The 57,014-nt window shown below is 74.2% G+C and carries 47 protein-coding genes and 1 pseudogene; 20 read left to right on the top strand and 28 right to left on the bottom strand.

What is annotated here, in order from left to right:
* Nucleotides 1-256 precede the first annotated feature (256 nt).
* Entirely contained in the window at nt 257-2,371 is a 2,115-nt protein-coding gene (gene glgX / locus ACH4OA_RS13035; RefSeq protein ID WP_397968961.1) for a glycogen debranching protein GlgX, read from the bottom strand.
* 440 nt (nt 2,372-2,811) lie between these two features.
* Between glgX and ACH4OA_RS13030 the strand changes: the two genes are divergently transcribed.
* Nucleotides 2,812-4,050 carry an SAV2148 family HEPN domain-containing protein gene (locus ACH4OA_RS13030; RefSeq protein WP_365871831.1) on the top strand — a complete coding sequence of 413 codons (1,239 nt, stop codon included), beginning with the start codon at nt 2,812-2,814 and terminating at the stop codon, nt 4,048-4,050.
* A 103-nt stretch (nt 4,051-4,153) separates the two neighbouring features.
* A complete protein-coding gene (locus ACH4OA_RS13025) occupies nt 4,154-4,876 on the top strand; it encodes a 3'-5' exonuclease (protein WP_397968959.1) in 723 nt (240 codons plus the stop codon).
* 45 nt (nt 4,877-4,921) lie between these two features.
* Here the strand turns inward: ACH4OA_RS13025 and ACH4OA_RS13020 are convergent, their stop codons facing one another.
* Entirely contained in the window at nt 4,922-5,785 is an 864-nt protein-coding gene (locus tag ACH4OA_RS13020) for a phosphotransferase enzyme family protein (protein WP_397943087.1), read from the bottom strand.
* Between the two features lie 224 nt (nt 5,786-6,009).
* Here ACH4OA_RS13020 and mgt point away from each other — a divergent pair.
* Nucleotides 6,010-7,267: pseudogene (gene mgt, locus ACH4OA_RS13015) on the top strand (macrolide-inactivating glycosyltransferase); the annotation flags it as partial.
* Nucleotides 7,268-8,148: 881 nt separating this feature from the next.
* On the opposite strand, the gene ACH4OA_RS13010 reads toward mgt, so the two are convergent.
* The 15 genes from ACH4OA_RS13010 to ACH4OA_RS12940 form a co-directional block, all read right to left on the bottom strand.
* A complete protein-coding gene (locus ACH4OA_RS13010; protein WP_397943086.1) occupies nt 8,149-8,889 on the bottom strand; it encodes a sirohydrochlorin chelatase in 741 nt (246 codons plus the stop codon).
* A gap of 6 nt (nt 8,890-8,895) precedes the next feature.
* The gene (locus ACH4OA_RS13005) at nt 8,896-9,774 is read right to left on the bottom strand and encodes an ABC transporter permease (RefSeq protein WP_397943084.1); all 879 of its coding nucleotides are present in this window, start codon (nt 9,772-9,774) and stop codon (nt 8,896-8,898) included.
* A complete protein-coding gene (locus ACH4OA_RS13000; RefSeq protein WP_365871841.1) occupies nt 9,761-10,540 on the bottom strand; it encodes an ABC transporter ATP-binding protein in 780 nt (259 codons plus the stop codon). The genes ACH4OA_RS13005 and ACH4OA_RS13000 overlap by 14 nt, the downstream gene beginning before the upstream one ends.
* A gap of 35 nt (nt 10,541-10,575) precedes the next feature.
* A complete protein-coding gene (locus ACH4OA_RS12995; protein WP_365871843.1) occupies nt 10,576-11,685 on the bottom strand; it encodes an aliphatic sulfonate ABC transporter substrate-binding protein in 1,110 nt (369 codons plus the stop codon).
* Between the two features lie 233 nt (nt 11,686-11,918).
* Nucleotides 11,919-13,253 (bottom strand): GTP-binding protein, encoded by a 1,335-nt coding sequence (locus ACH4OA_RS12990; RefSeq protein WP_365871845.1) that lies wholly within the window; start codon nt 13,251-13,253, stop codon nt 11,919-11,921.
* 2 nt (nt 13,254-13,255) lie between these two features.
* A complete protein-coding gene (gene cysD, locus ACH4OA_RS12985; RefSeq protein WP_397943080.1) occupies nt 13,256-14,191 on the bottom strand; it encodes a sulfate adenylyltransferase subunit CysD in 936 nt (311 codons plus the stop codon).
* Complete coding sequence (gene cysC, locus ACH4OA_RS12980) at nt 14,188-14,724, bottom strand: adenylyl-sulfate kinase (RefSeq protein WP_365871849.1); 537 nt, start codon at nt 14,722-14,724, stop codon at nt 14,188-14,190. Before cysC ends, cysD begins: the two co-directional genes overlap by 4 nt.
* A 26-nt stretch (nt 14,725-14,750) precedes the next feature.
* Nucleotides 14,751-15,461, bottom strand: coding sequence for a phosphoadenylyl-sulfate reductase (locus ACH4OA_RS12975; protein WP_397968958.1), 711 nt, complete (start codon nt 15,459-15,461; stop codon nt 14,751-14,753).
* Complete coding sequence (locus ACH4OA_RS12970) at nt 15,458-15,640, bottom strand: hypothetical protein (protein WP_365871853.1); 183 nt, start codon at nt 15,638-15,640, stop codon at nt 15,458-15,460. The genes ACH4OA_RS12975 and ACH4OA_RS12970 overlap by 4 nt, the downstream gene beginning before the upstream one ends.
* A complete protein-coding gene (locus tag ACH4OA_RS12965; RefSeq protein WP_397943073.1) occupies nt 15,637-17,334 on the bottom strand; it encodes a nitrite/sulfite reductase in 1,698 nt (565 codons plus the stop codon). The genes ACH4OA_RS12970 and ACH4OA_RS12965 overlap by 4 nt, the downstream gene beginning before the upstream one ends.
* Nucleotides 17,335-17,452: 118 nt before the next feature.
* Nucleotides 17,453-17,536 (bottom strand): putative leader peptide, encoded by an 84-nt coding sequence (locus ACH4OA_RS12960; RefSeq protein WP_318298835.1) that lies wholly within the window; start codon nt 17,534-17,536, stop codon nt 17,453-17,455.
* 127 nt (nt 17,537-17,663) lie between these two features.
* A complete protein-coding gene (locus ACH4OA_RS12955; RefSeq protein ID WP_397968956.1) occupies nt 17,664-18,236 on the bottom strand; it encodes a GNAT family N-acetyltransferase in 573 nt (190 codons plus the stop codon).
* Between the two features lie 158 nt (nt 18,237-18,394).
* Entirely contained in the window at nt 18,395-19,717 is a 1,323-nt protein-coding gene (locus ACH4OA_RS12950; RefSeq protein ID WP_397968955.1) for a hypothetical protein, read from the bottom strand.
* Nucleotides 19,718-19,887: 170 nt separating this feature from the next.
* Nucleotides 19,888-21,204, bottom strand: a complete 1,317-nt coding sequence (locus ACH4OA_RS12945) for a GAF domain-containing protein (RefSeq protein ID WP_397968953.1) — start codon at nt 21,202-21,204, stop codon at nt 19,888-19,890.
* A gap of 398 nt (nt 21,205-21,602) precedes the next feature.
* Nucleotides 21,603-23,246, bottom strand: a complete 1,644-nt coding sequence (locus tag ACH4OA_RS12940) for an acyl-CoA dehydrogenase family protein (protein ID WP_397968952.1) — start codon at nt 23,244-23,246, stop codon at nt 21,603-21,605.
* Nucleotides 23,247-23,400: 154 nt separating this feature from the next.
* Between ACH4OA_RS12940 and ACH4OA_RS12935 the strand changes: the two genes are divergently transcribed.
* A complete protein-coding gene (locus tag ACH4OA_RS12935) occupies nt 23,401-24,585 on the top strand; it encodes a YihY/virulence factor BrkB family protein (RefSeq protein ID WP_365871865.1) in 1,185 nt (394 codons plus the stop codon).
* 231 nt (nt 24,586-24,816) lie between these two features.
* On the top strand, nt 24,817-25,188 hold the full coding sequence (locus tag ACH4OA_RS12930) for a hypothetical protein (protein WP_397947990.1): 372 nt from the start codon (nt 24,817-24,819) through the stop codon (nt 25,186-25,188).
* Between the two features lie 94 nt (nt 25,189-25,282).
* On the opposite strand, the gene ACH4OA_RS12925 is transcribed toward ACH4OA_RS12930, so the two are convergent.
* On the bottom strand, nt 25,283-26,437 hold the full coding sequence (locus tag ACH4OA_RS12925; protein ID WP_397968950.1) for a PucR family transcriptional regulator: 1,155 nt from the start codon (nt 26,435-26,437) through the stop codon (nt 25,283-25,285).
* Between the two features lie 251 nt (nt 26,438-26,688).
* Nucleotides 26,689-27,321 carry a VOC family protein gene (locus ACH4OA_RS12920; RefSeq protein ID WP_397968948.1) on the bottom strand — a complete coding sequence of 211 codons (633 nt, stop codon included), beginning with the start codon at nt 27,319-27,321 and terminating at the stop codon, nt 26,689-26,691.
* A 60-nt stretch (nt 27,322-27,381) separates the two neighbouring features.
* On the opposite strand from ACH4OA_RS12920, the gene ACH4OA_RS12915 reads away from it, so the two are divergent.
* From ACH4OA_RS12915 to ACH4OA_RS12900, 4 genes are all read left to right on the top strand, one after another.
* Nucleotides 27,382-27,999 carry a membrane lipoprotein gene (locus ACH4OA_RS12915; RefSeq protein ID WP_397968946.1) on the top strand — a complete coding sequence of 206 codons (618 nt, stop codon included), beginning with the start codon at nt 27,382-27,384 and terminating at the stop codon, nt 27,997-27,999.
* A gap of 110 nt (nt 28,000-28,109) precedes the next feature.
* On the top strand, nt 28,110-28,754 hold the full coding sequence (locus ACH4OA_RS12910; protein WP_397969040.1) for a ThuA domain-containing protein: 645 nt from the start codon (nt 28,110-28,112) through the stop codon (nt 28,752-28,754).
* Nucleotides 28,755-28,910: 156 nt separating this feature from the next.
* Nucleotides 28,911-29,774 (top strand): isocitrate lyase/PEP mutase family protein, encoded by an 864-nt coding sequence (locus tag ACH4OA_RS12905; RefSeq protein WP_365871875.1) that lies wholly within the window; start codon nt 28,911-28,913, stop codon nt 29,772-29,774.
* Nucleotides 29,771-30,028 carry a hypothetical protein gene (locus tag ACH4OA_RS12900; RefSeq protein ID WP_365871877.1) on the top strand — a complete coding sequence of 86 codons (258 nt, stop codon included), beginning with the start codon at nt 29,771-29,773 and terminating at the stop codon, nt 30,026-30,028. Before ACH4OA_RS12905 ends, ACH4OA_RS12900 begins: the two co-directional genes overlap by 4 nt.
* A gap of 54 nt (nt 30,029-30,082) precedes the next feature.
* Here the strand turns inward: ACH4OA_RS12900 and ACH4OA_RS12895 are convergent, their stop codons facing one another.
* Nucleotides 30,083-30,307: a hypothetical protein gene (locus tag ACH4OA_RS12895; protein WP_397968945.1), complete on the bottom strand. Its 225-nt coding sequence runs from the start codon at nt 30,305-30,307 to the stop codon at nt 30,083-30,085.
* A 206-nt stretch (nt 30,308-30,513) separates the two neighbouring features.
* Here ACH4OA_RS12895 and ACH4OA_RS12890 point away from each other — a divergent pair, with 206 nt between their 5' ends.
* Nucleotides 30,514-32,082, top strand: a complete 1,569-nt coding sequence (locus ACH4OA_RS12890) for a carboxylesterase/lipase family protein (RefSeq protein ID WP_397968943.1) — start codon at nt 30,514-30,516, stop codon at nt 32,080-32,082.
* Between the two features lie 602 nt (nt 32,083-32,684).
* Here the strand turns inward: ACH4OA_RS12890 and mmuM are convergent.
* The gene (gene mmuM / locus ACH4OA_RS12885) at nt 32,685-33,614 is read right to left on the bottom strand and encodes a homocysteine S-methyltransferase (protein WP_397943725.1); all 930 of its coding nucleotides are present in this window, start codon (nt 33,612-33,614) and stop codon (nt 32,685-32,687) included.
* Nucleotides 33,615-33,858: 244 nt separating this feature from the next.
* Here mmuM and ACH4OA_RS12880 point away from each other — a divergent pair, with 244 nt between their 5' ends.
* Nucleotides 33,859-35,580: a DUF2264 domain-containing protein gene (locus ACH4OA_RS12880; protein WP_397969039.1), complete on the top strand. Its 1,722-nt coding sequence runs from the start codon at nt 33,859-33,861 to the stop codon at nt 35,578-35,580.
* A 157-nt stretch (nt 35,581-35,737) separates the two neighbouring features.
* Here ACH4OA_RS12880 and ACH4OA_RS12875 read toward each other — a convergent pair whose 3' ends face one another.
* From ACH4OA_RS12875 to ACH4OA_RS12860, 4 genes are all read right to left on the bottom strand, one after another.
* The gene (locus ACH4OA_RS12875) at nt 35,738-36,454 is read right to left on the bottom strand and encodes an alpha/beta fold hydrolase (RefSeq protein WP_397968941.1); all 717 of its coding nucleotides are present in this window, start codon (nt 36,452-36,454) and stop codon (nt 35,738-35,740) included.
* Nucleotides 36,447-37,058, bottom strand: a complete 612-nt coding sequence (locus tag ACH4OA_RS12870) for a TetR/AcrR family transcriptional regulator (RefSeq protein WP_397968940.1) — start codon at nt 37,056-37,058, stop codon at nt 36,447-36,449. Before ACH4OA_RS12870 ends, ACH4OA_RS12875 begins: the two co-directional genes overlap by 8 nt.
* Nucleotides 37,059-37,099: 41 nt before the next feature.
* Complete coding sequence (locus ACH4OA_RS12865) at nt 37,100-39,979, bottom strand: glycoside hydrolase family 2 TIM barrel-domain containing protein (protein WP_397968938.1); 2,880 nt, start codon at nt 39,977-39,979, stop codon at nt 37,100-37,102.
* Nucleotides 39,980-40,100: 121 nt separating this feature from the next.
* Nucleotides 40,101-41,345 carry an FAD-binding protein gene (locus ACH4OA_RS12860; protein WP_397969037.1) on the bottom strand — a complete coding sequence of 415 codons (1,245 nt, stop codon included), beginning with the start codon at nt 41,343-41,345 and terminating at the stop codon, nt 40,101-40,103.
* A gap of 111 nt (nt 41,346-41,456) precedes the next feature.
* Between ACH4OA_RS12860 and ACH4OA_RS12855 the strand changes: the two genes are divergently transcribed.
* From ACH4OA_RS12855 to ACH4OA_RS12830, 6 genes are all read left to right on the top strand, one after another.
* Nucleotides 41,457-42,464 carry a hydroxyacid dehydrogenase gene (locus tag ACH4OA_RS12855; protein ID WP_397968937.1) on the top strand — a complete coding sequence of 336 codons (1,008 nt, stop codon included), beginning with the start codon at nt 41,457-41,459 and terminating at the stop codon, nt 42,462-42,464.
* A 196-nt stretch (nt 42,465-42,660) separates the two neighbouring features.
* Nucleotides 42,661-44,001: a radical SAM protein gene (locus ACH4OA_RS12850; RefSeq protein ID WP_397968935.1), complete on the top strand. Its 1,341-nt coding sequence runs from the start codon at nt 42,661-42,663 to the stop codon at nt 43,999-44,001.
* 393 nt (nt 44,002-44,394) lie between these two features.
* Nucleotides 44,395-45,489 carry a ribosome small subunit-dependent GTPase A gene (gene rsgA / locus ACH4OA_RS12845; protein ID WP_397943735.1) on the top strand — a complete coding sequence of 365 codons (1,095 nt, stop codon included), beginning with the start codon at nt 44,395-44,397 and terminating at the stop codon, nt 45,487-45,489.
* A 76-nt stretch (nt 45,490-45,565) separates the two neighbouring features.
* Nucleotides 45,566-47,014: an AlkA N-terminal domain-containing protein gene (locus ACH4OA_RS12840; RefSeq protein WP_397947976.1), complete on the top strand. Its 1,449-nt coding sequence runs from the start codon at nt 45,566-45,568 to the stop codon at nt 47,012-47,014.
* Between the two features lie 104 nt (nt 47,015-47,118).
* The gene (locus ACH4OA_RS12835; RefSeq protein ID WP_365882205.1) at nt 47,119-47,607 is read left to right on the top strand and encodes a methylated-DNA--[protein]-cysteine S-methyltransferase; all 489 of its coding nucleotides are present in this window, start codon (nt 47,119-47,121) and stop codon (nt 47,605-47,607) included.
* A gap of 158 nt (nt 47,608-47,765) precedes the next feature.
* Entirely contained in the window at nt 47,766-48,959 is a 1,194-nt protein-coding gene (locus tag ACH4OA_RS12830; protein WP_397968934.1) for a GDSL-type esterase/lipase family protein, read from the top strand.
* Nucleotides 48,960-48,987: 28 nt separating this feature from the next.
* Here ACH4OA_RS12830 and ACH4OA_RS12825 read toward each other — a convergent pair whose 3' ends face one another.
* Nucleotides 48,988-49,977, bottom strand: coding sequence for a helix-turn-helix domain-containing protein (locus tag ACH4OA_RS12825; RefSeq protein ID WP_397947973.1), 990 nt, complete (start codon nt 49,975-49,977; stop codon nt 48,988-48,990).
* 1,271 nt (nt 49,978-51,248) lie between these two features.
* Here ACH4OA_RS12825 and ACH4OA_RS12820 point away from each other — a divergent pair.
* The gene (locus tag ACH4OA_RS12820) at nt 51,249-52,991 is read left to right on the top strand and encodes a pyruvate dehydrogenase (RefSeq protein WP_397943745.1); all 1,743 of its coding nucleotides are present in this window, start codon (nt 51,249-51,251) and stop codon (nt 52,989-52,991) included.
* A gap of 297 nt (nt 52,992-53,288) precedes the next feature.
* Entirely contained in the window at nt 53,289-53,762 is a 474-nt protein-coding gene (locus tag ACH4OA_RS12815) for an ATP-binding protein (RefSeq protein WP_365882196.1), read from the top strand.
* An 80-nt stretch (nt 53,763-53,842) separates the two neighbouring features.
* Here ACH4OA_RS12815 and ACH4OA_RS12810 read toward each other — a convergent pair whose 3' ends face one another.
* Both ACH4OA_RS12810 and ACH4OA_RS12805 read right to left on the bottom strand, forming a co-directional pair.
* On the bottom strand, nt 53,843-54,883 hold the full coding sequence (locus ACH4OA_RS12810; protein WP_365882194.1) for a DUF2637 domain-containing protein: 1,041 nt from the start codon (nt 54,881-54,883) through the stop codon (nt 53,843-53,845).
* A 318-nt stretch (nt 54,884-55,201) separates the two neighbouring features.
* Entirely contained in the window at nt 55,202-56,044 is an 843-nt protein-coding gene (locus ACH4OA_RS12805) for a (2Fe-2S)-binding protein (protein WP_397969035.1), read from the bottom strand.
* 178 nt (nt 56,045-56,222) lie between these two features.
* On the opposite strand from ACH4OA_RS12805, the gene ACH4OA_RS12800 reads away from it, so the two are divergent.
* Complete coding sequence (locus ACH4OA_RS12800; protein WP_365883522.1) at nt 56,223-56,945, top strand: GntR family transcriptional regulator; 723 nt, start codon at nt 56,223-56,225, stop codon at nt 56,943-56,945.
* Nucleotides 56,946-57,014: the final 69 nt, after the last annotated feature.

The raw sequence follows: 57,014 nt of genomic DNA, 5'->3' as shown, positions 1-57,014 counted from the left end.
ACCTACGTACCCCGCTCGCCGCGTTTCGTGTCACCGACGGGCCCCCGGATCCCGCGGGCGTGTCGGGGATGGCCGGACGGCTTCCGCCATCCGGGTGATCAGCGCGGCGGGCCACTGCGGCCCCGCCGCGCCCGTACGCCCGACCGCGTACGCGGAAGGACGCCGTACGCGGAAGGGACGGCGTACGCCGAAGGAGCGCGGCACGCCCCCGGCGCGCGTGCCCGGCGTACAGCGCGCCGCCGGTGTGCCGCGCTCCTCACTCCGACGGCCGGCGCAGCACCGTCAGGCTGTGGTCCTCCAGGGTGAGGCGGTCGCCGGCCGCGACCTTCTCGCCCGTCCCGGGCGGTGCCCCGTCCGGGCGGGCGGTGTCCACCACCACCTCCCACTGCCGGCCGTGGCCGGCCGGCACCAGGAACTCCAGTGGCTCAGGCGAGGCGTTGAACATCAGCAGGAAGGAGTCGTCGGTGACGCGCTCCCCGCGCGGGCCGGGCTCGGAGATGGCGTCGCCGTTCAGGAACACCGTCAGCGCGGACGCCTGCGCCGCGTTCCAGTCCGGCTGGGTCATCTCGGCGCCCTGCGGGGTGAACCAGGTGAGGTCGGACAGCTCGTCCTGGGTGCCCTCCACCGTCCGGCCGTGGAAGAAGCGGCGCCGGCGCAGGACGGGATGGTCCCGGCGCAGCCACACCATCGCGCGGGTGAACCGCAGCAGATCGCTCTCCAGGGACTCCGGCCAGTCCACCCAGGAGATCTCGCTGTCCTGGCAGTAGGCGTTGTTGTTGCCGCGCTGGGTGCGGGCGAACTCGTCGCCGTGGCTGATCATCGGCACGCCCTGGGACAGCATCAGCGTGGCGACGAGGTTGCGCATCTGCCGGGCGCGCAGCCGCAGCACCTCCGGATCGTCGGTGTCGCCTTCGGCCCCGCAGTTCCAGGACCGGTTGTGGCTCTCGCCGTCGCGGTTGTCCTCGCCGTTGGCCTCGTTGTGCTTGTCGTTGTACGACACGAGGTCGCGCAGCGTGAAACCGTCGTGGCAGGTGACGAAGTTGATGGAGGCCAGCGGGCGCCGGCCGTCGTCCTGGTAGAGGTCGGAGGAGCCGGTCAGCCGGGAGGCGAACTCGGCGAGCGTGCGCGGCTCGCCCCGCCACAGGTCCCGGACCGTGTCCCGGTACTTGCCGTTCCACTCGGTCCACAGCGGCGGGAAGTTGCCCACCTGGTAGCCGCCCTCGCCCACGTCCCACGGCTCGGCGATCAGCTTCACCTGGGAGACCACCGGGTCCTGCTGCACCAGGTCGAAGAACGACGACAGCCGGTCCACCTCGTGGAACTGCCGGGCCAGGGTGGCCGCGAGGTCGAAGCGGAAGCCGTCGACGTGCATCTCGGTCACCCAGTACCGCAGCGAGTCCATGATGAGCTGGAGGACGTGCGGGGACCGCATCAGCAGCGAGTTGCCGGTGCCCGTGGTGTCCGTGTAGTAGCGCGGGTCCTCGGCGAGCCGGTAGTACGACGGGTTGTCGATGCCCTTGAAGGAGAGCGTCGGGCCCAGGTGGTTGCCCTCCGCGGTGTGGTTGTAGACCACGTCGAGGATGACCTCGATCCCGGCCTCGTGCAGCGCCCGGACCGCCGACTTGAACTCCAGCACCTGCTGGCCGCGGTCGCCCCAGGAGGCGTACGCGTTGTGCGGGGCGAAGAAGCCGATGGTGTTGTAGCCCCAGTAGTTGTTCAGGCCCAGGTCGGCCAGCCGGTGGTCGTGCACGAACTGGTGCACCGGCATCAGTTCCAGCGCCGTCACGCCCAGCCTGGTCAGATGGTCGATGATCGCCGGGTGGGCGAGCGCCGCGTAGGTGCCGCGCAGCTCCTCGGGGAGTCCGGGGTGACGCATGGTCAGCCCCTTGACGTGCGCCTCGTAGATCACCGTGTGGTGGTACTCGGTGCGCGGCGGGCGGTCGTCGCCCCAGTCGAAGTACGGGTTGATCACCACCGACGTCATGGTGTGCGGCGCCGAGTCCAGGTCGTTGCGCCGCTCCGGAGCGTCGAAGTGGTAGCCGTAGACCTCCTCGCCCCAGCGGATCGACCCGCTGATCGCCTTCGCGTACGGGTCGAGCAGCAGCTTCGCCGAGTTGCAGCGCAGCCCGCGCCCGGGGTCGTACGGGCCGTGCACCCGGAACCCGTAGCGCTGTCCCGGCATCACCCCCGGCACGTACGCGTGCCGCACGAACGCGTCGCTCTCGCGCAGTTCCACCGCCGTCTCCGAGCCGTCGTCGTGCAGCAGACACAGCTCTACTCGGTCAGCGGCCTCCGTGAAGACCGCGAAGTTGGTTCCGGCGCCGTCATAGGTGGCACCGAGCGGATACGCCTCTCCAGGCCAGACCTGCATGAATACGACTCTCCCAGGTGTGCCGTCCGGCCGGGGCCGCACCGGCCCCGAGTGTTGTCCGAAAGTGAGGCAACCTCTTTCGGCTCACCCGCCTCTCACCTGTCGACCCGTGTGCACGGCGGTTCTGGTACCCCTCACACGCGGAACCAGCAGGGCCGAAAACGTACTCCCCGGGACAGGGGGAGCGGGGTACGGACGGGCGCGGGAGCGTCCGTCGCCGTCCGGGCCGGGTCCCGAGGGGCCCGGCCGCGACGTCACGGTGATGAATTCGCTCACTCCCCGGGAACGGGTATGGCGGAACGGGCACCGGGCACCGCGTAGTTGAGGGGCGAAGACGGGTAACCGACCTGTCCATCCGGCTGCACCGCCGACCGTCGGCGGAGTACCCTTCCTTGATCGTTGAGACGGGAAAGGCCCGGGGGGCGGAAGGCGGTGCACGGGTGGGCTCGGGAGGGCTGGAGCTGCCTCCTGGTGACGAGGGTCACGAGGGGAACTCCACAGACATCCCGCCCGGCGCGGTGTCCCTGGCCCGGCCGATGGACGCGGGGTCCATCGGACCGGAGCTGGACTGGGACGCCGACGCCTGGCGCGAGGTGCGCACCCGCGCCCAGCGGGCCGGCCGGGCCTACATCTGGCTGAACCTCGTCGAACAGCGGTTGCGCGCGGTCGTCGCCGCCGTGCTGCGGCCCGTCTACGAACCCGTCCACGGCGACGAGTGGGTGGTGGCCGCGGCCGGCCCGGCCGGACAGGAGTGGGTGCAGCGCGCGGTCGCCGTGCGCGAGGTCAGCCGCCGCAAGGGCTACCTGCTCGACCCGGCCGACGACAACGTGCTCAGCTTCCTCACGCTGCCGCAACTGCGCGAGCTGGTGGTGCAGCACTGGCCGTGCTTCGAACCGTACTTCGACGAGCGCCGGGACCTCGAACTCGCGCTCGACGAGCTGGAGGTGACCCGCAACGTCGTCTCCCGCAACCGGGCCCTGTCCGAGGCGGTGCTCGGCCAGGCCGAGCGGGCCTCCGCCCGGCTGCTGGAGATGCTCGGCGCGGGCGGGGACGTGCCCTCGGCCCGCCGGCTGCCCGTCGACGCGGTCGAGGATCTCGTCGGCGACCGGTACGCCGACGTGGTCGCCGTCCACTCCGACCGGGTGCGGCTGCTGCGCCGGTTCCCGGCCGAGGACATCTTCGGCGGCGCCCGCCGGCTCGACGCCATCGGCATCGGCCTGAACCTGCTGGTGCAGAACTTCTCCGGGCGCCGCCTGGTCCGGCTCGCCGAGACCGGCTGCCGGGTACGGCTGCTCTTCCTCAACCCGGCCTCCAGCGCGGTCAAGCGCCGCGAGCGGGAACTGGGGATGAAACGGGGCGAACTGAGCCGCTCGGTGGAGATGAGCATCCTGCACATGCGCCGGGTGCGGTCCCGGCTGCGCGACCCGGGCGCGTTCGAGATCCAGGTGTACGACGAGACGCCCCGCTTCACCGCCTACCTGGTGGACGGCGACGGCGCCGACGGCATCGCCGTGGTGCAGTCCTATCTGCGCGGGGCGCGCGGGATGGAGTCGCCGGTCCTCGTGCTGCGCAACGGCAGCCGGCTGGTGAAGCCGGACGATGCGGGCGAAGCGGGCCTCTTCCCGACATACCGTGAGGAGTTCGAGCTGACCTGGGCGGATTCGCGCCCGGTGTCCTGACCCTTCGGGACCCCGTGTGACGGCGGCCGGCGGTGGATTGTCAGTGCCCCGTGCGAGGGTGGAGGCCACTGGGGGAACGCACCACCAAGAAGGGGGGCCGCCGATGGGCTGGCACCGGGAGCTGCTGATCGGCTTCGACCTGGAGACGACCGGGACCGATCCGCACGAGGCACGCATCGTCACGGGCGCCGTCATCGAGGTCAGAGCCGGCGAGCCTGTGGGGCGCCGGGAATGGCTGGCCGATCCGGGAGTGGAGATCCCGGCCGACGCGGTCGCCGTGCACGGCATCAGCACCGAACGCGCGACGGCCGAGGGCCGCCCGGCCGACCAGGTGGCCGACGCCATCGCGGACGTCCTGACGGGGTACTGGCGGACGGGCGTCCCGGTCGTGGCCTACAACGCGGCCTTCGACCTCACCCTGCTCGCGGCCGAACTGCGCCGGCACGGCCTGCCGTCGCTGACCGACCGGCTGGGCGGCGCCGACCCGGCGCCGGTCGTCGACCCGTACACCATCGACCGCTGGGTCGACCGCTACCGCCGCGGCAAGCGGAACCTGGAAGCGGTGTGCGCCGAGTACGGCATCGTCCTCGGCGCGGCGCACGACGCCACCGCCGACGCCCTCGCCGCGGCCCGGCTGGCCTCCGCGATAGCCGGCCGGCACCCGAAGATCGCGTCGCTGGGCCCGGCGGAACTGCACCGCCACCAGATCGAGTGGTACGCGCAGTGGGCGGCGGACTTCCAGGCGTTCCTGCGCCGCAAGGGCGACCCGACGGCCGTGGTGGACGGGGCCTGGCCGCTCAGGAAGACGGCGGACGAGCGGGTCTGAGGACCCGTCCGGCCCGGTAGGCCGGCCCCTGAGGCGCCGGGCGCCTCAGAACGGGTACCACCGGACCGTCTCGTCCCCGTCCCGCAGCGACGCCACCCGCCGCCGGAACTCGGCCAGCGCCCCGGGGTTGGACGGCGCGTGCTGGGCCACCCACGCACAGCTCGCCGTCTCCCGGGCGCCGCGCAGCACCGCGCAGCCGTCCCACTCCCGCACGTCCCAGCCGTAGGCGCCGGTGAAGGAGTCGTAGGCCTCGGCGGGCAGCCCGTACCGGTCCCGGGACAGGGCCATCACCACCAAGTCGTGCTCGCGCAGATCGGCGGAGAAGGTCTCCAGATCGGTCAGGACCGGCCCGTCCGGCCCGATGTGCACATTGCGCAGCAGCGCGTCACCGTGGATCGGCCCGGGCGCCAGACGCGGCGTCAGCGCCGCCGCGCGGGCCGCGAAACCGTCGCGGCGCTCCCGCAGATAGGCCGCGTCCTCCGGGTCGACGGCGTCGCCCGCGAGCCGCAGCCAGCGCTCCACCCCGCCCAGCAGATCGCGGGCCGGCAGCGCGAACGCGGGGGAGTCCAGGGCGTGCACGAGCCGCAGCAGCGCGGCCAGGTCCCGCGGCTCGGCGGGCCGTACGGCGTCCGGCAGCCGGTGCCACACGGTCACCGGGTGGCCGTCCACGAGCAGCGGCTCGGGCTCGGCCGCCCGCACCGCCGGCACGTCCGCGCCGGCCAGCCAGGCGGCGACGGCGAGTTCCCGTGCGGCCCGCGGCAGCAGCTCGGCGTCCCGGCCGACCTTGGCCACCAGGCCGCCGGCGGCGAACACCGCGTTCTCGCCCAGGGCCAGGAGCCGCGCCTCCCGGGCCGGGCCCGGCAGCACCTTCGCCGCGGCCAGTACGTCCCGCGCGCGTGCCTCGTCCATCGTCCTGCCTCCGTGCCGTCTTCCCGTGCCGTCCCTGGGCCCGCCGCGTCCGCGGGGCGCGGGCGGCGCCCGGCCAGTCTCGCATCCGCACCGGCCGCCCACCGCGCGCGGTCCCCCGACGGGAGACCGGGCCTTCACGACCACGAACCCGCAGACCGGGGCGGCCCACCGGCGCGCCCGGGCCCTGGAGGAGCCTCCCGCTCCGGACGTACCGCGGCCACGGAAAAGAATTAGACGAGACGTATCGTCTCGCATACTGTCGACGCCATGACCCCGGAAACCGCACCCGCCCACATCGCCATGTTCTCCATCGCCGCCCACGGCCACGTGAACCCGAGCCTGGAGGTGATCCGGGAACTCGTCGCCCGGGGCCACCGGGTCACCTACGCGATCCCGCCGGCCTTCGCCGACAAGGTGGCCGCCACCGGTGCCCGCCCCGTGCCCTACACCTCCACCCTGCCCGGCCCCGACGCCGACCCTTCCGCATGGGGCACCACCCTGCTGGACAACGTCGAACCGTTCCTGAACGACGCGATCCAGGCGCTGCCCCAGCTCATCGCGGCCTACGCCGGCGACACACCCGACCTCGTCCTGCACGACATCGCCTCCTATCCGGCCCGCGTCCTCGCCCACCGCTGGGGCGTCCCGGCGGTCTCCCTCTCCCCGAACCTCGTCGCCTGGGAGGGCTACGAGGAGGAGGTCGCCGAGCCGATGTGGCGGGAGCCGCGGCGGACCGAGCGCGGACAGGCGTACTACGCCCGATTCCAGGCGTGGCTGACGGAGAACGGGATCACCCAGCACCCGGACCCGTTCACCGGCCGCCCGGCGCGCTCCCTGGTGCTCATCCCCAAGGCGCTCCAGCCGCACGCCGACCGGGTGGACGAACGCGTGTACACCTTCGTCGGCGCCTGCCAGGGCGACCGCGCCGACCAGGGCGACTGGCAGCGGCCCGCCGGCGCGGACAAGGTCGTGCTGGTGTCGCTGGGCTCGGCCTTCACCAAGCAGCCCGGCTTCTACCGGGAGTGCGTGCGCGCCTTCGGCGACCTGCCCGGCTGGCACGTCGTCCTCCAGGTCGGCCGGCACGTCACCCGGGCCGAGCTGGGCGAGGTGCCGGACAGCGTGGAGGTGCGCGACTGGGTGCCGCAACTGGCGATCCTCCGCCAGGCCGACCTGTTCGTCACCCACGCGGGCGCCGGCGGCAGCCAGGAGGGACTGGCGACCGCGACACCGATGATCGCCGTACCGCAGGCCGCCGACCAGTTCGGCAACGCCGACGTGCTCCAGGGTCTCGGTGTGGCCCGGAAGCTGTCCACCGAGGAGGCCACCGCCGACCGGCTCCGCGCGGCCGCCCTCGCCCTGGTGGACGACGCCCGGGTCGCGTACCGGCTCAAAGAGATCCAGGCGGAGATGGCCCAGGAGGGCGGCACCCGGCGGGCGGCCGACCTCATCGAGGCCGAACTGCCGGGCCGTGGGCGGCCGTAGCGCGCGCCGGCGGACGGCGCCCGCGGGCACGGCGGATGGCCGCCTCACGGCGCGGTGTACGGCGGGCCCCGGGCACGGCCGGCGGCGGCGCCTTGCCGGTGTGCCCGCCGCCCCCGTCCGTCCCGGCCAGCGGAGACCGGCCCTGTGACGGCGGCACCTCGTGGGACGAGTCGCGGGTGAGTGCCGAGGCCGATCCGGCCCGCGCTCATCGGCGGGAGCCGCGCGCGGCCCGTCCCGACGCGGGCGCGCGGCCCTCGCCCCGGCCCCTCCGGGGCACGACGGCCGCGACCGCGTGCCCGCGCGCGGCCGAAGCGGACCGAACGCCTGCGCCTGCCGCGCGAGTTGGCTGAAAAGCGCCCATCGACGCCCGGTCGGCGCCCCCGGCTGTGACACGGCGGCCCCGGCGGACGCAGAACCAGACGTCGCCGCGGTCCGACGTCACAGGGGAACGCCGGACCGCGGCCGCCTTGACCACACACCCGCCCCGCGCTGGTCCGGCTCACCGCACCACGCGCCGAACCCTCGCGCTGTTCCCAGGGTGCAGCGCACGGACGGCCGAAGCGGGGCGCACGAGCGTGACGGGCAGGCCGGCACCGACGCCACCGCGACACCCCGCGCACCCGGCGGACCGGCACCCGGGCGCCGCCATGCGCCCCGGCCCGGCCGAAACCGCGCGCACCGGCCGTACGCCCCCCGGCGACCGGCCGGACACCCTCGTCGGCACCACGGACGACAGGCCGGTCAACGGACATCACTCACCCGGACGGGTGGCGATTTTCAGCCCTCTCGACGCCACTGTCACACCAGGGCGGCCCGCAAGCGAGGACAGGAAACGAGCACCCACCCCTAGGGAAACGCCAGAGGTCCCGCCGGTCCGGCGGTCAGGCGCCGAGCACCGCCAGGGCCGGCCGCCGGGCCCCGTCGTACCGCTCCAGCAGCAGCCGGGCGACCTCCGGCGCCGCGCCCAGGACGTCGGCCAGTACGTCCGCCCCGGCCGCGCCGCGCGCGATGCGGTCCGGCAGGAAGCCGGGAGCCAGGACGTACGGCGCCACGGCGACCCGCTCGCAGCCGAGCCGCCGCAGCTCCCGCACCGCGTCCTCGGTGCGGGGAAGGGAAGCGGAGGCGAACGCAGGCCGCACGGCGCACCAACCGGTGTGCCACCACTCCCGCGCGATATCGGCGATCACTGCGATCGCCTCCGGGTCGGAGGACCCCGCCGAGGCCAGCACGACCCCGGTCGAGGACTTGTCGGCGGGCGTCAGCCCCGCCTCGTACAGCCGCCGTTCCAGCGCGGACAGCAGCAGCGGGGACGGGCCGAGCACCTCGGCCTGCCGGATCCGCAGCCTCGTCGGTGCCTCCCGCAGCACGGCCGGGATGTCGGCCTTGGCGTGGAACGCGCGGGTCAGCAGCAGCGGCAGGGCGACGACGTCCCGCACGCCCTCCGCCGCCAGCGACTCCAGCACCCCGTGCACCGACGGGACGTTGAAGTCCAGGAAACCCGTCTCCACGCGCAGGCCGGGCCGCAGCGACCGGACCCGCTCCACGAGGGCGTGCACGGTCGCGGCGTGCCGCGGATCACGGCTGCCGTGGGCGATGACGAGGAGGACGGGCCCGGTACGCACGGTCGCTCAGCTCTTCACCAGCAGGCCGCGGCTGCGCAGTACCCACCGCTCCAGCGGACTGAAGATCAGCAGGTCGATCGCGATGCCGACGAACAGGATGAGCAGGATCGCCTCGAACACCATGGCCATGTCGCTGGCGGTGCGGCCGTTCTCCAGCAACTGGCCCAGGCCCACGCCCAGGTCGGGGAACTGGGCGATGATCTCGGCGGCCATCAGCGAACGCCAGGAGAAGGCCCAGCCCTGCTTCAGACCCGCCACATAGCCGGGCAGCGCGGCCGGCAGCGTGATGTGCCAGATGCCCTTCGCGCCCGTCGCGCCCAGCGTCCGGCCCGCGCGCAGGAACAGCGGCGGCACCTGGTCGACACCGGCCACCAGGCCGTTGGCGATGGACGGCACCGCGCCGAGCAGGATCACCGCGTACATCATGGAGTTGTTCAGTCCCAGCCAGATCACCGCCGGCGGCACCCACGCCACCGACGGCAGGGACTGGAGCCCGGACAGGATCGGGCCGATCGCCGCGCGCACGAACGACGCCCGCGACACCAGCAGACCCAGCGGCGTGCCGATGACCAGCGCGAAGGCGAAGCCCAGCAGACCGCGGGAGACACTGGTCCAGATGTAGCCGAGCAGATCGCCCTTGAGCCAGGCGTCCTGGAAGGTGCTGCCGACCGCGCCCGGCGAGGGCAGCTTCGTCGGGTCGTCGACGACCGGGTACAGCAGATACCAGGCGACGAGGACCACCGCTATCGCGGTGACCGGCGGCAGGATCTTGTTGACGAGGGTGTGGCGCAGGGTCGGACGGCCGGTGGCCGCGGTCTCCAGCGCGTCCAGGCCCGCCTCGACGCTCCCGGCGTCCTGGACCGGTGTCGCCTCAGTGCTGGCCATGGCGGCGGATCTCCCCTCGCAGTACTTCGGTGATCTCAAGGGACAGTTCGGCCACGGGCGCGTCCTCGATGCGGCGCGGCTGCGGGATGCCGACGCGCCACTCGCGCGCGATCCGGCCCGGACGGGAGGACAGCAGGATCACGCGCTGCGCGAGCCGCACCGCCTCGCGCACGTTGTGCGTGACGAACAGGACGGACAGCCCCGTCTCCGCCCAGATCCGGGTCAGTTCGTCGTGCAGCACGTCCCGGGTGATGGCGTCGAGCGCGGCGAACGGCTCGTCCATCAGCAGCAGACTGCTCTCCTGCGCCAGCGCGCGCGCCATCGCCACGCGCTGGCGCATCCCGCCGGACAGTTCGTGCACCCGCTTGCCGTACGCGCCCTTGAGCCGCACCAGTTCGAGCAGCTCCTCGGCCCGGCCGCGCCGCTCGGCCTTGGGCACGCCCCGCAGTTTCAGGGCGAGTTCGATGTTCTTGCCCGCGGTCAGCCATGGGAAGAGGGCGTGTTCCTGGAACATCAGGGCCGGCCGGCCGTCCGTGGTGATGGAGCCGGCGCTCGGCCGGTCCAGGCCGGCCACCAGGTTCAGCAGCGTGGACTTGCCGCAGCCCGAGGCGCCCAGGAGGGTGACGAACTCACCCGGTGCGACATCGATGCTGATGTCGTCCAGGACGAGCTGCTGCCCGCCCGGTGCCGCGAAGGACTTCGAGACGTGCTCAAGGCGTGCCGCGAACTCGACGGTCTCGTCGGCCTTGGCGAGGGTCGTGGCCATGGTCGTCACCTCCTGGGGACGCGTCGGGGCGGGCGTCAGCTGGTGCCGAGGCCGGCGGCGTCGACCGTGGGCCGGCCGGCGGCCTTGAGAACCTTGTTGAGGATCGACAGGTCGTAGATCCCCTTCAGGTTCGGCTTGTCCAGCAGGCCGGCCTTGACCGCGTGCGCGGCCTCGGCGTCCAGGGTGGCGGCCAGCGGGTCGTCGGTGAACTGGATGGACTTCCAGGCCGGGTCCAGGACCTTCGCCGGGAGCGCCTTGCCGGAGGCGGCCTCCAGCCGCTTGTTCGCCGCCGCCTTCGCCTCGTCCGGGTGGGCGTTGATCCACTGGTTGGTCTCGACCGCCGCCTTCAGCACGGCCTCGACCGCCTTCGGGTGGTCCTTGAGGAACTCCTGCCGCACGATGATGTTCGTGATCACGAACTTCTTGTCCGGCCACAGCGTCGACTCGTCCAGGAGCACCTTGGCGCCCTCGGCGACCAGCTTCGACGCGGTCGGCTCCGGCACCCAGGCGCCGTCGACGGAACCGGACTTGTAGGCATCCGGGGTGATCTTGTTGTCCGTGCGGACGACGGTGACGTCGCCCTTGCCGCTCTGCGCGTCGACCTTCCAGCCCTGGTCGGCGGCCCAGTTGAGGAACGCCACGTCCTGGGTGTTGCCGAGCTGGGGCGTGGCGATCTTCTTGCCCTTGACGTCCTTCAGGGACTTGATCTTCGCCGGGTTGACGACCAGCTTCACCCCGCCGGAGGCCGAACCCCCGATGATCTTCAGGCTCTTGCCGTTCGACTTGGTGTAGCCGTTGATGGCGGGCGACGGGCCGATCCAGCCGATGTCGATGGAACCGGAGTTGAGGGCCTCGATCTCGGACGGCCCGGCGTTGAAGATGGCGGGCTTCACCGCGGTGGCGCCCAGCTCCTTCTGGAAGAAGCCCTTCTGCACGCCCACCAGCGCGGTGGCGTGGGTCAGGTTGCCGAAGTAGCCGATCTTGACGGAGTCGAGTCCGTCGGTCTTCTCGGCCCCGGCGGCGACCTTGGTCGTGCCGTCGTCCTTGGACTCGGAGCCGTAGCCGCAGGCGGCCAGAGTGAGCAGAGGGAGAGCGGCGATCGCTGCTATGCCGCGGCGCAGGAGCGATGAGCTGTTGGCAGGCACGGGAGGGTTTCCTCTCGTTGGCCCGGCGGTCACGGTCTCTCAGGTCGTGGCCGGGAATTCGGCTGAGGTCTTCGTCGCAACCGGGACGTCGGGTGGGGGGACGGGGCGCGCAAGCGGTGCGCGTACGTCAGCGCGCACATCGTGCCACGCCGCCCTGCCCGCTCCCGAGGGCTCCGCTGCCGACGCGGCCGCCCTCCTTCGCGAACGTCGAATAGACGTCGGTCGTCCTCATGTCAGAAGTCCCAGGCGTCGTCGTCGGCCGCGTCCAGGACCGGCGCGGGCGAGGCGAACGACTCGCCGACCATGCCGGCGGTGAGCGTGGTGCCGTCGGCCGGGTCGATCAGGATGAACGAGCCCGTGCGCCGCGAGTCGGCGTAGGAGTCCACCGGCAGCGGCTCGGCGGTACGGATCTTCACCCGGCCGATGTCGTTGGCGACGAGCTGTCCCGGGTGCGGGTGCAGGGACAGGTCGTCGAGCGTGAGCCGGGACGGGATGTCCTTCACGATCGCCTTGACCGTGCGGGTGCCGTGCTTGAGCAGCACCCGGTGGCCGATGGTGAGCGGGGCGTCGGCGACATGGCAGACGGTCGCCTCCACGTCCTGCGTGGTCGCCGGGGCGTCCTTCGTCGGCACGATCAGGTCGCCGCGCGAGACGTCGAGGTCGTCCGCCAGCAGGACCGTCACCGACTGGGTCGTCCAGGCGACGCCGACCGGCTTGCCCAGCAGGTCGATGCCGGTGATCCGGGTGGTCCGCCCGGACGGCAGGACGGTGACCTCCTCGCCGACCCGGAAGGTGCCGGCCGCGATCTGGCCCGCGTAGCCCCGGTAGTCGGGGTGCTCGGCGGTCTGCGGCCGGATCACGTACTGCACGGGCAGCCGCGCGTGGCAGTGCGCCAGGTCGTGGCTGACCGGCACGGTCTCCAGGTGCTCCAGCACCGTCGGGCCGCCGTACCAGTCCATGTTCGCGGACGGCTCCACCACGTTGTCGCCGGCCAGCGCCGAGATCGGGATCGCGGTGACCTCCGGGACGCCCAGCTCGGTCGCGTACGCCGTGAACTCCTCGGCGATCGCGGCGAAGACCCGCTCCTCGTACCCGACGAGGTCCATCTTGTTCACGGCCAGGACGACGTGCGGGACGCGCAGCAGGGCGGCGATGGCGGCGTGCCGGCGGGTCTGCTCGACCACGCCGTTGCGGGCGTCGACCAGGACGACCGTCAGTTCGGCGGTGGACGCGCCGGTGACCATGTTGCGGGTGTACTGCACATGGCCGGGCGTGTCGGCGAGGATGAACCGGCGGCGCGGGGTGGCGAAGTAGCGGTAGGCGACGTCGATGGTGATGCCCTGCTCCCGCTCGGCGCGCAGGCCGTCGGTGAGGAGGGCGAGGTCCGGGGCGTCCTGGCCGCGGCTCGCGGAGACCCGCTCCACGGCCTCCAGCTGGTCGGTGAGGACCGACTTGGAGTCGTGCAGCAGCCGTCCGACGAGCGTGGACTTGCCGTCGTCGACGGAGCCGGCGGTGGCGAACCGCAGCAGCGTGGTGGCCGAGAGCGCCTCGGTCGTGGTCGTGCTCATGCTTAGAAGTACCCCTCGCGCTTGCGGTCTTCCATCGCGGCCTCGGACAGCTTGTCGTCGGCGCGGGTCGCGCCCCGCTCGGTCAGCCGGGACGCGGCGATCTCGGTGATGACCTTCTCGATCGTGTCGGCGGCGGAGTCGACGGCGCCGGTGCAGGACATGTCGCCGACCGTGCGGTAGCGCACCCGCCGCTTCTCCACCGTCTCGCCGTCCTTCGGCCCGCCCCAGCCGCCGGCGGTCAGCCACATGCCGCCGCGCTGGAACACCTCGCGCTCGTGCGCGAAGTAGATCTCCGGCAGCTCGATGCCCTCGCGGGCGATGTACTGCCAGACGTCCAGCTCGGTCCAGTTGGACAGCGGGAAGACGCGGACGTGCTCGCCGGGGGCGTGCCGGCCGTTGTACAGGTTCCAAAGCTCGGGGCGCTGACGGCGCGGGTCCCACTGGGAGAACTCGTCGCGCAGGGAGAAGACGCGTTCCTTGGCGCGGGCCTTCTCCTCGTCGCGCCGGCCGCCGCCGAAGACGGCGTCGAACTTCTCGCTCTGGATCTTCTCGGTGAGCGGGAGGGTCTGGAGCGGGTTGCGGGTGCCGTCGGGACGTTCCTTGAGCACACCGCGGTCGATGTAGTCCTGGACGGAGGCCACATGGAGGCGCAGCCCATGTGCGGCCACCACACGGTCCCGGTACTCGAGGACTTCCGGGAAGTTGTGTCCTGTGTCCACATGCAGCAGGGTGAACGGCACCGGCGCTGGCGTGAACGCCTTCAGCGCCAGGTGCAGCATGACGATGGAGTCCTTGCCGCCGGAGAACAGGATCACCGGGTTCTCGAACTCGCCCGCCACCTCACGGAAGATGTGCACCCCCTCCGACTCCAGGGCGTCCAGGTGCGACAGGGCGTACGGGCTCTCCGTGCCGTCCTCCGGCTTGGCGGCCGCGGTCATGCCAGTCCCCTCTCGCTCAGCAGGGCGTACACCGACGCCGCGGACTCCTGGACCGTCTGGTGCTGTGACTCGATCCGCAGATCAGGCGTCTCGGGCTCCTCGTACGGGTCGTCGACGCCGGTGAGCCCGGTCAGTTCGCCCGCGGCCTGCTTGGCGTACAGGCCCTTCACGTCCCGCACGCTGCACACGTCGACCGGGGTGGCCACGTGGATCTCCAGGTACGGCGTCCCGTTCTCCGTGTGCCGCTTGCGCACCGCCTCCCGGCTGTCCGCGTACGGCGCGATCACCGGCACCAGCGCCGTGACGCCGTTGCGGGCCAGCAGCTCGGCGACGAAACCGATGCGCTGCACGTTGGTGTGCCGGTCCTCGCGGGTGAAGCCGAGGCCCGCCGAGATGAACTCGCGGATCTCGTCCCCGTCGAGCACCTCGACGCGGCGGCCCGCGGCGCGCAGCCGGCCCGCCAGCTCGTACGCGATGGTGGTCTTGCCCGCGCTCGGCAGACCCGTGAGCCAGACGGTGGCTCCGGTCGTCACGTGGTTCTCCTGAATCGAGTCGTTCGTCATCCGTGCAGTCCGCACTCGGTCTTGGCGCTTCCGGCCCAGCGGCCGGCCCGCGCGTCCTCGCCCTCCAGGACCCTGCGGGTGCACGGGGCGCAGCCGACGGAGGCGTAGCCGTCCATCAGCAACGGGTTGGTGAGGATGCCGTGTTCGGTGATGTACGCGTCCACGTCGTCCTGGGTCCAGCGGGCGATCGGCGAGATCTTGACCTTCCGCCGGTTCTCGTCCCAGCCGACGACCGGGGTGTTCGCCCGGGTGGGGGACTCGTCCCGGCGCAGGCCCGTCGCCCACGCCTGGTAGTTCTCCAGCCCCTCGTCCAGCGGCCGCACCTTGCGCAGCCTGCAGCACAGATCGGGGTCGCGGTCGTGCAGCGCGGGGCCGTACTGCGCGTCCTGCTCGGCGACCGTCTGCCGCGGGGTGAGGGTGATGACGTTGACGTCCATCACGGCCTCGACGGCGTCCCGGGTGCCGATGGTCTCCGGGAAGTGGTAGCCGGTGTCCAGGAAGACGACGTCCACGCCCTTGCGTACGCGCGAGGCGAGGTGGGCGACCACGGCGTCCTCCATGGAGGAGGTGACGCAGAACTTCTCCCCGAAGGTGTCCGCGGCCCACCGGAGGATCTCCAGTGCGGAGGCGTCCTCCAGCTCACGGCCCGCCCGCTCGGCGAGCGCCTTCAACTCCTCATCCGTACGCTCTCGCTGAGCAGTCGTCATATCCGCTCATCCCCTCCGTGGTCGGCTCGCTGGAGTCCCCGGGCGAGCAGCCCGAGGAACTTCAGCTGGAATGCGCGGTTGCACGCCCCGCATTCCCAGGCCCCATGCCCCTCCTCGTGCGGACGCAGGTCCTCGTCGCCGCAGTAGGGGCAGTAGAACGGCGCGGCCCGTTCGCTCACGACAGCGCCTCCTCGGAAGCACGCTCGGCCCAGGCGGCGAACCGCTCGCCGGCCGTGCGTTCGGCCTGGAAGCGCTTCAGCACCCGCTCGATGTAGTCGGGCAGTTCGTCCGACGTCACCTTCAGACCGCGCACCTTGCGGCCGAAGCCCGGCTCCAGGCCGAGGGCGCCGCCCAGGTGCACCTGGTAGCCCTCCACCTGCTCGCCCGCGTCGTTCAGGACGAGCTGGCCCTTGAGACCGATGTCCGCGACCTGGATGCGGGCGCAGGCGTTCGGGCAGCCGTTGAGGTTGATGGTGATCGGCTCGTCGAAGTCCGGCAGGCGGCGCTCCAGCTCGTCGATCAGCTGGGAGCCGCGCTGCTTGGTCTCCACGATGGCCAGCTTGCAGAACTCGATGCCGGTGCAGGCCATGGTGCCGCGCCGGAAGGAGGACGGCCGGGCCGTCAGGTCCAGCGCCTCCAGGCCCTCGACCAGCGACTCCACCTTGTCCTGCGCGACGTCGAGGATGATCATCTTCTGCTCGACGGTGGTGCGCACCCGGCCCGAGCCGTGTGCCTCGGCGAGGTCGGCGACCTTCGTGAGCGTGGCGCCGTCGACCCGGCCGACCCGCGGCGCGAAGCCGACGTAGTACCGGCCGTCCCGCTGGCGGTGCACGCCGATGTGGTCGCGCCACTGCTGCACCGGCTGCTCGGGCGCGGGTCCGTCGGTCAGCGCGCGCCCCAGGTACTCGTCCTCCAGCACCCGGCGGAACTTCTCCGCGCCCCAGTCCGCGACGAGGAACTTCAGCCGGGCGCGGTTGCGCAGCCGGCGGTAGCCGTAGTCACGGAAGATGGAGATGACGCCCTCGTAGACGTCCGGGACCTCGTCGATCGGCACCCAGGCGCCGAGCCGCACACCCAGCTTGGGGTTGGTGGACAGGCCGCCGCCGACCCACACGTCGAAGCCCGGGCCGTGCTCGGGGTGGCGTACGCCGACGAACGCGACGTCGTTGATCTCGTGCACCACGTCCAGCAGCGGCGAGCCCGAGATGGCCGTCTTGAACTTCCGCGGGAGGTTGGAGTAGGCCTTGTTGTTCAGGACGCGGCGCTTCATCTCCTCCAGCGCCGGCGTGGCGTCGATGATCTCGTCCTCGGCTATGCCCGCGACCGGGGAGGCGATCATCACGCGCGGGGTGTCGCCGCAGGCGGTCACGGTGGACAGGCCCACGGCCTCCAGACGCTGCCAGATCTCGGGCACGTCCTCGATCCGGATCCAGTGGTACTGGACGTTCTGCCGGTCGGTGATGTCGGCCGTGCCCCGCGCGAACTCCTGCGAGATCTCGCCGATGACCCGCAGCTGCCGGGTGGTCAGCGCCCCGCCGTCGATGCGGACCCGCAGCATGAAGTAGCGGTCGTCCAGCTCCTCCGGCTCCAGGATCGCGGTCTTGCCGCCGTCGATCCCGGGCTTGCGCTGGGTGTAGAGCCCCCACCAGCGCATCCGGCCGCGCAGGTCGTTCGGGTCGATGGAGTCGAAGCCGCGCTGGGAGTAGATCGTCTCAATGCGTGTCCGCACATTGAGACCGTCGTCGTCCTTCTTGAACTGCTCGTTGCCGTTGAGCGGAGTGAAATGGCCGGCCGCCCACTGGCCCTCGCCGCGGTGCCGGCTCACCTTCCGGCGGGGCGCGGAGGCGTCGGGGTGTTGTGGGGTGGCGGCCATGGTTCTACGTCCTCCGGGACCGTGGGAATCAGCTGACCTGCGTCGACGCCCGCACGCGGGCAGGCGTGTGCGTCGTTGCGCAAGGAGAGGGGGTGCGGTGTTCGCGGCGTGCTGGGCGTCAGCTCGCCGGACAGATGGCGCTGGACATGCGGCCGAGGTCGACGTGGAGCCGACTCACCAAGGCAATTCCAGTTCCGGACATGACGGAAGCGTGTCACGGGGCTCTGGACACAGTCCAGCTTTATCCATCATCCGGACATCCTTGTCCCGGAATGCGAGACAGGGGTGTCGTCGCTCACATGCGCCGTCCGGCTCCTTGTCCTGGCAGGTCAGGCGGGGTATGCCCCGGGCCACGGCCCGGGAGTGGGCAGGTCCGGTTCCGGTGCCACCTTGGTGTCGAACAGCTTGAAGCCGCGCCGCAGGTAATTGTCCATCGCGTGCTCGCCGTCCTTGCTGCACGTGTGCACCCACACCCGCTTGGTCGGCGTCCGCCCCGGCCACCGCTCGGCCAGGTCCCAGGCGCGGGCCGTGCCGTACGCCAGCAGGTGGCCGCCGATGCGCCGGCCGCGGAAGGCGTGGACCAGTCCGAAGTAGGCGATCTCCACCGCGCCGTCGTCCTGCGGGTCCAGCTCGATGTAACCGGCCGGGGTGCCCCGGTCGTAGGCCACCCAGGTCTCGACGCCGGGCCGTTGGAGGAACTCCCGCCAGCGGGCGTGGCTCCAGTCGAGCCGGTCGGTCCAGTGGATGTCACCGCCGACCGCGGTGTACAGGAACCGGCTGAACTCGGGCGAGGGCACCTCGGCGCGGACGATCCGGACATCGCCGTCGGGGGCGGCGGCGGGCAGGAGATCGGCCGGGGAGGTCTGCTCCAGGGACCAGGTGGTGACAGGGACGCTGCTCATGCGCGCCAGGCAATCATCCCTTCGCCCGCTCTGTCGATCGGGGGCGGAGGCTGGGGGGGGCGGGGGACGGCAGTGGGGTGCCGGGTCCGCCCCCGGGCCCGATGGGTCGGTTCGGGGGAGTGGGCTCCTCGGGGTAGGCGGAGGGACGGCGGTGCCGGTCAGTCCACGGCACGGTCGAGGGCCGGCAGGGGAACGGTGAACAGCATGCTGTCCGACAGGGACCACACCTCTCCCGTCTCCGGGGAGTAGGAGAGCGAGCCCGCGCCCCGGGCCCAGCAGTGGTCCGAGGCGTCGGCGCCGCAGTGGGCCGCTCGGCCCCGCCCGGTGTCCTGCCGCCACAGCCCGCCGTGTCCGTCCTGCGGATCGGGCAGCCGTCCCACATACCAGGACGGCCGGTCCGCCCCGGCCTTCCGGTACGACAGCACGCCCCGGATGCCGGACGCCCGGGTCCGGTACGCCTCCACCGCGTCCGCCCGTCCCCGGGCGTCCGTGGCGAGCGGTCCGGGCCGCGCCGGGCCGGCGGTCAGCGCGTACCGCCACAGCCGTGCGGCCCGGTCGCTGCCCGGCTCGGTCCGCTCCGCGGCCACCAGGCTGCCGGGTGCCGTGCCGCGGTCCAGGGCCAGCGCGCCGGGGCAGGGCGGCCCGGCCGGGGCGCAGTGCCCGCCGGTGAAGCGGTAGGAGCCGACCGCGGGCAGTACGAAGCGGTGGCCGTCGGCGGACCAGCCGCCGGGCACCCGGCCGATCGCGGGCGCGTCCACCGTGGTGCGCTGGATGCGGCGCAGGTCGTAGACGTAGAGCGCGTCGGCCGCGCCGGCCGTGGTGGTCACCAGCAGCTTGTCCCGGTACCGGACCATGCCGGAGACATCGGAGACCAGGCCCCGGTAGTCCCGGCCGCCGGCCACCGGCACCACCAGCAGCACCGAGCGGTAGGCGAGGTGCGCGGGATCGTGCGCGTCGACGAAGGCCACCCGGGCGAGGCCCCGCTCGCCGGGCCGGCCGGTGCCCGTGCCGTGGGTCCAGCCGGCCAGCACGACCCGGTGGGCGCCCCGGGCGCCGTCGTCCCCGGAGACGGTCACCGAGGCCGGCCGCCAGCCGCCGGCGGTGTCGGCCGGGTCCCAGCAGTAGGCGCGGGCGGCGGCCGGGGAGAGGGGCAGGGACGCGCGGTCGTCGGCGGAGCAGTCGTCCGCCGTGCGCAGGGTGCGGTCGGCGCCGGCGAGGACGGCGTCCACGCCGACCGGGCGGCCCATCCCGGCGGCGAGCCGGTCCAGCTCGCGGGCGGGCACCATGTGCTCCTGGAGCCGGAACCGCGCGGTGTCGGCCGGGGAGGTCAGTGGCTTGAGCGCGCCGGAGTCCTCGGTGACCTGGGCCTGGGAGGCGCTGATCAGGGTGGCGGCGGCGGTGAGTGCCAGCGCGGTCCCGGCCAGGACGGCCCGCAGGGCCGCGCTCCGTCTGCGCCGGCGGTGTCTGCCGCGATGCTTCATCTCTCCTCCAGACGGCGGGCCAACTGCGCCTCATGGTCCGTACGTTGACGCGAGGAGCAGGTGGGGAGGCCCGTACGGGATGCTACGGCAGGAACGGGCCGGACAGGGGCGGGATGGCGCGGTCGGAGAGGAATCGGTACGGACAGCGGCGGGACCGGAGGTCCGGGCGCTCATCCGGGGTGCGGCGCGTCCACGGTCTCCAGCGCGGCGATCCGTGCCTCGTGGACGGCATTCCGTTTCTGCGTCACCGTCGGTGCCGTCGACTGGGGGAGCAGGGCACATGGGTCATCCGGAAGAGAAACTTCCACTTCCACGTCGTCGCAGAAACGATACGGCCGATGCTGGAGGAGTTCCCCGAGGTACCGCCGTATTCTCGACATCTCCGCGCGGACGGTCACCGTCCGGGATGCATCACCGAACAGATCCTCGGCCAGCCCCGCCGCCCCGTACCCGGCGCGGTGCTCCGCGAGCAGGAACAGCAGTTCGGCGTGGCGCGGACTCAGCTCCCGCGACCAGTGACCCGTCGCGTCCGTGACCGCCACCGCGGCGCGGTCCGGCCGGGCCAGGTCCAGCACGACGCGGCGCGCGACCCGGGCGAGCGGCCGCTCCTGCGCCCGCAGCAGCCAGCCTCCGGCCAGCGGCTCCGCCGCGCACGAGCCGAGCGGGGCCAGCCGCAGGTGGCCCGGTGCCAGCGACTTGGGCAGCGTCACGCGCCGCACGTACGGCATCCCGGTCACCGCCGCCGTCCAGCCGTCCCGGTCCACCACCACGGCGCGCCCGGCCAGCCGGGCCAGCACCGGTGCCGCCACCGCCCGCAGCCGCTCCAGCGAGGCCAGGTGCAGGTCCCGCAGCCGGGCCTCGGCCAGCTTGGCCACCGAGTCCACCCAGGCCAGCGTGGCCGGGTGCATCGTCTCCAGCGGACCGCTGACGTCCACCACGCCGAGCAGCCGGCCGTCCCGGGGGTCGGTGATCGGCGCGCCGGTACAGGTCCAGGACGTCTGCGAGCGGACGAAGTGCTCCCCGGCGAAGACCTGCACGGGCCGCCGGACCACCGCCGGGGTGCCCACGCCGTTGGTGCCCACGACGTCCTCGCGCCAGTCCGCGCCGGGTTCGAACCCGAGTCCGTCGGCCCGGCGCAGCACCGCGGAGGCGCCCTCCCGCCACAGCACCCGCCCGTCGGCGTCCGCCACGACCATGATGTGCTGCACGGCGTCCGCGACCGGCAGGAGACCTTCCCGGAGCACCGGCAGGACGTGCCGCAGCGCAGACTCCTCCCGCCGGCGCCGCACCTCGTCGCAGGACAGCAGCCCGGACCGGTGGTCGCGTTCCGGGTCGACGCCACTGCGCAGCACCCGTCCCCAGGACTGCTCGATCACCGGCCGGGGCGCGATCCGCGCACGCCGTCCGGCGAGCGCGGCCTCGCGCACCTCGCTCAGCAGCCGCGCCGCCTGTGCCGCGTCCAGGGCGGCCAGACGCGCCACATCCATCGGCGGGTTCCCCACTGCTGTCCTCCCGGAAATGGGTGTCGAACACACGTGTACAGCCGTCCGGGCGGCGGTTTCCGGTCCGACTGTGCACTCATACTGCCGGTCCGGGCCCGGCGGAAGCACAGACTCCGCACACGTGCCCGCATAAGTTGCAACCCCTTGCAACCCTGGTGAAGCGCGGCGAGTCGGCCGAGACTTGACCCGACGCGTTGCGCGTCCGCGGGGCTCAACGGGCCCAGGCGGTGGGGGTGGTGCCGTGTCGGCGCGGCACCACCCCCTGCCGCCGGCGGGACCGGCGGCGCCCCCGGGCGAGTGCGGCCGGCCGCGCCCTGCACAAACCTCCTCAGCCGAACGCTGTCAGGACAGTCCCGGCAACCGGATGCCGTCAGGCGTATCCCTCAGTCGAACTCCGCCGGCCGTGCCCGTCGTACCACCGCTTCAAGATCCAGGCCCGTCGGCAGGGTGCCGAAGGACGCGCCGTGGTCGCCGCCGAGGCGGGAGGCGCAGAACGCGTCGGCCACCTCCGCCGGCGCGTGCCGTACCAGGAGCGATCCCTGGAGCACCAGCGCCAGCCGCTCCGCCAGCCGCCGGGCCCGGCCCTCGACGCCCTCCAGATCGGCGAGTTCGGTGAACAGGTCCTTCACCGCCCGGTCCAGACGGTGATCGGCGCCGTGCGCCCGGCCGATCTCGGTCAGACAGGCGTCCAGCGCGCCCGGCTCCCGGCGCAGCGCCCCGAGCATGTCCAGCGCCTGCACGTTCCCGGCGCCCTCCCCCAGGGAGTTCAGCGGCGACTCCCGCACCAGCCGGGGCAGCCCGGACTCCTCGACGTACCCGTTGCCGCCCAGGCACTCGGCGGCCTCCACGACCACGGGCGCACACCGCTTGGTGATCCAGAACTTGGCGGCCGGCACCGCGAGCCGCAGGAACGCGCGCTCCTGTTCGCCGCCGTCGTCGCAGGCCGCGGCCAGCCGCAGCGCGAGCGCCGTCGCCGCCTCCGACTCCAGCGCGAGGTCGGCGAGGACGTTGCGCATCAGCGGCTTGTCGATCAGCTTCCCGCCGAACGCCTCCCGGTGCGCGCAGTGGTGCACCGCCTGGGCCACGGCCTGCCGCATCAGCCCCGCCGAGCCGAGCGCGCAGTCCAGCCGGATCGCCGCCGACATCCCGGCGAGCGCGTGCACACCGCGCCCCTCCTCGCCGACCCGGCGCGCCCAGGTGCCGTCGAACTCGACCTCGGCGGTGGCGTTCGCGCGGTTGCCCAGCTTGTCCTTCAGCCGCTGGATCAGGAAGACGTTGCGGCTGCCGTCCGGCAGGACCCGGGGGACCAGGAAGCAGGTGAGCCCGCCCGGCGCCCGCGCGAGCACCAGGAACCCGTCGGACATGGGCGCCGAACAGAACCACTTGTGCCCGGTGAGCAGGTACGTCCCGGCCTCGGCGAGCGGCCGCGCCTCGGTCGTGCCGGCGCTCGTGTCGCTGCCGCCCTGCTTCTCCGTCACACCCGTCCCGAACAGCGCGCCGGGTTTCCGCCCGGCGGGCCGCAGCTCCGGGTCGTACACCGTGGACGCCAGCCGTGGCTCCCACTCGGCGGCCAGCTCCGGGTCGGCGCGCAGCGCGGGCACGGCGGCGTGTGTCGTCGACAGCGGACCGCAGGTGCCCGCCTCGACCTGCGTCCACACCAGGAACCCGGCCGCGCGGCGCACGTGCCCGGCCGGCCGCGTCCAGGCGCCGGTCAGCCCGGCCGAGACACCCTTGCCGAGCAGCCGGTGCCAGGCCGGGTGGAACTCCACCTCGTCGATGCGGTGGCCGTACCGGTCGTGGCCGCGCAGCAGGGGCGGCTGCTCGTCCGCCTGCACCGCCCACTGCCGTAGCTGCGCCGAGCCGGCGGCCCGGCCGAGCGCGGACAGCTCCGCGCGCACCTCGTCCCGGACGTCCGGGACGGTGTACCGGCCGACGGCCTCGGCGAGGGCGCGGTCGGCGGTGAAGACGTCGTAGCCGACCAGCGGGGGAGGCTGGTTGGTCACGGTGTGCGTGGAGGTGCCTGCCATGGTGGGCAACCTACCCGGGAAGGCCGCGGTGATGGCCTCCGGCGGGGCACGGCCGGGCCCCGCCGCGCACCGGGACCGGCTCCGCGGCCCCGGAGGAACCGGTTGCGGGCCCCGGAAGGTGAGGGCGGTCCCGTGCTGCGGATACCTTTGGCTCGTGCAGCCAGCAAGTGAAACCCCCGAGCGCCCGGCCGGCCGGCTCCACCGGGCCAGAGCCCTCTACCGGAACGTCTCCAAGCGCAGGACCGCCTGGCTGTTGCTCAAGGACACCGTCAACTCCTGCATGGAGTACCGCATCCTGGGCCTGGCGGCCGAGGCGGCGTTCTTCACGCTGCTGTCCGTGCCGCCGCTGCTGCTGAGCCTGATCGGGCTGCTCGGCTACGTCGACGCCTGGACCGGCGCCGACACCATCCACAGCCTGGAGACCAACCTCCTGGACGCCTCCCGCACGGTGCTGTCCGACAAGGGCGTCAAGGAGATCGCCGAACCGATCCTGGACGACGTGCTGAAGGGCGGCCGGCCGGACGTCATCTCCATAGGCTTCCTGTTCGCCCTGTGGTCGGGCTCGCGCGCGGTGAACGTCTTCATCGACACCATCACCGTGATGTACGGCCTCGACGGCGTCCGGGGCATCGTCAAGACCCGGATCATGGCGTTCCTGCTGTTCATCGTGGCGCTGCTGGTCGGCTCGGTGGCGCTGCCGCTGATGGTGGCCGGACCGGACGCGGTGGTCCGGATCGTGCCCTGGTCCGAGACGGTCGTCCAGGTGCTGTACTGGCCGGTCGTGATCGTCCTGTCCATCGTCTTCCTGACGACCCTGTACCACGTGTCGGTGCCGGTCCGCTCCCCGTGGATCGAGGACGTGCCCGGTGCCCTGGTCGCCCTCGCGATGTGGGTCCTGGGCAGCTTCCTGCTGCGCATCTACCTCACGTACACCATCGAGGGCGCCACGATCTACGGCTCACTGGCCGCCGCCGTCGCCGTCCTGTTGTGGATCGGTGTGTCCGCCTTCGCCGTACTGGTGGGCGCGGCCGTGAACGCGGCCATCGACCGGGTCTGGCCGGCCGCCGCCACGGCCGCCGCGCGCGAGGCCAACGAGCGGATGCGGGAGGCGCAGGTCGCCGAGTACGTCGCCCGCGCGGCGGCGGCCCGCGACATCGACCCCGACGACCCCGACATGCCCTCCGAGTTCCCCGAGCGCTGGTCCCGCTTCCTGCCGCCCGAGGACGTCTCGGCCCGGCTCCGCGCCCACGCCAAGAACCCGCCCCAGACGCACCACAAGGCCAACGGGGAGAACCCGGGCGGTGGCGGCGGCTTCGACCAGGGCCCGACGCGTCCGTAGCGGTGAGGGCGCGGCGGACCGGTTCGTCCCGCGCGATCCGCGGCCGTCTGCGCCGCACCACCGTCGAACGGTGCGCCGGCCGCGCTTTATAGGGATCTCCCATTCGGCCTCCGCTGATGTTGTACCGCCGTACGTTGCCCGCTTCTCGGGCCGATTGTTACGTTTTTCCGGCCGGCACGCGTCGCCGGATTCGGTTTCGGCACATCAGCACTTCTCCTGTGGAGGGTCCAGTTGGCTGGAAAGCTCAAGAAACTCGCAGTGGTCGCCCTGGCCGCCGTCGGCATGGCGGTCGGGACGACCAGCGGCTCGGCCTATGCGATCGATAACGTGACGTGCAACAACAACGAGTTCGTGGCCGTCGATTTCCACTACGCCATTTCCGGCGATCAGGTGCACGCGTGTTTCGCCAACGCCGGCGACTTCTGGCTCTGGGACCAGTACGCGCAGGGCATGTACGTCACCAAGATCTGGACCGGGAACAACCGTGTCCAGTGGTTCGGGGACCAGCGGTGGCAGCCTTCCGAGGCGATCGGCAAGAACACCGCCATGTTCTGGCCGAATTACCCTGGTGGGGTGAAGATAGAGGCGATCCGCATTCTCTGAGCCGTCCGTGGAACACGGCCTCATTGTATGTGACGGCGAGTAGCAGCCAAAAACAATGAGGCTTTCCGCGCCCAATGCGGTCCGGTCCACCGTCTCACAGCGGAGATGCGCACATTCTGCGGTATTGCAGGGCCCACCAGATTTCGAACGTGGTCTCCGTGTTCTGGAGGTCTGCCCGGGTCAGCGCGGCGAAGCGGTCCAAGCGGTAGCGGAGCGTGTTGACGTGGATGGACAGCGCGGCGGCGGCCTCGGGGATCGACCGTCGCCGGGACAGATAGGCTTCGACGCTGGTGAGCAGGGTGTCGCCGATGGCGCTCTCCGCCTCCACCGGTGCGATGTACCGGGCGTGCAGGTGCTTCCCCAGCTCCGGGTCGTTCACCACGGGCAGCCGCAGCGCCATGCGCCGGCGGTCCACGATCCCGCGGTGGCCGAACCGGGTCGCCGCCTCGAGCAGCCGCGTGGCCTCGGCGAATCCGTCGTGCAACTGCGACAGGCCGGCCGGGCCGGCCAGCCCGGCCGTGACGTCGTCGGCCAGCTCGCCGGTGACGGGGCGGGACAATACGGTTGCGGCGTCACCGCCGTAGGCGCCGGCCAGGACCGTGTGCCGCGGACCGGCCGCACGTTCCAGCATGCGGGTGAGCGCTAAGGGGTCGGTACTCGCCGACCGGGCCCGCAGCACCCAGTACCGACGGTCTGCGGCGAGCCCGAATCCGGCCCCCGCCGCGACCATCTGCTCGGTCGTCATCGTGCCCTCCAGCACATGGGCGAGCAGGGCCGTCCGCTGCCGCTCCGCACGACGGGTGAGGTCCAGCCCGGCTTCCCGGTGACCGGCGAGCAGCTCGTCGCCGTAGTGGTCGCCGAGCCGCCAGATCCGCTCGACGCCGAGCAGCATGGCGTCGGTGGAGACGCCCTGGTCCCGGGCGATCCGGAGGAACTCGTCACGTAGCAGGGCGATGCCGTGGCGGTAGGCGGCCAGGACGTCGGCGACGGGAACGCCCTGCAGCGCCCGGCGCCGTCCGGTCTCCCGCTCGTCCCGCGCCACCTCGTCGCCGGGGTGTTCCTCGCCTCGAAGGGCGGCGGTCACGCGGACGACATCGCGGTGCACGGACTGCCGGACCTCCGGCGCCGGGACCACGCTATACGAGCCGATCCCGGCGGTCGCCTCACACTGCGCGGTCGCCAGATCCCCGGCCCGCAGCAGCAGCTTCCCGGCCACCAGAGCGAGCTGGGCCTTGAGCGATGCGGACATGTTCCGCCCCCTATCCCTCGGTGTCGCATGAACGGTCCGGTCCCCACGGACGACGCGGCCGACCATGACGGTGGCGCGCGGACATCGGTCGGCGAACGGGCCACACGTTCCGTGGCTCGGGGACGCTTCGAACGCTAGGGGTTCGGCGGGCCCGGATCGTCACCGCGCGGTGGGCGATTGCGTGTAGCCCGTGGAGGGGACAGGGGCTCCCGCCGTAGCCCGCACAGGGGACAACGGTTCTCGCCGGGCGGTCAGCCGAAGGTGACCGGTCCGTTCGGGGTGTCCACGGTGAAGGAGAGCGCGGCCGGCCCCGCGGTGAGCCGCAGCGAGGTGCCCAGTGCGGCCAGCCGGTCACGCACCGCCTCCGGGTCGGGCGCCGAGGCCGACACCGCCAGCAGCGGGGCGACCGGCAGCCCCGAGGAGGCCGGATGGAGGGAGTCGCCCCAGTCGATGAGGAACGGCACGGGATCCGGGGCTTCCCCGGGGCCGGCGCCGGTCAGCCGCCACCGCAGCACGGTGCCGTCCGGCGTGCGACGGCTCATGAGCCGTACCGGACCCGGGTCGTGGCCGCGCGCCCGGACCGCGGCCAGCGCCGCGTCCAGATCGGGCGGGCTGATCGCCCACGTGAGCACGGCGGGCCCGGTCGGCCGGTCGACGCCGAAGGGGCGCGGTCCGATGGGCTCCGGCTGCTCCGGATCAGGGCCGATGATCTCCAGATAGCTCCGGCCGCCCAGGCCCACCAGATGGTTCCGCGTGCCCAGCCCGGGGTGCGCCCCGCCGGGCGCGGGGGTGATCCCGGTCCGCCGGGCGAAGCCGGCGACCGCCGCGGCCAAGTCCGGTGTGGCGAGGACGAGATGGTCCAGCAGCGGCGGAACGGCGTTCATCGGCCGGACGTTACGGGATCGGCCCGCCCGGGGGAACGCCTGTGCGGCACCATGGGGGACATGATCCGTGCCGCACGCGCCCTGCCGCTGCTCCTGCTCCTGCCCGCGCTGCTCACGGCGTGCGGGACCGAGAAGGCGGACCCGGGCGACGTGACGGCCGGTGCAGGCACCCGGACGACCGGGACCGGTGCCGGGACCGGGAAGGCGGCGGCCGGGGGCGCCCGGGCATCGGCGTCCGCCGCGCCCGGACAGGCCGAACTGGACGAGCGGCTGCGGGCCTTGGGCATCGCGCCGGAACTCGTGTACGTCACCGACGTACCGGGCTTCACGCCCGCGCAGCAGTCCCTCGGGGTCAACGGCGACGACGGCTTCTCCCTCTCGTACTGGGCTCGGAACGGCGCCGTCCTGCACCTCTACGCGGAGCGGGGCAGCGCCGCCGACTGCCCGGAGGGGTATGTCTGCCTGGCGCCGGCGAAGGGGCACGTGGTCCGCATCAGCGGCGAGAAGACCGCACCCGGCGTGCTGCGGCGGGCCGCGGACGCCGTCCACCGTCCCGCACCCACGGAACTGGCCGGTCTCCTGCCGCCGCCCCGCACGGCGACGGCCCCGGTGGAGCGCGGCGACCTCCCGCCGTACGGCGACGGAGCGCCCGACAACAGCGTGGGGGAGGGCGGTTGACCGGGCCGGGCACCGGAGCGGCCGGCGGAGCGGCCGGCGGTGCCGGAACGGAGCCCGGTGGTGCCGGGACGGAGTCGGCCGGACCGGGGGCCCCGGGTGCGCCCGCCCGGCTGCTCCTGTACACCCGCACCGCCGACTACCGCCACGACTCCCTCCCGGACGCCGTGGCCGCCGTCCGGGCGCTCGGCCGGTTCGCCGTGGAGCACACCGAGGACCCCGCGGACCTGGAGCGCCCGCTGGACGGGTTCGCGGCCGTGGTCTTCCTGTCCACCAGCGGAGAGGTGCTGACACCGGCCGGACGCGAGCGGCTGGCGCAGTACACGCGGTCGGGCGGCGCGTTCGCCGGGGTGCACGCGGCGGCCTGCACCGAGTACGGGTGGCCGTACTACGGCCGGCTCCTCGGCGCCCGCTTCACCCGCCACCCCGCCTACCAGCCGGGCCGGGTCCTCGTCGCCGACCCCGGCCATCCCGCCACCCGGCGGCTGCCGGCCGTGTGGGAGTTCACCGACGAGTGGTACGACTTCGACCGCGCCCCGGGCGGCCGGGCCCGGGTGCTGCTGCGCGCCGACGAGACGTCGTACGACGGCGGCGGGATGGGCGCGAACCATCCGCTGGCCTGGTGCCGTGAGCGCGGCCCGGCGGGCGGACGGGTGTTCTACACGGCCCTCGGGCACGCCCCCGGCGCGTACCGCGACCCGGACTTCCTGGCGCACCTGAACGGCGGGCTCACATGGGCGGCGGGCCGCGCCGAGTGACGTTTCTGCGGTGAACCCGTTCCTCCGTTGGGGTGACTAAAGGTCGCGTACAGGGATGGTCACGTGTCTATCTAGAGATGCTCTTGTCTTGGCAAAGGGCGTCGGGACGCGCGGTCCGTCCCCGCCCGCGTCACCTCCCACAGAAGGAGCCGGACCTTGACTTACGGTAAGAAGCTGCGCGCACGCATCGCCGGGCCCGGGACCACACCGCTGATCGGCGTGTACGACATGTACTCGGCGTCGATCGCGGCCAAGCACTACGACGGGATGTTCGTCTCGGGCTTCGGCTTCGCGGCCTCGTACTACGGGCTGCCGGACATCGGATTCATCGCCTGGCCGGACATGGTGGCCTTCGTGCAGCGGCTGCGGGGCGCGTTCCCCCACCACCATCTGCTGGTCGACATCGACGACGGGTACGTCGACCCGGAGGTCGCCTGTCACGTCGTGGAGGGACTGGAGCGCATCGGCGCCTCCGGCGTGATCCTGGAGGACCAGAAGCGGCCCCGCCGCTGCGGTCACGCCGACGGCAAGCAGGTGCTGCCGCTGGACGAGTACCTGGAGAAGCTGAACAAGGTCCTGGAGACCCGCAAGGACCTGGTCGTCGTCGCCCGCACGGACGCCACCGACGAGCACGACATCCTGCACCGCGCCGAACGGCTGGCGGCCACCGACGCCGACGTGGTGCTGGTCGACGGGGTGCGCAGCGTCGAGTGGATCAAGCGGATCCGGGAGGTCGTCGGGGACAAGCCGCTGCTGTTCAACCAGATCGCCGGCGGCAAGTCGCCCCGGCTCTCCCTCGGCGAGCTGTCCGGCCTCGGCGTGGACGTCGCCATCTACAGCACCCCCTGCCTGTTCGCCGCGCACGAGGCCATGGACACCGCGCTCACCGGCCTGAAGGAGGCCGACGGCCGGCTGCCCGAGGTGGACCCCGCGAGCGGGGTGGGCGTGCAGGCGTCCACCAGCCTGCTGGAGCGCAACATCGCCCCCGAGCGGCTCACTCCCGAGGGCGTGGGCGTGTGAACCGTGCCGTGTCCCGGCTCGGCATGGCCACGACGGCCGCCGCCGCGCTCCTCGGGGCCGGTGCCGCACCCGTCGTCGCGTCCGACAGCCTGATCACCGTGATCGACAACTCCCATGCCGACTCCTGGCTCGAAGTCGATCGCGCGGCCAATGTGCAGAACGGCAGCGGCACCGCCGGCAGCGACCACGACGGCAGCGCCGTGGACGTGGTGGAGGCCCTCGTCGCCGCCGGCGGCCGGGGCGGGGAGGACTGAGGGACGACGGACTCCGACGGCGGCCGGGCACCCCGTGCGGGGAGTGCCCGGCCGTCACCGCCTCCCGGCGGCCCGGCTCAGTCCTCCGTGACAGGGGCGGCCGCGCTCGTCCAGCTCGACGTCCTCCTCCGGGTCGTGCTCGTCGGCGGGCGCGGCCACGGTGACCCGCTGCGGTCCGGGGGCGAGCGTGCGGCCGCCGGTCTGGGCCGCGCCATAGCCGGTGGGCAGGGCTGCCGCGGCCACGGCGAGGGCCGCAGCGATACGCGTGGTGTGGTTCATGCCCGGCCAACGACCCGCGCGGCGGCGGGGTCACCGCCCGGCGGCCCGGGAAGACGGAGTGACGCGGAGGCCGCGCCTCACGCCCCCTCCGGCGGCCTGGGCGGCACCTGCGTGCAGCGGAATACATCCGGGCGTGGTGGCGCTCTTATGTGAACGGTGCACGCACCGCTGTGCGCGTGCGCGGGCGCGGTGAAGGGCGGGTGGCGATGACGGCAGACCAGACGGGCCCCGTGGTCGGAACGCCTCACGGAGCCGTACGCGGCCGGTACGAGGGGGGAGTGGCCGTTTTCCGGGGCATCCCGTACGCCGCGCCGCCCTTCGGTCCCCGGCGGTTCCGGCCGCCCCGGCCGCCCGAGCCGTGGGGCGGCGTCCGGGACGCCGCCGCCTTCGGGCCGACCGCGCCGAAACCGCCGTACTCGGAGGCCTTCGCGCCGTACCTGTCCGACCCGGCCGTTCCCGGCGACGACTGCCTGAACCTCAACGTCTGGACGCCCGAGCCCGGCCCCGGCGCCCGCCTCCCGGTGCTGGTCTGGCTGCACGGCGGCGCGCTGACCAGGGGCTCGTCGGCGGTGCCGGTGTACGACGGCGCCGCCTTCGCGCGCGACGGGGTGGTGTTTGTGTCGGTCAACTACCGGCTGGGCGTGGAGGGCTTCGGACTGTTCCCGGACGCGCCCCCGAACCCCGGCCTGTGGGATCAGTTCGCCGCGCTGTGCTGGGTGCACGAGACGATCGCGGCCTTCGGCGGCGACCCCGGCCGGATCACCCTGTGCGGCCAGTCGGCCGGCGCCATCGGCACCGGAGTCCTGCTCGCCGCGCCCCGCACGCGCGGGCTGATCCGGCGGGCGGTGCTGCAGAGCGGTCCGCCCGAGGTCGCGGACCGGGACAAGGTGCGGCGCATGGTGCGCCGGATGGCCGCCCGGCTGCGGATTCCCGCCACCGCCGAGGCGTTCGCCGCCGTCGACCGCGTCCTGCTGCTGCGCACGCAGGCCGAGGTCGGCCGGCTCAGCAGCCCGGTGCTGGGCGGCCCGGCGTTCGGCATCGTCGTGGACGGCGACCTCGTACCCCGCGACCCGCTGAAGGCGCTGACCGACGGCACCGCCGCCCCGGACGCCGAACTGCTGATGGGCTGGACCCGGGACGAGTACCGGCTGTGGCTGGTGCCCGGCGGGCTGCTGGAGCGCGTCGACCGGCTCGGTGCGGTCGCCCTGGCCGGGGCCATGGCCCGCTGTCGCGCCGGACACGAGATCCCGCGCGGCTACCGCGCCCTGCGCCCCGGCGCCGGAACCGCCGAGATCGTCGGCCAGATGGTCACCGACCACCTGCTGCGGGTGCCGCTGCACCGGCTCGCCGACGCCCGGCCCGGCAGCAGCTATCTGTACGAGTTCGCCTGGCCGTCCCGGCTGCCCGGTCTCGGCGCCTGCCACGCGCTGGAACTGGGGTTCGTCTTCGGCACCGGAGACCTGCCCGAGGCGAAGAAGCTGGCCGGCGAGGGCGCCCCGCGCGCGCTGTCCGAGGCGATGCACACCGCCTGGGTGCGGTTCGCGGCGACCGGGGACCCCGGCTGGCCGGCCTGGGACGCCACCCACCCGGTCCGGGTCTTCGGCGACGGCGACCCGCACACCGTGTACGGGCCACGGGACGCGGAGATCGCCCTGTGGACGGCCGCCGCCACCGTCCCGGAACCCCCGCGCCAGGCCGTGCCCCGCGCGCCCGGCGCGGAACTCGCCGCCGCGATGCGCCGGTTGCGCGATTCGGTGGGCGCCCTGCGGCATTGAAACACCGCCCGGTGGGCGCCCTGCGACACGGGTACGTCGTTCAGCGGCGGCCGGGTCGCCGGACCGGGTCCGCGACCGCGCGGGGGAGCGGTCCCGGCGGTGCGGAGGGCGGTGCGCGCGCCGGTGGCGCGGCACGGGCCGAACGCTCAGGGGCCGGCCGGGAGGTGCCGCCGGTGCGCCTGGGGCGTGCCGGCCGTGCGTCCGTGCTGGCTGGGCGGTGCCCGCCGCTGGGCCCGGGGCCTGTCGGCCCCGCGGCTGTGTTGGCCGGGTGGTGCCCGCCGGTGGGCCCGGGGCGTGTCGGCTATGTGTCCGTCCGGCCGGGTGGTGCCCGCCGGTGCGCCTGGGGCGTGTCGGCTATGTGTCCGTCCGGCCGGGTGGTGCCCGTCAGTACGCCCGGGGCACGCCGGCTACGTGCCCGTCCGGCCGAGTGGTGCCCGCCGGTGCGACTGGGGCCTGCCGGGCACGCGTCCGTGCCGGCTGGGCGGTGCCCGCCGGTGCGCCCGGGGCCTGTCGGCCGCGCGTCCGTGTCGGCCTGCGCGGGTACGCCGGTCCCTCCCGGGACCGCCCCCCGCCGGACCCCGCGCTCCGCGGGAAGAGCGGCCTCAGACGGCCGCCACCGTGTGCGCCAGGGCTTCGATCGCCTCCGGGCCCACTCGGCAGCAGCCTCCGATCAGCCGGGCGCCCGCGGTCCGCCAGGCGTTCACCTGCTCCGCGTCGAACGTGGTCCGCCCCCGCCAGGCCCGGGCCCGGGCGTCCCAGTCCTCGCCGCTGTTGGGGTAGACGACGACCGGTTTGCCGGTGACCCGCGCCGCGGTCTCCACGGCGGGCCCGACGTCCGCCGGCGCGCAGCAGTTCACCCCGACCGCGATCACCTCGTCCGCACCGGCGGCGAGCGCGAACGCCTCCTCCAGCGGCTGGCCGGCCCGCGTCCGCGCTCCGTCGACCGTGTACGACAGCCAGGCCGGCACCCCCAGTCCGCGCACCGCCCGCAGCAGCGCGGCGGCCTCGTCGGTGTCCGGGACGGTCTCCAGTGCCAGCACGTCCGGCGCGGCGGCGGCCAGCGTCTCGAGCCGGGGCCGGTGGAAGCGCTCCAGCTCCGCCACGCTCAGTCCGTACCGGCCCCGGTACTCCGAGCCGTCCGCGAGCATCGCGCCGTACGGTCCGACCGACGCCGCCACCCACAGCGGGCGCCGGATGCCGGTGTCCGCCGCCTGCCGGGCCGCCGTGCGGGCCAGTTCCACGCTGCGGGCGAGCAGCCGCGCGGCCCGCGCGCGGTCCAGGCCGCGCCTGCCGAAGCCTTCGAAGGTGGCCTGGTAGCTGGCGGTGATCGCCACGCTCGCGCCGGCGCGGAAGTAGGCGAGGTGGGCCTCCGTGACCGCCTCGGGCCGCTCGGCGAGCAGCCGCGCCGACCACAGCTCGTCGCTCAGGTCGTGCCCGGCCGCCTCCAGTTGGTTGGACATGCCGCCGTCGAGGACGACCGTCCCGGCGGCGAGGGCGGCGGCGAGGCCGATGGAGGTGTCGTCGCTGGTCATGACACGACGCTAGTCGACGCGGTGCGCGGCCGGCGCGGGAGGATGCCGGACGGGGGTGCGGGCGGGCGGGAAGCGCCCGGCGCCCGGCCACGGTGCCGTCGGCCGCGGGCCTGGTCCGTGACGAACCGTTCGGCCGGGGTCTGGTGCCCGCGGGGGCGGTACGGGTGGGATGGACGCCCGGGGCGCTCCGGCCGGAACCGGGGCGTCCCGGGTTCCCCGTCGAGGAAGGACGGCCACCGCCGTGATCGAACTGCCCGAGGACGACCGCGAGACCAGTCCGTACACCGGCTACACCCGCGCCCACTGGGAGGCCGCGGCCGACGCGCTGCTCGCCGCCGTCGAGCCGTACGCCAGCCCCGACCGCGCGCTCTACCACCTGCCCGGCGACCACGTCAGCCACTCCGGCCGCCTCTCCGACGGCCTGGAGGGCTACGCCCGCACCCTGCTGCTGGCCGCGTTCCGCCGGGACGAGACCGCGCTCGGCCGGTACGCCGAGGGCCTCGCCGCCGGCCCCCGCGGCGTCTGGCCCGGCATCACCGACCGCAGCCAGCCGCTGGTCGAGGCCGCCTCGATCGCGCTCGCCCTGCGGCTGACCCGGCCACTGCTGTGGGACCGCCTCGACGACGCGGTGCGCGGGCGGACCGCCGACTGGCTGGCGGACGCGCTCACCGCCGTGCCCTGGCCGTGCAACTGGGAGCTGTTCCCGGTCACCGTCGGCGGCTTCCTCGCCGGGATCGGCCACCGCGAGAAGGAGGCCCGCGAGGCGGTCGACCGCGGCCTGGAGCGGATCGAGCGCTGGTACGCCGGCGACGGCTGGTACACCGACGGCGACGGCCGGAAGTTCGACTACTACAACGGCTGGGCCCTGCACCTGTACCCGGTCCTGCACGCCTGGCTCGCCGGCGACGCCGGCCTGCTCGCCCGCTACGGCCGCCGGCTCTCCCGCCATCTCGCTGACTACGCCCGCCTGTTCGGCGGCGACGGCGCCCCGCTGCGCCAGGGCCGCTCGCTGACCTACCGGTTCGCCACGGCGGCCCCGCTCTGGCTGGGCGCGCTGACCGGGCACACGCCCCTGCCCCCGGGACAGACCCGGCGCCTGGCCTCCGGAGCCCTGCGGTACTTCGTCGACGGCGGCGCGGTCGACGAGCGGGGCCTGCTGCCGCTGGGCTGGTTCGGCCCGGACACCTCGCTCGTGCAGAGCTACTCGGGCCCCGCCTCGCCGTACTGGGCCAGCAAGGGCTTCCTCGGCCTGCTGCTGCCGCCCGGGCACGAGGTGTGGACGGCACCGGAGGAACCGGCGCCGGCCGAACGCGCCGACGCGGCGCACCCGGTGCCCGCGGCCAACTGGCTGCTCCAGTCCACCGCTTCGGACGGACTGGTCCGGCTGCACAACCACGGCAGCGAGGACGCGCGGTACGACCCGTACTACACCCGGCTCGCCTACTCGACCGCCACCGCGCCCGTGCCGTCGTACGACAACAGCGTGCTCGTCGGCGGCGAACCGGGCCGCACGGGGATCGAGCCGCTCGGCACGGGCGCGGACTGGGCCGCCTCCCGGCACACCGTGTGCGCCGGGATCACCGTCACCACGCTGGTGGCGGTCCGGGGTGCCGTGGAGGTGCGGGCCCATCTGGTGGCGGGCGCGGCCCCCGGGACACCGGTGCGGGTGACGGGCTGGCCGGCCGGGGACGGCGTGCACGCCGAACTCGCCCCGGCCGTCGGTCTGTCGGCGGAGCTGACCGGGGCCACCGGGGCCGACGGCGAGCCGGCGCTCTTCGTGGCGCTGGCCCGGCTCACCGGGGAACCCGAACCGGCGCCGCTCGCGGAGCTGGTGTCCGTGGCGGTACGGGCGGAGGCGGGCGCCGGGCAGGACCGCGAGGTGCGGGTGAGCTGGGCGGAGGGCCCGGCCGCCGTCTTCCGGTTCACCCCGGCGGTCGGGAGCGCCTGGTCGGTCACGCCGGGCTGAGCGGGCCCCCGGACCGTCCGGGGCCCCGCGCGCCGGCCGGTCCGGCCTCGGCTCGCCGCCGTACCGCGGGGCGCCGGGCGCGGCCGTGGACGCGGCGGCCGGCCGTCCCGGGCGGGACGGCACTCTCCTACGACTGCGTCCGCTACGACCGCGTCCGTTACGACCGCGTACGCGCGCTCGGGCGCAGCGTCTCGGTGAGCAGGTCCGCGAAGTGCGCCGGGTGGTCGAGGGCGCCCAGGTGCCCGCCGGGGAACTCGGTGAAGGCGCATCCCAGCCGCCCGGCGACGGCCTCGGCCGTGCGGTGCAGGAGCTGCCCGCGCGAGTCGGTGCCGGCGGCGACGGTGAGCCGGCCGGGGAAGGGCGGCACGGCGGGCGCGTACCGGGTGAACGGGCGCAGCACCCGGCCCAGGAAGACGCCCATCGGGGTCGCCGACCCGCCCTCGGCGGCCGGCCGCGGCTCCGTGTCCAGCCGTCCGATCAGCTCGGCCCGCCGCGCCGCCCCGTCCGGCAGCACCGTCACGCACGGCGGCTCGTGCGCGACCACGTGCGCCAGCCGCTGCGGATACCGGGCCAGCAGGTCGAGGACCGCGATGCCGCCGGAGCTGGTGCCGCACGCGTACGCCGTGTCGCCGGCCGGCAGCACCTCCTCCAGCACCCGCCGCGCGCCCTCGCTCCAGTCCGCGACCCGCTGCTCGGCGACCGGCTCGCCGAGCCGGCCGTGCGCGAGGCCCAGCGGGTCGTACGTCACCACGGTGAAGCGCGTGGCCAGCCGGTCGGTGAGCGGTCCGAGTCCCATCGGGTGCCCGGCCCCGCCCGGCACCAGCAGCAGCACGGGACCGCGCCCCGTCACCTCGTAGAACGGCGTGTCAGACATCGTCGCGCTCCTCCCGCTTCTCCTGCTCCGACCGGTGCTCCCGGGGCCAGTGGCTGAGGGCGAGGTGCAGGGCCTCGACCGCCTTGTCCCAGGAGGCGCGTACGTCCCGGTCCGCGCCGAAGCCGCCCGCGCTCTCCAAGACGCAGTAGCCGTGGAAGGTGCTGCGCAGCAGCCGCACCGCGTCCGTGAGGTCCGGTTCCGCCAGGCCGTAGGCGCGGAGCATGCCGTAGGTGATCTCGGCGGTGCGGCGCAGCGCGGGGGAGTCGGCGATCAGGGCCTGGTCGACGCGGAGCTGGGTGGCCGCGTACCGGCCGGGATGTTCCAGGGCGTAGGCACGGTAGGCGCCGGCGAACGCCGTCAGCGCCTCCTTGCCCGCCCGGCCGGCCACGGCCGCCGCGATCCGGTCGATCAGCTCCCCGCCCGCGTACAGCGCGAGCCGGGTGCGCAGGTCCTGGAGCGAGCGGACGTGCGAGTACAGACTCGCGTCCTTGACGCCGAAGCGGCGGGCCAGCGCCGAGACGCTGACGCGGTCGAGACCGACCTCGTCCGCCAGTTCGGCGGCCCCCGCCACCAGCCGCTCCGCGCTGAGCCCCGCCCGTGCCATACGCCCGCCTCCTTGGATGTCTAGGCGTCATCCTAGAGTATCTAGGAAACGGGTGAGGAGGTCCCGTCGGCCGCGGAGAAGACGAAGGAGAACCGGGCCGGTTCGGCGCGCAGGTGGTACCGCGGCAGCGGGCCTGGGCCGCACGACTGGGAGCCGATGCCGTGCTGGCCGTGGTCCAGGTTGACCCACACGTCCCCGGTGGCCGGCACCAGATCCGTGCGGTGGGTCGCGGCGTCCAGCAGCTCCGTCGGCCAGCGGCGGGCGGTGAGGAAGAACGCCGGGTCGCCCTCGACGCGCAGTCCGCCCAGCTCGGCCCAGCGCACGTCGATCCGGGCGCCGTTCTCCTGGGGGCGCACGTACGGCGTCTGCAGCGCGTCCACGGTCGACTCCCAGCGGCCGGTCAGCGCCGCCGCCCTGGTGTCCGGGTACGCCTCGCCCGGGCCGCCGCCGTACCAGCGCACCCGGTCGGCGGCCGGCAGGCGCAGGCGGACGCCGAGGCGGGGCAGCGGGACGGTCCAGTCGCCGTCCGGGACCGTGGACACCGTCAGCCGGAGCCGGTCCCCGTCCGAGGTCCACCGGTACTCCGTCCTCAGCCCCGGCTCCCGGCCGGCCGGCGCCACCCGGGTACGGACCGTCAGGGCGTCCGCGCCGGCCTCCACCGCGTCCAGGCGGTGCCGCATCCGGTGCAGGCCCAGCTTCCGCCACAGCGTCCCGTAGCGCGGGCCGCTCTGCCAGGCGGCGCCGTCGTCGTTGTCCGTGGTGGCCCGCCACACGTCCAGCCGCAGCTCCGTGACGGACACCGCGCCGACGCTGCGCAGCGCGCCGGTCCGGGCGTCGAACACGGCCGGGCCCAGCGTGACGGTCCCGTCGCCGGGCACCGGCCGGGCGGTCGCGGCGACCCGCGGCGTGCGGCGCCCCGACACCGGGAGCTGGCCCCAGGCGACCACGTGGTCCGCCGGCGCCCACGAGGTGCCGGCGGCGAGCCGGGCCCGGACGGTCCACCAGGCCTCGCCGTCCGGCGCGCCGTTCGGCACGGCGGGCAGTTCGACGGCGGCGGACTCGCCGGGGGCCAGCGGGGGCACCGTCAGGGTGCCGGAGCCGGCGGGCTCGCCGTCGACCTCGTAGGACCAGGTGAAGGCCAGCGCCGACAGGTCCGCGAAGTCGTACCGGTTGGTGACGCGGACGGCGCCGGCCGGGCCGTCGCCGGTGATCGCGACCGGCTCGATCACCTTCTTGTACTCGACGAGGCCGGGCGAGGGCCGCCGGTCCGGGAACAGCAGGCCGTCGCAGACGAAGTTGCCGTCGTGCAGCTCCTCGCCGAAGTCGCCGCCGTAGGCGTAGCCCAGCTCCGGATGGGCGATGCCGTGGTCGATCCACTCCCAGACGAAGCCGCCCTGGAGCCGGTCGTGGGTGTCGAACAGCCACTGGTAGTCGGCGAGTCCGCCCGGCCCGTTGCCCATGGCGTGGGCGTACTCGCACAGGAGGAACGGCAGGGCGCGGCGCCGGTGCGGGCCGCCGTCCAGGCGCCGGCCGATCCGCTCCACCTCGGTGTGGTCCGCGTACATCCGGGAGTACACGTCGGTGTCTCGGCAGGTGGGGTCGCCCTCGTAGTGCAGCAGCCGGGAGCCGTCCCGGGCGCGGATCCACTCGGCCATCGCGGTCAGGCCCCGCCCGGTGCCGGCCTCGTTGCCCAGCGACCAGACGACCACCGACGGATGGTTCTTGTCCCGCTCGACCATCCGAGCCGCCCGGTCGAGCAGGGCCGGCGTCCAGCGGTCGTCGTCGACGGGGTTGTCCCGCCAGCCCTGCTCGGTGAAGCCGTGCGTCTCCAGGTCGCACTCGTCGATCACCCACAGGCCGTACTCGTCGCACAGGTCGAGGAAGGCCGGGTGCGGCGGATAGTGGGAGGTGCGGACCGCGTTGACGTTGTGCCGCTTCATCAGCAGCACGTCCTCGCGCATGGTCGCGTGGTCCAGCGCCCGGCCCTTCTCGGGGTGCCACTCGTGCCGGTTGACGCCCTTGAACAGCACCGGACGGCCGTTGACCTTGATCAGGCCGTCGGCCAGTTCGACGGTGCGGAACCCGATGCGCAGCGCCACCCGCTCGCCCCCGGCGGCCAGCACGCCGTCGTACAGCCGGGGTGTCTCCGCCGACCACGGCTCGGCCGGCACCGTCACCGGCTCGCCGGTCGCCGTGTCGACGCCGAGTTCCGGGACGGACACCCGGCCGGCCACGTCGGCGTCGACCCGCAGGGTGCCCTCGCCGGTGGTGTGGTCGTACGAGGCGTGCACGAAGAAGTCCCCGACGCCGCCCGGCGGCCGGTGCAGCAGCGTGACGTCCCGGAAGATGCCCGGCAGCCACCACTGGTCCTGGTCCTCCAGGTACGAGCCCGCCGACCACTGGTGGACACGGACGGCCAGCACGTTGCGGCCGGGCTCCAGCAGGTGCCCGACCGCGAACTCGTGCGGCAGCCGGGAGCCCTTGAACTCGCCGAGGTCCGTGCCGTTCAGCCAGACGCGGGCGCAGGACTCCACCCCGTCGAAGCGGAGCACGGCGCCGCCGTCCGCGGGCCAGCCGGCGGGCAGGGCGAAGACGCGCACGTGGTCGCCGGTCGGGTTCTCCGTCGGCACCCGGGGCGGGTCGACCGGGAACGGATAGAGGTGGTTGGTGTAGACGGGCGAGCCGTGGCCCTGGAGTACCCAGTGGCCGGGCACGGAGACCTCCGCCCAGCCGCCGGTGTCGAAGTCCTGCGCCGCGAAGGAGTCGTCCTCGGCGTCGGCCGTGTCCGACAGCCGGAAGCGCCAGCGCCCGTTGAGGGACAGGGAGGGGGAGTCGCAGGCCGCGTACCAGGCGCGGGGCGGCAGCGCCCCGGAGCCCGGCGAGACGTCCTCGACGTACGCGGTGGTCGTGCGGACGGACATGGGTCTCCTAGCTCAGCCCGCGCTGCCGGTCTGCGCGATCCCCGCACCAGCCGGCGCTGGAGGAAGAGGAACACCGACAGCAGGGGCAGGATCGAGAGGGCGGTCGTGACGGTCTGGTGGGTCAGTCGTCGAGGAGTTCCCGTACGAAGGTGTTGGTGAACGTGCCCGTGGGGTCCAGGGAGCGGGCCAGGGCGCGGAAATCGCCGAGCCGCGGGTACCGGTCACGGAGGTCCGCCGCCGGTATCCCGTACACCTTCCCCCAGTGCGGGCGCGGATCGAAGGGGGCGAGCGCCTCCTCCAGCCGGCGCACCACCGGCAGCACCGCCGCCTCGTCGCGCACCCAGGTGAAGTGCAGCGCCACCGAGTCCCGCGCGTACGCCGGGCTCAGCCACTGCGCGTCGGCGGCGACCGTGCGCACCTCGCAGATCTGGAGCACACCGGCGACCGTGTCCCGGATGCCGTCGACCGCGTGCAGCGCGTCGAGGGCCGCCGCGCGGGGCAGCAGGTACTCCGACTGGATCTCCTCGCCGCTGCTCGGCGTGAACTCCGCCCGGAAGTGCGGCAGCCGCTCGTGCCAGGGGCCCGGTACGCCGAGCTGCCGGGTGCAGTTGGCCGCGGGCATCCCCGGGACCGGGTGCACCGCCTCGGCCGCCGGCGCCGCCCACGGGAAGTCCACGGCCGGCTGGTCCGTCCGGCGCTTGACCCACACCTGCCTGAACCGCGGCCGCCGCCAGTCGGTGAACAGGCTCACGCTGTACGCCGCCGCCGACACCGCGGCGAAGTCCAGCCCGGCCAACGGCAGTTGCGTGAACACGTGCTGCTCGACCTCGTAGGCCGGCTCCAGGTCCAGGGTGAGCGCGGTGACCACGCCCAGCGCGCCGAGCGAGGTCACGGCGCCGTCGAAGCGGGCGTCGCCCCGGCGCAGCACCACCGTCGAGCCGTCGGCGGTCAGCAACTCCACCTCGCGCACCGCCGACCCGAGCGGACCGTTGCCCACGCCCGACCCGTGGGTGCCGGTCGCCACCGAGCCGGCCACCGAGATGTGCGGCAGCGACGCCATGTTGGCCAGGGCGAGACCCCGGGCGTGCACGGCACGGGCGAGTTCCGCGTACCGGACGCCGCCGGAGACCCGGACCGTACGGGCCGTGCCGTCCACGTCGATCACCGGCGGCAGACCGGCGACCGACACGAGCACGCCCTCACCGCCCGGATCGGCGATCCGGTTGAAGGAGTGCCCGCTGCCCAGCACCCGCACCTTCCCGCTGCCGGCCACCACGGCCCGCAACCCCTCGGCCGTGTCCGGCCGGTAGAACTCCTTGGCCGTATACGTGACGCTGCGCGCCCAGTTGGTGACCGTCTCCGGCATGTCTGCCATGGTTTCCTCCCCGCCTGCGGGTCCGTTGACCCTCTGGTTGGCCGGGACCTACCGTAGAGACCGATTGCTGTCCGTGCGTCGCCGAGCCGGAAGGCCCCCTCCTTGACCGAGCGCGTGCAGGCCCTGTTCGCCATGACGGCCGAGAACCTGCCGCTCGTCTTCCCGCCGGAACTGCTGGCCCGGCTGCGCGCCTGTGTGGACATCGATCCGGCCCTGGTGGCGCGGGACTTCACCGAGCCCCGGGTGCGCGCCGCCCTCGCCCGCACCGAGATCCTCGTCACCGGCTGGGGCTGCCCGCGCCTGGAGGCGGACGTGCTGGACGCGGCACCGCGGCTGCGCGCCGTGCTGCACGCGGCCGGCTCGGTCAAGGGCTTCACCGGCCCGGAGGTGTGGCGGCGGGGCATCGCCGTCTCCTCGGCCGCCGCGGCCAACGCCCTGCCCGTCGCCGAGTACACGCTCGCCATGATCCTGCTCACCGGCAAGGACGTCTTCGCGCTGCGCGACCGGCTGCGCGAGGGGCGCGCCTTCCCCTACGACGGCGTCCTGACCGGCGTCGGCAACCTCGGCCGCCGCGTCGGCGTGGTCGGCGCCTCCCGCATCGGCCGCCGCCTCATCGAACTGCTCCGCCCCTTCGACTTCGCGGTCGCGCTCGCCGACCCGTACGTGGACGCGCCGGAGGCCGCCCGCCTCGGCGTACCGCTGCTGCCGCTGGACGAACTGCTCGCCACCAGCGACACCGTCAGCCTGCACGCCCCGCACACCGCCGAGACCCGCCGTCTGATCGGCGCCCGCGAACTCGCCCTCATGCCCGACGGCGCGGTGCTGATCAACACCGCGCGCGGCGCCCTGGTCGACCACGAGGCGCTCACCGCCGAGCTGCGCGCCGGACGCCTCGGCGCCGTGCTGGACGTCACCGACCCCGAGCCGCTGCCCGCCGGCTCCCCGCTGTACGACCTGCCCAACGCCTTCGTCACCCCGCACCTGGCCGGCTCCCAGGGCAACGAGCTGGCCCGGCTCGGCCGGGTGGTGGTGGAGGAGGCCGAGCGGCTGTCGTCCGGCGCGGCGCTGCGGTACGCCGTGGACCGGGCGGAGCTGGAGCGGACGGCCTGACCGCACGGCCCGCCGCCGTACCCGGGCACGGCCCGCCGCCGTACCCGGGCACGGCCCGGCGCCGCCGTACCCGGGATAAGACCCGGGGCCGCCGTGCCGGAACACGTCACGTGCCGGGCGGGGACCCGGCACGGACGGGCCCGCGGCGGGGGCATACGGTGAGAGCCGTACGCCTGAACCGGGAGGAGAAAGACGAATGGGCAGTCGTACCGCGCTGGTCGAGGATCTGATGGAGCGGTTCCCGCAGGTGCCGCGGGAGGCCGTCGTCAAGGAGGACCTGCTGCGGGGCGGTGTCGCCTTCGACAAGTCCGCCCTGAGCGACAACGAGGCCGGGGACGTCAAGCCGAAGTCCTACTTCATCTTCTCCTTCGACCACGGCACCCTGCCCGAGCTGGGCGAGGCCGCGCTGCGCCGCCCCCCGGAGGAGATCATCCTCACCGGCGGGCCGTACGACCTGCGGCGCACGGTCGTCTCCGTGCGGGTGAACCCCGCCTCGCCCTACCGGGTCGCCGCCGACGAGGAGGGCCTGCTCGGGCTGTACCTCGACGGCCGGCGCATCGCCGACGTCGGCGTGCCGCCGATGCCCGAGTACTACCGGCACACCCTCTCCAACGGGAAGTCCGTGATGGAGGTCGCGCCGACCATCCAGTGGGGCTACCTGATCTATCTGACCGTCTTCCGGGTCTGCCAGTACTTCGGCGCCAAGGAGGAGTGCCAGTACTGCGACATCAACCACAACTGGCGCCAGCACAAGGCGGCCGGACGGCCGTACACGGGCGTGAAGGACGTCGAGGAGGTCCTCGAGGCCCTGGAGATCATCGACCGGTACGACACCCAGAAGGCGTCCACCGCCTACACCCTCACCGGCGGCGCGATCACCTCCAAGGTGGCGGGCCGGGACGAGGCCGACTTCTACGGCCACTACGCCAAGGCCATCGAGGAGCGCTTCCCGGGCCGCTGGATCGGCAAGGTCGTCGCCCAGGCGCTGCCCAAGGCGGACGTGCAGCGGTTCAAGGACTACGGCGTGCAGATCTACCACCCCAACTTCGAGGTGTGGGACCGCCGCCTGTTCGAGCTGTACTGCCCCGGCAAGGAGCGCTACGTCGGCCGGGACGAGTGGCACCGCCGGATCCTGGACTCCGCCGAGGTGTTCGGCGCCCGCAACGTGATCCCGAACTTCGTGGCGGGCGTGGAGATGGCCGAGCCGTTCGGCTTCACCACCGTCGACGAGGCCATCGCCTCCACCACCGAGGGCCTGCGCTTCTTCATGTCGCACGGCATCACGCCCCGCTTCACCACCTGGTGCCCGGAGCCCACCACACCGCTCGGCAAGGCCAACCCGCAGGGCGCGCCGCTGGAGTACCACATCCGGCTGCTCCAGGCCTACCGGCAGACCATGGACGACTTCGGCCTGTCCTCCCCGCCCGGCTACGGCCCGCCCGGCCCCGGCCGTGCCGTGTTCTCCGTCAGCTCCTTCATGGACAGCCTGCCCGCGGCCGCGACGGAACAGCGGCCGCAGGCACCGGCGCGGGGGTGAGCCGGACGGCCACGGCGGCCGGTCGCCGGAGGTGAACCGGCCGCTCGCCGGCCGGACGGGAACGTGACGGGCCCTGTGCCCCGCCGCGAGGTCTTCCGCGAACGGCGCGCCCCACGCGGTTCTCCGCGAACGGCGCGCCCCACGCGGCGGGTAGGGACCGGCCGCGCGGAAAAGCCGTTGACGCGCGGCCCCGCGCACGGGCTAGAGTTGCCCCGCACGCCACGGTGGTGTGCGCACACACGAGCGAGGACGAGGAGGTGTCGACCGATGGCTGTCACTGTGCCGGGCGCTGCCCGCATCCAGGAACGTCTCACGTCCACCTCCGTGGCCACCGGCTGAACCGGCCGCGCACCGTACGCGGCTGCCCGGGGCCACCCCTGTGAAGGGTCTGCCTTGACTTCCAGCTCCACCGCTTCCTCCGCGCTCGCTCCCTACGGCTGGGACGAGGCGTGGGCCGACGCGTTCGCCCCGTACGCCGCCGACGGGCTGCTGCCCGGCCGGGTCGTCCGGGTCGACCGCGGCCAGTGCGACATCGTCACCGCGGCCGGGACCGTCCGCGGCGACACCGAGTTCGTCGTGCCCCGCGACCCGATGAAGGTCGTGTGCACGGGCGACTGGGTCGCCGTCGACGCCGCCGGGGACCCCCGTTACGTGCGCGCGTACCTGCCGCGCCGCACCGCGTTCGTCCGCTCCACCTCCTCCAAGCGGTCCGAGGGGCAGATCCTCGCCGCCAACGTCGACCACGCCGTGGTCGCCGTGTCCCTCGCCGTGGACCTCGACCTGGGCCGCGTCGAACGCTTCCTCGCCCTCGCCTGGGAGTCCGGCGCGCAGCCCGTCGTCGTCCTCACCAAGGCCGACCTCGTGCCCGACCCGGTCACCCTGGCCCACCTCGTGCGGGACGTGGAGACCAGCGCGCCCGGCGTGCCCGTGCTCGCCGTCAGCGCCCTGCACGGTGACGGACTCGACGCTCTGGTGACGCTGGCCGGTGCCGGTACGAGCGTGCTGCTCGGCCAGTCAGGCGCGGGCAAGTCCACGCTCGCCAACGCCCTCGTCGGCGCCGACGTGATGGACGTCCAGGCCGCCCGTGATGTCGACGGCAAGGGCCGGCACACCACGACCACCCGCAACCTGCTCGCCCTGCCGGCCGGCGGGGTGCTCATCGACACGCCCGGACTGCGGGGCGTCGGCCTCTTCGACGCGGAGACCGGCGTCGGGCAGGTGTTCGCCGAGATCCAGGAACTCGCCGAGGACTGCCGGTTCCACGACTGCGCGCACGAGAGCGAGCCCGGCTGCGCGGTGCGCTCCGCCGTGGAGGACGGCGCACTCCCGCCGCGGCGCCTGGACAGCTACCGCAAGCTGATCCGGGAGAACCAGCGGATCGTCGCCAAGACGGACGCGCGGGTCCGCGCCGAGATCAAGAAGGACTGGAAGCGCAAGGGCGCCGAGGGCAGGGCGGCGATGGAGGCGAAGCGGGGGCGCTGGATGTAGGGAAACGACACCGGGCGCCGGGAGCAGGGCAGGCGGGAGTCCGGCCGGAGCGAGGCGTGGCGACACCCACACCTCCATGTCCGATTTCCGCTGGCCCGGCCCCCTCCCGGGGCCCACACTGGAGCATGTGAAGGACGAAGACAGCAGGTACGAGGCGGTGCGCAGCCGCGACGGGCGGTTCGACGGAGTCTTCTTCTTCGCCGTCGAGACCACCGGCATCTACTGCCGCCCGAGCTGCCCCGCCGTGACACCGAAACGGCACAACGTGCGGTTCTTCGCGACCGCCGCCGCCGCGCAGGGCTCCGGGTTCCGGGCCTGCCGGCGGTGCCGGCCGGACGCCGTGCCGGGCTCGGCGGAGTGGAACGTCCGCGCGGACGTCGTCGGCCGGGCCATGCGCCTGATCGCCGACGGCGTCGTGGACCGCGAGGGCGTCGCCGGACTCGCGGCACGGCTCGGCTACAGCGCCCGGCAGGTGCAGCGGCAGCTCACCACCGAACTGGGCGCCGGCCCCGTGGCACTGGCCCGCGCCCAGCGCGCCCACACCGCGCGCGTCCTGCTTCAGACCACCGCCCTGCCGGTCACCGAGATCGCGTTCGCCTCCGGGTTCGCCAGCGTGCGGCAGTTCAACGACACCGTCCGGGAGGTGTACGCCACGACACCGACCGGACTGCGGGCCGCCACCCCCCGGGACCGCGCCGCCCGCCGCACCGCACCGGCCACGGGCATCCCGCTCCGGCTCGCCCACCGCGGCCCCTACCAGGCGGCGCCCGTCTTCGACCAGCTCGCCCGCGAGGCCGTACCGGGCGTCGAAGAGGTGACCGGCGTCCCCGGCGCCCGCACCTACCGGCGCACCCTGCGGCTGCCGTACGGCACCGGCATCGCCGCCGTCCAGGAACGCGTCCGCACCCCCCGCGCCCGCACCGGCACCCGCCCGGGCGGCTGGCTCGACGCCCGGCTGCACCTCACCGACCCCCGGGACCTCACCACCGCCGTGCAGCGGCTGCGCCGGCTGTTCGACCTCGACGCCGATCCCTACGCCGTCGACGAACGGCTCGCCGCCGACCCGCGGCTCGCCCCGCTGGTCGCCGCCCGGCCCGGACTGCGTGTCCCCGGCGCCGTCGACCCGCTGGAACCCGCCGTGCACGCCCTGGCAGGACGGGACCGGGCCGAGTGGCTGGTCCGGCGCTACGGCAAACTGCTCGACGCGCCGCACGGCGGTCTCACCCACCTCTTCCCGGAGCCCGCGGCGCTCGCCGAGGCCGAGCCCGGCGGCCCGCTGGGCGCACTGGCCGCGGCCCTCGCCGACGGCGTGGTACGGCTGGACGCGGGCGCCGACCGGGACGGCGCCGAGGCGGCCCTGCTCGCCCTGCCCGGCATGGACCCGGACACCGTCGCCGCGTTGCGGGTCCGCGCCCTCGGCGACCCGGACACCGCCCCGTCGGGCACACCCGTCCCCGACGGCTGGCGGCCCTGGCGGTCGTACGCCGTGCAACACCTGCGGGTGGCGGGCGAGCCGCTCCCGTGACCGCCGGCCCGCCGGCCGCCCGCCTCCCGTCGGCCATCCGGCCGCCCGCCCCGCACCTGCCGACCGCCGAACCCACGATCGAAACGCCGAGGTACACCAGCCAGATGAGCACCGTCTACTGCACCCACCTGGACGCCCCCGTCGGGCGGCTGCTGCTCACCGCGGACGCCGAGGGCGCGCTCACCTCGGTGTCCGTGCCCGGGCAGAAGGGCGGCCGGACCGCCGAGGACGGCTGGCGGCACGACCCCGGCCCGTTCCGCGCCGCCGCCGACCAGCTCGCCGCGTACTTCGCCGGTGAGCTGACCGAGTTCCGGCTGCCGCTGCGGGCGGCCGGCACCCCGTTCCGGCAGCGGGTGTGGACCGCGCTGGACGAACTGCCCTACGGCGCCACCGTCACCTACGGGGAGATCGCCGCCCGGATCGGCGCGCCCCGCGCGGCCGTGCGTGCCGTCGGCGGGGCGATCGGCGCCAACCCGCTGCTGATCGTGCGCCCCTGCCACCGGGTCATCGGCGCGAACGGGACGATGACCGGCTACGCGGGCGGCGTGGAGCGCAAGGTGTGGCTGCTCACCCTGGAGGGTGTGCTCGGGTGAGCCGCCGCCCGCCGGAACCCTCCGCCCCGGCGCCCCGCGTTGCGCCGAGCGGGTGGACCGACCCCGTTGTTCCGGCGGGGCGCCCCGGCCGTGTGACACGGTCGCCTGCGACGGGCCACGGGGGAGTCCCCGGGGGTGCCGGGGAAGGGCGGGCACACATGGCCATGGTCGTACGGGTCCTCGCGGTCCTGCTGCCCATGCTGCTGCCGGGCCTGACGGCACCGGCCGTCGCCGAGCCGGCCCCGCTGCCCTGGACCGGCAGCTGGGAGACCGCACCCTCCGGCACCGCCGCCGCGCTGCCCGGCGCCGCCCTGCGCAACGTCGTCCACCTCAGCGTCGGCGGCCTGGCCGTCCGGGTCCGGCTCAGCAACCGGTTCGGCACCCGGCCGCTGCGGCTCGGCGCGGTCACCGTCGCGCTGCGCCGGGCGGCCGGCCCGGGCGCCATGCCCGGCACCCTGCGCACCGCCACCTTCCACGGCGCCTCCTCGGTGACCGTCCCGCCGGGCGCGGACACGGTCACCGACACGGTGGCGCTGTCCGTGCCGGCCGCCGCCGACCTGCTCGTCACCGTGTACACCCCGGACGACTCCGGGCCCGCCACCTACCACCGCACCGCCCTCCAGACCAGCTACCTGGCCCGGTCCGGCGCCGGCCGCGCCGCCGACGTGGACGGCGGCGCGTACACGGCGACCACCAGCCGCTGGTACTACGTCACCGGTGTCGACGTCCGCGGGCCCGCCGCCGGCAGCGTCGCCGCGCTCGGCGACTCGCTCACCGACGGCGACGGCTCCACGCCCGACACCAACCGCCGCTGGCCCGACCGGCTCGCCCGGCGGCTGCGCGGACACCGGACCGGCGTCCTCAACGCCGGCCTCTCCGGCAACCGCCTGCTGCGCGACGGCACCGGACCGAGCGCCCTCGCCCGGCTGGACGCCGACGCCCTGGACCGGGCCGGGGTGCGGACCCTGGTCGTCTTCGAGGGCATCAACGACATCAAGGGCGCCCCGGAGGCGAGCGACCCCGCCGCCTACGCGGACGCCTACCGCGCCCTGGTCGCCCGCGCCCACGCCCGCGGCATCCCGGTCGTCGGCGTCACCCTCACGCCGTACGCCGGCTATCCCGCCTGGACGGCAGCCGGCGAGGCGGTACGGCAGCGGGTGAACGCCTTCATCCGCACCGGCGGCGCCTTCGACGCCGTCGCCGACGCGGACGCCGCCCTCCGCGACCCGGCCGCCCCGGCCCGGCTGCTGCCCGCCTACGACCCCGGCGACCACCTGCACTTCACCGACGCGGGCATGGCCGTCGTGGCCGACACCGTCCACCGCGCGCTGATCCGCCGGCCGGCGCCCTGACACCCGGCCCGGCGCGCCCGGGCGCGGCTCAGCGCGGGTCCTCCCGGGTGACCCAGCCCCGGTCGAGGGCCTGCCAGCCCAGCTGCATCCGGGTCGTCACGCCCGCCAGTTCCATCAGCCGCCGCACCCGGCGCTGCACGGTCCGCAGGCCCACGCCGAGCTGTTTCGCCACGCTCGCGTCGGTCAGCCCGGCCAGCAGCAGCGAGAGGACCTCCAGATCGGCGGCGTCCGGGCCGTCCGGCCGCTCCTCGGTCACCCCGGTGGCGCCGAGCCGCAGCGGCAGCGCCTGGCGCCACACCGACTCGAACAGCCCCGCCAGCAGCTCCAGCAGCCCGCTGGCGTGCACCACCAGCGCGGCCGGCTCCGCCGTCTTCGAGGTCAGCGGCACCATCGCCAGCGCACGGTCGGCCACCACCAGCTTCGTCGGCACCCGGTCCGCCACCCGGACCCGCTCGTCCCGGCCGAGCGCCGCCGTCAGCTCGGTCAGCCCGTGCGGCAGGTCCAGCACCGCGCGTTCGACCACCACCCGGTAGCGCACCCCGCGCGCGGCCGCCCGCTCCTCCGCCTCGTTCTCCATCCCGGAGACGACCACCGGGTGGGCGGTCACCAGCGCGCACACCTCCTCGGCCGCGCCGAGCTGGAGCTGGAGGAAGCGCTGGGCGACCGCGGAAGCGCCGGTCACCACCTCCACCAAGTCGTGCACCGCCGGTTCGGCCGCCGTCGCCCGGTACTCCTCGGCGAGCAGCACCGCCGCCAGTTCCGCCCGCTCCAGCTCGTGCCGCCGCTGGGCGAGCAGGGCGCCCAGCGCCACCCCGGGCGGCGCCGCGACCCAGCGGCCCGGCCGCGCCGGGGACTGGGCGGCGAGACCGTGCCGCTCCAGCCGGCGCAGCACCCGCTCGGTGTCCTGCTCGGCCAGCGGCAGCCGCCGCGCCAGACCGGCCACATCGGCCGCGCCCACGGACACCAGCGCCCGGTACACCGCCTCGTGCGTCTCGTCCAGCCCTATCGCCGCCAGCATCCCCCGCGTCCCTTCTCCCGCCCACGCCCTGGTGCGGTGCGGCGCCATGGCGGGAAACGGCCACGGCGCGAACCCGCCACCCGACATCATCGCCGTACCGGCGGCTCGTCTGCCAAGGTGGCAGCGGCCGTGGCACATAAGGCCGTTCGCCGGGTCCTGCGGCGCCTCGCCGGGAACCCGTCCGATGCCGTGGCCCGGACCCGGACGCGCGCGAGCGCGGGTAGGGGAACCGGGACCGGGCCACTTCACACGTCGCCGGGCGGTCCTCCCGTGGGGGGTGGGACCGCCCGGCGACAACCACCGCCGCCCTAACGGCCGTTCAGCCGCCCACTCACAACTCCCGGCGGCGCGGCCGGACTTCCCGGACCGGCGGAGGCGTGAGCCGGCAGGGTGACGGCCCGCCCGACACGAGGCGAACCGGTGGCGGCGGTCGTACGACGGCCCCGCCGGGGACACGGACCCCCACGACGGCGCCCGATTCCCCGGCCACCCGTTTCGCCCCGGCCCGACCGCCCACGCCCCCGGAACCGCCCCGGCAGCCGCCCTCGGCCACGTCGGCTCCGGCTGGCCCTCGCGGCGAGGGCGCCCGGCGCGGGGACCTCGCCGGGCGTGCCCGGCGGCGGCCGGGGTGTGCCGGTGGCTCGCGTGGTCCGTGGGCTGTGGCCGTCAGTGGCTCGTGGCGGGCATCCTGGCGGCTCGGTGCGAGGGCCCGAGGTCGGGGCCGCGTCGGCTCACCGGCCGTGGCCTCGGCCGGGTCCGGGCGAGCGCCGCCGGGCAGGGCCTCGCGCCCGATGCCCGTGCTGTCCGCCGCTGCCCGTGCGCCCGGGCTGCCCTGCCCGTGTGGTCTCCGGCGCCGACGACGGCGGGCTGGCTGCGGGAGGGCAGCGGGCAGGGCGTCGAGCCGGACGCGCCGCCCGGGCGGCGAGGCCGTGGCGTCGGGGGCCCGGTGTTCGCCTCATCCGTTCGCAGCCGCGGCCGGGCCGCCTCGCGCGCCGTTTCCGTGCCGGGCCTCGATAGCCCGCCCGGGTGATGCGCGGGTGGTGGGCCCGGCGGGCCTGGCCGGGCCGCTGTGCGACGCGTGCGGCCTGCGCGTCCGCCCGGGCCGCCGCTGGTCCGGCCGTACCCCGCCGGGTTCCGCCGCCGCCCGGACGCGGGGCAAGGGCCACGCAGGCGGCCGTACGGCGGCGGCGCTGTGGGAGGCGTAACCGCGGGCCCTGTGAATTGATGGGACGGGAGGGCCGTATCCCGGGACAGCGAAGGGCAGACGCGCCATGGCCAAACAGAACGTCGCCGAGCAGTTCGTCGACATCCTCGTCCGCGCGGGCGTGCGCCGCCTCTACGGCGTGGTCGGGGACAGCCTCAACCCGGTCGTGGACGCCGTCCGCCGCAACGCCGCCATCGACTGGATCCACGTACGCCACGAGGAGACCGCCGCGTTCGCGGCCGGCGCCGAGGCACAGCTCACCGGGAGGCTGGCCGCCTGCGCCGGTTCCTGCGGCCCCGGCAACCTGCACCTGATCAACGGTCTGTACGACGCCCACCGCTCCATGGCCCCGGTGCTCGCGCTCGCCTCGCACATCCCGTCCAGCGAGATCGGCCTCGGCTACTTCCAGGAGACGCACCCCGACCGGCTGTTCCAGGAGTGCAGCCACTACAGCGAGCTGATCTCCAGCCCGAAGCAGATGCCCCGGCTGCTGCAGACCGCCATCCAGCACGCGGTCGGCCGGCGCGGCGTGAGCGTGGTCGCGCTGCCCGGCGACATCGCCGGCGAGCCCGCACCGGAGAAGGCCCCGCAGAGCGCGCTCGTCACCAGCCGGCCCACCGTGCGGCCCGGCGACGCCGAACTGGACCGGCTCGTGGAGATGATCGACGCGGCCGGCAAGGTCACCCTGTTCTGCGGCAGCGGCACGGCCGGCGCGCACGCCGAGGTGATGGAGTTCGCCGAGAAGATCAAGTCACCGGTGGGCCACGCCCTGCGCGGCAAGGAGTTCATCCAGTACGACAACGCGTTCGACGTCGGCATGAGCGGACTGCTCGGCTACGGCGCCGCCTACGAGGCCACCCACGAGTGCGACCTGCTGCTCCTGCTCGGCACCGACTTCCCGTACAACGCCTTCCTCCCCGACGACGTGCGGATCGCCCAGGTCGACGTGCGGCCCGAGGTGCTCGGCCGCCGTTCCCGGCTCGACCTCGCGGTCTGGGGCGATGTGCGCGAGACGCTGCGGTGCCTGATCCCGCGGGTGCGGGAGAAGACGGACCGGCGCTTCCTCGACCGGATGCTGAAGAAGCACGCCGGCGCGCTGGAGGGCGTGGTCAAGGCCTACACCCGCAAGGTCGACAAGCACGTCCCGATCCACCCCGAGTACGTGGCCGCCGTACTCGACGAAGTCGCCGCCGACGACGCCGTGTTCACCGTCGACACCGGCATGTGCAACGTGTGGGCCGCCCGTTACGTCTCGCCCAACGGCCGCCGCCGGATCATCGGTTCGTTCTCCCACGGGTCGATGGCGAACGCGCTGCCCATGGCGATCGGCGCCCAGTTCACCGACCGGCGCCGGCAGGTGGTGGCCATGTCCGGGGACGGCGGCTTCGCCATGCTGATGGGCGACTTCCTGACGCTCGTGCAGTACGACCTGCCGGTCAAGGTGGTGCTGTTCAACAACTCCTCGCTCGGCATGGTCGAGCTGGAGATGCTGGTCGCGGGCCTGCCCTCGTACGGCACCGCCAACACCAACCCGGACTTCGCCGCCGTCGCCCGGGCCTGCGGGGCCCACGGCGTGCGGGTGGAGAAACCCAAGCAGCTCGCCGGGGCCCTCAAGGACGCCTTCCGGCACAAGGGGCCCGCGCTGGTGGACGTCGTCACCGATCCCAACGCCCTGTCCATCCCGCCGAAGATCAGCGCCGAGATGGTCACCGGGTTCGCCCTGTCCGCCTCCAAGATCGTCCTGGACGGCGGGGTGGGCCGGATGCTCCAGATGGCCCGCTCCAACCTGCGCAACGTGCCGCGCCCCTGACGGTGTCGGAGGAGCGTAATCCGGCCAGTTTCACGGCGCGTGACGGCGCGCCGACCGCCGGTGCCGGACGGCACCGGACCGCCGCCGCGTGGCGTCCGTGGCGCCCAGCGGCGTCCGGGGCGCCCGAGGCGCGGTGGCGGCCGGGTGCGGTGACCGGCCGGGGCGGCCCGCGGGGATGGCCGAACAGCCGGGCATCGGCCGGGTGCCAGGACTGCCCCCGTGCCCGCTGGGCAAGCATCCCCCCGTGAACGTGTTCGACCAGGAAGGGCAGGGACCGGCGGCGTGCGGGCGGGGGTCATGAAGAGGCAGGCACGAGGGGGCGGTCCCGGGACCGTCGGGGCCTTCTCGCAGACGACGGGGGACGGGGCCGGCATCATCACGGATCATCCGCGCAGGCTCCGGCGGCGGCTGGGCCGGGCGGATCTCAAGGCGGTGCCCCAGGCCCGCCGGGAACTGCGCCAACTGCTGCGGCACTGGGGCAAACCAGGCCGCTCGGACATCGCCGAACTGCTCACCAGCGAACTCGTCACCAACGCGCTCGTCCACACCGACGAGGACGCCGTCCTCACCGCCGTCGTGGACTGCGGCGTCCTGCGCGTGGAGGTGCGGGACTTCGTGGGCCGCAGACCCGAGGTGCACGGCCCGGCCACGGACGAGGACACCCACGGCCGGGGGCTGGTGCTGGTGCAGTCCCTCGCCGACGCCTGGGGCGTGCGCTCACACGGGGTGGGCAAGTCGGTGTGGTTCGAACTGGACGCCGAGGCGGCGTAAGCCGGTGACGGCAACGGGACGGGGCGTGACCGCCGTGGTCACGCCCCGTCCCGTGGCGCGGTCGCACCGCGCGCCGGCCGTCAGCCGAACTGCTGCTCCAGGTCCTTCAGTTTGCGCTCCAGCGAGTCCAGGCGCGGCAGGGCCATGGTGTCGTCCTCGGCGGTGAGGTCGACGGTCACGGGCTCGGTCTTGCCGCGGACCGGCTGCAGGGAGGGCCGGGCGCGCACCGGCAGCGGCTCGGCCGCTATGGCAGGCTCCGCGGTCGCCGGGGCGGGAGCGCGTTCCACCGTCTGCACCTCCACCTGCCGGCCGGCGCCCCGGCCGGCGAAGCCGCGGTGGCCCCGGCTGATCGCCTTGAGCTGGGCCCGCTCCACGCGCTGCTGGTCGCGCCGGCGCTGCCGGGTCTCGTCCTTCTGCCGCTTGTCGTCGCGGACCTCCTCGACCGCCTCGTCCAGGCTGCGGACGCCCTCCAGGAGCATCAGCGACCAGGCCCGGTAGGTCTCCCGGGGTGCGCGCACCCAGCGGACGATGCGGATCTGCGGCAGCGGACGCGGCACCAGGCCCTGCTCGCGCAGCGCGGCCCGGCGGGTCTGCTTCAGCGCCCGGTCGAACAGCACGGCGGCCGACAGCGACATGCCGGAGAAGAACTGCGGAGCGCCCGCGTGTCCCACGCCGCGCGGCGCGTGCACCCAGTTGAACCAGGCCGCCGCCGCGGCGAACAGCCAGACCAGGATCCGGGAGCCGAGGGCCGCGTCACCGTGGCTGGCCTCGCGCACCGCGAGGACGGAGCAGAACATCGCCGCGCCGTCCAGGCCGAACGGCACCAGGTACTGCCAGCCGTCGGTCAGGCCGAGGTTCTGCTCGCCGAAGCCGACGAGGCCGTGGAAGGACAGGGCCGCCGCCACCGCCGCACAGCAGAACAGGAGCGCGTAGGAGGCCGTGCCGTAGATGGCCTCCTTGCGCCGGCGGCGCTCCTCGCTGCGCTCCCACGAGTCGTCCGCGCTCGCTTTGTCCCCGGAGGAGCGCTTGCCGCGCGCGAGCACCGCCACCGCCACCAGCATGCCCAGGAGCAGTACGGCGCCCGGAAGCAGCCAGTTCAGCGATATGTCGGTCAGTCTCATCAGAGGGTCCCTTGCATGGGGATAGGGCGTAACGCCCGCCATAGTGGCCCACTCCCGACGGCCCTCAGGGGGTTTCGGGGCAAGAGGCCGCCAAGGGAGTGCGAGAGGGATGCCCAGGACGGCTTTCTGCTCGAACTGCCGCATGAGGGGCGGGAGTTGAGTTCGAATAAGACTACCCGTCCGGGTGGTTCCGCGGAAAGTTCCCGTGACAGGTGAGGAAATTGTGCAGCACCTGTCCGGGAGCCGGTTCCGCGGCCGGGCGCCCCGATGCCGGTGATCTTAGTGGACGCCCGGCCCCGCCCGTGACCTGACGTCTCCTCAGGCGGCGGCGGAGGCGGTCAGTCGGGCGACCCGGTCGCCGTCGCACACCCGCGGACACGTCACGCAGGCGGCCTCCGGGCGCACGGTGTAGAACATGCAGCAGCTCACCCGGTCCCGGGTGGGCAGCGCCGAGCCGTCCGGGCCCGTCAGCACCCGGAACCCGGCGGAGCCGGCGTACGGCGCGGTCGAACCCGGCAGCAGCAGCTCCAGTTCCCGTACGGCCCGCTCCGCCGCGCGCTCGCCGAACAGCCCGGCGACGTACCACAGCCCCTCCACGACCTCGTCGGTCGCCATGCCCCACAGCGCGCGTCCGCGCCGCCGCATCCGGGGCCCGAAGGCCGCGAGCACCGGCTCCAGGTGCTCGGCCACGGCCGCCCGCACCTCGGCCCGCAGCGCCTCCTCGTCCGCCACGACGACCGTGCCGGGCAGCGCGGCGGCGCCGTCGCCCGGCAGACAGGCCACGGAGACGGGGCGGCGTACGGCCATCCGGCCGCCCGCGCGGTCGTAGGAGACGTGCGTCACGGGCAGCCGGGGCACCCGGCGGTGCAGGAACCACGGCACGGTGATCAGCAGGCAGGCGGCCCACGCGTAGCGGTGCAGACCGAAGCCGGCGACGACGTCCGGGCGGGCGGGCCGGCCGTGGTCCCGCGCCACCTGGGCCGCGTCCCAGGCGAGGAAGGCGTCCAGCTCCGCGCCGCCCGCCGCGAGATCGGCGGCGCCGGTCCACTCCGGGCCGCAGGGCGCCGGGTCGTCCGGGCCCAGCTCGGTCACGGTCAGCCCGGGGAACACCGCGGTGAGGCGGTCGTAGGCGGCGGTGAGCGGCGAGGCGGCGGCGGGCATGGCGGTACCACCCATCTCTCGGTACGTCCGCGCACACGGACCGGACTTCACAGGTAAGCCTTACCTTACCCATCCCGGTGGAGTTTGAACTGCCGCCGGGTACGCCTAAGGTGCTTGACGGACAACCGACAAGCCGTCGTTAATGACCCCAAGTGCCGACAAGCCGCCAGGAGGACCCGTGAAGCAGGGCGTGCAGGGCCCCCCGGGCAAGCCGGTCGCGGCCCGGGTGCCGGCGCAGTCACGCCCGGCGCGCGGCGAGCACGCCCACGCCGAGCGGCCGGAGCCCGGGCCCCGGGCCGAGGTGCGGCGCTCCTCGGTGCGCGGGCAGATCCTGCACGCGCTGCGCACGGCACTGGTCACCGGCGACCTGAAGCCCGGCGAGGTCTACTCGGCGCCGGTCCTCGGGGAGCGCTTCGGTGTCTCGGCCACGCCCGTGCGGGAGGCCATGCAGCAGCTCGCGCTGGAGGGCGCCGTCGAGGTCGTGCCCAACCGCGGCTTCCGGGTGGTCGAGCGGGGCGCGCGGGAGCTGGCCGAGCTGGCGGAGGTGCGCGCGCTCATCGAGGTGCCGGTGCTGCTGCGGCTCGCGCGCACGGTGCCGGCCGAGCGGTGGGCCGGGCTGCGGCCGCTGGCGGAGGAGACGGCGCGCGCGGCGGCCACGGGCTGCCCGGCGGCGTACGCCGAGTCCGACCGCGCCTTCCACCGCGCGCTGCTCGCCCTGGCGGGCAACGAGCAGCTCCTGCGGATCGCCGAGGACCTGCACCGCCGCGCCCAGTGGCCGCCGGCCCGGGCCGACCTCGCCGCGGACGCGGCACACCACCTGGCCCTGCTGGACGCGCTGGCCGCGGGAGACGTGGAGCGCGTACGAACCCTCCTGGCGGACCACTTCACCGCCCGACGCTGAAACCCCCACAGCCCCGGCGCGGAAAGCGCCCCCGGAGGGGCGCGGGGAACGGCGCGCCCAGCCACGACG

Source organism: Streptomyces sp. NPDC017095 (genome assembly GCF_044332325.1).
GTDB lineage: Bacteria > Actinomycetota > Actinomycetes > Streptomycetales > Streptomycetaceae > Streptomyces.
Note: the sequence above shows the minus strand (reverse complement) of the source record. Positions and strands in the feature narration are given on the sequence as shown.

Coding starts and splice junctions, on each gene's coding strand:
- mmuM (WP_397943725.1), bottom strand. CDS start 33,614: ATGACCAGCGACGACACCTCCATCGGCCTCGCCGCCGCCCTCGCCGCC.
- cysD (WP_397943080.1), bottom strand. CDS start 14,191: ATGACCGCGGCCGCCAAGCCGGAGGACGGCACGGAGAGCCCGTACGCC.
- ACH4OA_RS12870 (WP_397968940.1), bottom strand. CDS start 37,058: ATGGCACGGGCGGGGCTCAGCGCGGAGCGGCTGGTGGCGGGGGCCGCC.
- ACH4OA_RS13005 (WP_397943084.1), bottom strand. CDS start 9,774: ATGGCCAGCACTGAGGCGACACCGGTCCAGGACGCCGGGAGCGTCGAG.
- ACH4OA_RS12950 (WP_397968955.1), bottom strand. CDS start 19,717: ATGAAGCATCGCGGCAGACACCGCCGGCGCAGACGGAGCGCGGCCCTG.
- ACH4OA_RS12990 (WP_365871845.1), bottom strand. CDS start 13,253: ATGAGCACGACCACGACCGAGGCGCTCTCGGCCACCACGCTGCTGCGG.
- ACH4OA_RS12945 (WP_397968953.1), bottom strand. CDS start 21,204: ATGGATGTGGCGCGTCTGGCCGCCCTGGACGCGGCACAGGCGGCGCGG.
- ACH4OA_RS12840 (WP_397947976.1), top strand. CDS start 45,566: ATGTCCGATTTCCGCTGGCCCGGCCCCCTCCCGGGGCCCACACTGGAG.
- ACH4OA_RS12955 (WP_397968956.1), bottom strand. CDS start 18,236: ATGAGCAGCGTCCCTGTCACCACCTGGTCCCTGGAGCAGACCTCCCCG.
- ACH4OA_RS12805 (WP_397969035.1), bottom strand. CDS start 56,044: ATGCCCGCCGCCGCCTCGCCGCTCACCGCCGCCTACGACCGCCTCACC.
- ACH4OA_RS12810 (WP_365882194.1), bottom strand. CDS start 54,883: ATGAGACTGACCGACATATCGCTGAACTGGCTGCTTCCGGGCGCCGTA.
- ACH4OA_RS12920 (WP_397968948.1), bottom strand. CDS start 27,321: ATGAACGCCGTTCCGCCGCTGCTGGACCATCTCGTCCTCGCCACACCG.
- ACH4OA_RS12940 (WP_397968952.1), bottom strand. CDS start 23,246: ATGGCAGGCACCTCCACGCACACCGTGACCAACCAGCCTCCCCCGCTG.
- ACH4OA_RS12960 (WP_318298835.1), bottom strand. CDS start 17,536: ATGTCCGGAACTGGAATTGCCTTGGTGAGTCGGCTCCACGTCGACCTC.
- ACH4OA_RS12820 (WP_397943745.1), top strand. CDS start 51,249: ATGGCCAAACAGAACGTCGCCGAGCAGTTCGTCGACATCCTCGTCCGC.
- ACH4OA_RS12865 (WP_397968938.1), bottom strand. CDS start 39,979: ATGTCCGTCCGCACGACCACCGCGTACGTCGAGGACGTCTCGCCGGGC.
- ACH4OA_RS12875 (WP_397968941.1), bottom strand. CDS start 36,454: ATGTCTGACACGCCGTTCTACGAGGTGACGGGGCGCGGTCCCGTGCTG.
- ACH4OA_RS12835 (WP_365882205.1), top strand. CDS start 47,119: ATGAGCACCGTCTACTGCACCCACCTGGACGCCCCCGTCGGGCGGCTG.
- ACH4OA_RS12975 (WP_397968958.1), bottom strand. CDS start 15,461: ATGACGACTGCTCAGCGAGAGCGTACGGATGAGGAGTTGAAGGCGCTC.
- ACH4OA_RS12825 (WP_397947973.1), bottom strand. CDS start 49,977: ATGCTGGCGGCGATAGGGCTGGACGAGACGCACGAGGCGGTGTACCGG.
- ACH4OA_RS13025 (WP_397968959.1), top strand. CDS start 4,154: ATGGGCTGGCACCGGGAGCTGCTGATCGGCTTCGACCTGGAGACGACC.
- ACH4OA_RS13020 (WP_397943087.1), bottom strand. CDS start 5,785: ATGGACGAGGCACGCGCGCGGGACGTACTGGCCGCGGCGAAGGTGCTG.
- ACH4OA_RS12830 (WP_397968934.1), top strand. CDS start 47,766: ATGGCCATGGTCGTACGGGTCCTCGCGGTCCTGCTGCCCATGCTGCTG.
- ACH4OA_RS12860 (WP_397969037.1), bottom strand. CDS start 41,345: ATGCCGGAGACGGTCACCAACTGGGCGCGCAGCGTCACGTATACGGCC.
- ACH4OA_RS12890 (WP_397968943.1), top strand. CDS start 30,514: ATGACGGCAGACCAGACGGGCCCCGTGGTCGGAACGCCTCACGGAGCC.
- ACH4OA_RS12815 (WP_365882196.1), top strand. CDS start 53,289: ATGAAGAGGCAGGCACGAGGGGGCGGTCCCGGGACCGTCGGGGCCTTC.
- glgX (WP_397968961.1), bottom strand. CDS start 2,371: ATGCAGGTCTGGCCTGGAGAGGCGTATCCGCTCGGTGCCACCTATGAC.
- ACH4OA_RS12895 (WP_397968945.1), bottom strand. CDS start 30,307: ATGAACCACACCACGCGTATCGCTGCGGCCCTCGCCGTGGCCGCGGCA.
- ACH4OA_RS12925 (WP_397968950.1), bottom strand. CDS start 26,437: ATGTCCGCATCGCTCAAGGCCCAGCTCGCTCTGGTGGCCGGGAAGCTG.
- ACH4OA_RS13000 (WP_365871841.1), bottom strand. CDS start 10,540: ATGGCCACGACCCTCGCCAAGGCCGACGAGACCGTCGAGTTCGCGGCA.
- ACH4OA_RS12915 (WP_397968946.1), top strand. CDS start 27,382: ATGATCCGTGCCGCACGCGCCCTGCCGCTGCTCCTGCTCCTGCCCGCG.
- ACH4OA_RS12850 (WP_397968935.1), top strand. CDS start 42,661: ATGGGCAGTCGTACCGCGCTGGTCGAGGATCTGATGGAGCGGTTCCCG.
- ACH4OA_RS12965 (WP_397943073.1), bottom strand. CDS start 17,334: ATGGCCGCCACCCCACAACACCCCGACGCCTCCGCGCCCCGCCGGAAG.